The organism is Vibrio lamellibrachiae, assembly GCF_050337265.1.
In the GTDB taxonomy this organism is placed as follows: domain Bacteria; phylum Pseudomonadota; class Gammaproteobacteria; order Enterobacterales; family Vibrionaceae; genus Vibrio; species Vibrio kyushuensis.
In genome coordinates this window covers 230,687-288,357 of sequence record NZ_JAKJSU010000007.1, presented here as the reverse complement: position 1 = coordinate 288,357, position 57,671 = coordinate 230,687, and the positions used below count along the sequence as shown (strand labels likewise).

General features: G+C 40.8%; 47 protein-coding genes (2 of these 47 running past the window's edge). 21 read left to right on the top strand and 26 right to left on the bottom strand.

The features are described from left to right. Positions 1-2,361 carry the 3' portion of a TMAO reductase system sensor histidine kinase/response regulator TorS gene (gene torS / locus L4C54_RS12580; protein WP_428808463.1) on the top strand. The gene continues 681 nt to the left of window position 1, outside the view, so only the last 2,361 of its 3,042 coding nucleotides appear in the window; its start codon lies beyond the left edge, outside the window; its stop codon occupies positions 2,359-2,361. Positions 2,362-2,437: 76 nt separating this feature from the next. Here the strand turns inward: torS and L4C54_RS12575 are convergent, their stop codons facing one another. Both L4C54_RS12575 and L4C54_RS12570 read right to left on the bottom strand, forming a co-directional pair. After that, complete coding sequence (locus L4C54_RS12575) at positions 2,438-3,742, bottom strand: inosine/guanosine kinase (RefSeq protein ID WP_428808462.1); 1,305 nt, start codon at positions 3,740-3,742, stop codon at positions 2,438-2,440. 203 nt (positions 3,743-3,945) lie between these two features. After that, entirely contained in the window at positions 3,946-4,416 is a 471-nt protein-coding gene (locus L4C54_RS12570) for a CreA family protein (protein ID WP_428808461.1), read from the bottom strand. 202 nt (positions 4,417-4,618) lie between these two features. Between L4C54_RS12570 and L4C54_RS12565 the strand changes: the two genes are divergently transcribed. The 4 genes from L4C54_RS12565 to L4C54_RS12550 all read left to right on the top strand — a co-directional run bounded on the left by L4C54_RS12565 (position 4,619) and on the right by L4C54_RS12550 (position 7,371). Beyond that, entirely contained in the window at positions 4,619-5,140 is a 522-nt protein-coding gene (locus tag L4C54_RS12565) for a flavodoxin (RefSeq protein ID WP_428808460.1), read from the top strand. A gap of 139 nt (positions 5,141-5,279) precedes the next feature. Beyond that, positions 5,280-5,945 carry an HAD-IA family hydrolase gene (locus L4C54_RS12560; protein WP_428800455.1) on the top strand — a complete coding sequence of 222 codons (666 nt, stop codon included), beginning with the start codon at positions 5,280-5,282 and terminating at the stop codon, positions 5,943-5,945. Positions 5,946-6,282: 337 nt separating this feature from the next. Continuing rightward, a complete protein-coding gene (gene cutA / locus L4C54_RS12555) occupies positions 6,283-6,603 on the top strand; it encodes a divalent-cation tolerance protein CutA (RefSeq protein WP_428800454.1) in 321 nt (106 codons plus the stop codon). A 150-nt stretch (positions 6,604-6,753) separates the two neighbouring features. After that, on the top strand, positions 6,754-7,371 hold the full coding sequence (locus tag L4C54_RS12550; protein WP_428800453.1) for a DNA-J related domain-containing protein: 618 nt from the start codon (positions 6,754-6,756) through the stop codon (positions 7,369-7,371). A gap of 82 nt (positions 7,372-7,453) precedes the next feature. Here L4C54_RS12550 and L4C54_RS12545 read toward each other — a convergent pair whose 3' ends face one another. From L4C54_RS12545 to tesA, 4 genes are all read right to left on the bottom strand, one after another. Next, complete coding sequence (locus L4C54_RS12545) at positions 7,454-9,109, bottom strand: P-loop domain-containing protein (protein ID WP_428808579.1); 1,656 nt, start codon at positions 9,107-9,109, stop codon at positions 7,454-7,456. A 78-nt stretch (positions 9,110-9,187) separates the two neighbouring features. Next, entirely contained in the window at positions 9,188-11,104 is a 1,917-nt protein-coding gene (locus tag L4C54_RS12540; protein ID WP_428808459.1) for a bifunctional diguanylate cyclase/phosphodiesterase, read from the bottom strand. A gap of 188 nt (positions 11,105-11,292) precedes the next feature. Further along, the gene (gene fabV, locus L4C54_RS12535) at positions 11,293-12,492 is read right to left on the bottom strand and encodes an enoyl-ACP reductase FabV (RefSeq protein WP_428808458.1); all 1,200 of its coding nucleotides are present in this window, start codon (positions 12,490-12,492) and stop codon (positions 11,293-11,295) included. A 78-nt stretch (positions 12,493-12,570) separates the two neighbouring features. Then, positions 12,571-13,188 (bottom strand): multifunctional acyl-CoA thioesterase I/protease I/lysophospholipase L1, encoded by a 618-nt coding sequence (gene tesA, locus L4C54_RS12530; protein WP_428808457.1) that lies wholly within the window; start codon positions 13,186-13,188, stop codon positions 12,571-12,573. Here tesA and L4C54_RS12525 point away from each other — a divergent pair. From L4C54_RS12525 to L4C54_RS12515, 3 genes are all read left to right on the top strand, one after another. Continuing rightward, entirely contained in the window at positions 13,187-13,879 is a 693-nt protein-coding gene (locus tag L4C54_RS12525; protein WP_428808456.1) for an ABC transporter ATP-binding protein, read from the top strand. The genes tesA and L4C54_RS12525 overlap by 2 nt on opposite strands. An 8-nt stretch (positions 13,880-13,887) precedes the next feature. Beyond that, entirely contained in the window at positions 13,888-16,329 is a 2,442-nt protein-coding gene (locus L4C54_RS12520; protein WP_428808578.1) for an ABC transporter permease, read from the top strand. Positions 16,330-16,623: 294 nt separating this feature from the next. Continuing rightward, a complete protein-coding gene (locus L4C54_RS12515; RefSeq protein WP_428808455.1) occupies positions 16,624-18,063 on the top strand; it encodes an FAD-dependent oxidoreductase in 1,440 nt (479 codons plus the stop codon). A gap of 73 nt (positions 18,064-18,136) precedes the next feature. On the opposite strand, the gene L4C54_RS12510 is transcribed toward L4C54_RS12515, so the two are convergent. Genes L4C54_RS12510 through L4C54_RS12500 form a run of 3 tightly spaced genes read right to left on the bottom strand, consistent with a single transcriptional unit; the run spans position 18,137 to position 20,561 of the window. Then, positions 18,137-19,075: a 5-oxoprolinase subunit C family protein gene (locus L4C54_RS12510; RefSeq protein WP_428808454.1), complete on the bottom strand. Its 939-nt coding sequence runs from the start codon at positions 19,073-19,075 to the stop codon at positions 18,137-18,139. Beyond that, on the bottom strand, positions 19,072-19,776 hold the full coding sequence (locus L4C54_RS12505; protein WP_428808453.1) for a 5-oxoprolinase subunit B family protein: 705 nt from the start codon (positions 19,774-19,776) through the stop codon (positions 19,072-19,074). Before L4C54_RS12505 ends, L4C54_RS12510 begins: the two co-directional genes overlap by 4 nt. A 41-nt stretch (positions 19,777-19,817) precedes the next feature. Then, positions 19,818-20,561, bottom strand: coding sequence for a 5-oxoprolinase subunit PxpA (locus tag L4C54_RS12500; RefSeq protein WP_428808452.1), 744 nt, complete (start codon positions 20,559-20,561; stop codon positions 19,818-19,820). Between the two features lie 231 nt (positions 20,562-20,792). On the opposite strand from L4C54_RS12500, the gene galE reads away from it, so the two are divergent. After that, positions 20,793-21,809, top strand: a complete 1,017-nt coding sequence (gene galE, locus L4C54_RS12495) for a UDP-glucose 4-epimerase GalE (protein WP_428808451.1) — start codon at positions 20,793-20,795, stop codon at positions 21,807-21,809. Positions 21,810-21,920: 111 nt separating this feature from the next. On the opposite strand, the gene L4C54_RS12490 is transcribed toward galE, so the two are convergent. The 6 genes from L4C54_RS12490 to napF all read right to left on the bottom strand — a co-directional run bounded on the left by L4C54_RS12490 (position 21,921) and on the right by napF (position 26,525). Continuing rightward, positions 21,921-22,055, bottom strand: a complete 135-nt coding sequence (locus L4C54_RS12490; protein ID WP_428800443.1) for a TIGR02808 family protein — start codon at positions 22,053-22,055, stop codon at positions 21,921-21,923. A gap of 14 nt (positions 22,056-22,069) precedes the next feature. After that, on the bottom strand, positions 22,070-22,645 hold the full coding sequence (locus L4C54_RS12485; RefSeq protein WP_428800442.1) for a NapC/NirT family cytochrome c: 576 nt from the start codon (positions 22,643-22,645) through the stop codon (positions 22,070-22,072). Between the two features lie 30 nt (positions 22,646-22,675). Next, positions 22,676-23,131: a nitrate reductase cytochrome c-type subunit gene (locus L4C54_RS12480; RefSeq protein WP_428800441.1), complete on the bottom strand. Its 456-nt coding sequence runs from the start codon at positions 23,129-23,131 to the stop codon at positions 22,676-22,678. Positions 23,132-23,236: 105 nt separating this feature from the next. Beyond that, complete coding sequence (gene napA, locus L4C54_RS12475) at positions 23,237-25,726, bottom strand: periplasmic nitrate reductase subunit alpha (protein WP_428800440.1); 2,490 nt, start codon at positions 25,724-25,726, stop codon at positions 23,237-23,239. After that, complete coding sequence (locus L4C54_RS12470) at positions 25,723-26,028, bottom strand: chaperone NapD (protein ID WP_428800439.1); 306 nt, start codon at positions 26,026-26,028, stop codon at positions 25,723-25,725. The genes napA and L4C54_RS12470 overlap by 4 nt, the downstream gene beginning before the upstream one ends. Positions 26,029-26,030: 2 nt before the next feature. Next, positions 26,031-26,525: a ferredoxin-type protein NapF gene (napF, locus tag L4C54_RS12465; RefSeq protein WP_428800438.1), complete on the bottom strand. Its 495-nt coding sequence runs from the start codon at positions 26,523-26,525 to the stop codon at positions 26,031-26,033. Positions 26,526-26,769: 244 nt separating this feature from the next. Here napF and narQ point away from each other — a divergent pair, with 244 nt between their 5' ends. Next, positions 26,770-28,470, top strand: coding sequence for a nitrate/nitrite two-component system sensor histidine kinase NarQ (gene narQ, locus L4C54_RS12460; RefSeq protein ID WP_428808450.1), 1,701 nt, complete (start codon positions 26,770-26,772; stop codon positions 28,468-28,470). Between the two features lie 11 nt (positions 28,471-28,481). Further along, the gene (locus L4C54_RS12455; protein ID WP_428800436.1) at positions 28,482-29,114 is read left to right on the top strand and encodes a response regulator; all 633 of its coding nucleotides are present in this window, start codon (positions 28,482-28,484) and stop codon (positions 29,112-29,114) included. 96 nt (positions 29,115-29,210) lie between these two features. On the opposite strand, the gene dcuC is transcribed toward L4C54_RS12455, so the two are convergent. The 4 genes from dcuC to L4C54_RS12435 all read right to left on the bottom strand — a co-directional run bounded on the left by dcuC (position 29,211) and on the right by L4C54_RS12435 (position 33,316). Further along, positions 29,211-30,578 carry an anaerobic C4-dicarboxylate transporter DcuC gene (dcuC, locus tag L4C54_RS12450; protein WP_428808449.1) on the bottom strand — a complete coding sequence of 456 codons (1,368 nt, stop codon included), beginning with the start codon at positions 30,576-30,578 and terminating at the stop codon, positions 29,211-29,213. A gap of 259 nt (positions 30,579-30,837) precedes the next feature. After that, the gene (locus L4C54_RS12445) at positions 30,838-31,629 is read right to left on the bottom strand and encodes an EAL domain-containing protein (RefSeq protein WP_428808448.1); all 792 of its coding nucleotides are present in this window, start codon (positions 31,627-31,629) and stop codon (positions 30,838-30,840) included. A gap of 155 nt (positions 31,630-31,784) precedes the next feature. After that, positions 31,785-32,573 carry a lipase family protein gene (locus tag L4C54_RS12440; protein ID WP_428808447.1) on the bottom strand — a complete coding sequence of 263 codons (789 nt, stop codon included), beginning with the start codon at positions 32,571-32,573 and terminating at the stop codon, positions 31,785-31,787. Between the two features lie 107 nt (positions 32,574-32,680). Then, the gene (locus L4C54_RS12435) at positions 32,681-33,316 is read right to left on the bottom strand and encodes a hypothetical protein (protein WP_428808446.1); all 636 of its coding nucleotides are present in this window, start codon (positions 33,314-33,316) and stop codon (positions 32,681-32,683) included. Between the two features lie 175 nt (positions 33,317-33,491). Here L4C54_RS12435 and L4C54_RS12430 point away from each other — a divergent pair, with 175 nt between their 5' ends. From L4C54_RS12430 to L4C54_RS12420, 3 genes are all read left to right on the top strand, one after another. After that, entirely contained in the window at positions 33,492-33,740 is a 249-nt protein-coding gene (locus L4C54_RS12430; protein ID WP_428808445.1) for a DUF2164 domain-containing protein, read from the top strand. Between the two features lie 229 nt (positions 33,741-33,969). Next, entirely contained in the window at positions 33,970-34,509 is a 540-nt protein-coding gene (locus L4C54_RS12425) for a cytochrome b (RefSeq protein ID WP_428800759.1), read from the top strand. Continuing rightward, complete coding sequence (locus L4C54_RS12420) at positions 34,506-35,075, top strand: YceI family protein (RefSeq protein ID WP_428808444.1); 570 nt, start codon at positions 34,506-34,508, stop codon at positions 35,073-35,075. Before L4C54_RS12425 ends, L4C54_RS12420 begins: the two co-directional genes overlap by 4 nt. Before the next feature lie 107 nt (positions 35,076-35,182). On the opposite strand, the gene focA is transcribed toward L4C54_RS12420, so the two are convergent. Further along, positions 35,183-36,634 carry a formate transporter FocA gene (gene focA, locus L4C54_RS12415; protein ID WP_428808443.1) on the bottom strand — a complete coding sequence of 484 codons (1,452 nt, stop codon included), beginning with the start codon at positions 36,632-36,634 and terminating at the stop codon, positions 35,183-35,185. Positions 36,635-37,064: 430 nt separating this feature from the next. On the opposite strand from focA, the gene L4C54_RS12410 reads away from it, so the two are divergent. Then, positions 37,065-37,544, top strand: coding sequence for a DUF1097 domain-containing protein (locus tag L4C54_RS12410; RefSeq protein WP_428808442.1), 480 nt, complete (start codon positions 37,065-37,067; stop codon positions 37,542-37,544). Between the two features lie 34 nt (positions 37,545-37,578). On the opposite strand, the gene L4C54_RS12405 is transcribed toward L4C54_RS12410, so the two are convergent. Beyond that, the gene (locus L4C54_RS12405; RefSeq protein ID WP_428808441.1) at positions 37,579-37,986 is read right to left on the bottom strand and encodes a hypothetical protein; all 408 of its coding nucleotides are present in this window, start codon (positions 37,984-37,986) and stop codon (positions 37,579-37,581) included. A 257-nt stretch (positions 37,987-38,243) separates the two neighbouring features. Then, entirely contained in the window at positions 38,244-39,875 is a 1,632-nt protein-coding gene (locus L4C54_RS12400; protein ID WP_428800426.1) for an ATP-dependent endonuclease, read from the bottom strand. Between the two features lie 284 nt (positions 39,876-40,159). Between L4C54_RS12400 and L4C54_RS12395 the strand changes: the two genes are divergently transcribed. The 4 genes from L4C54_RS12395 to L4C54_RS12380 all read left to right on the top strand — a co-directional run bounded on the left by L4C54_RS12395 (position 40,160) and on the right by L4C54_RS12380 (position 48,627). Beyond that, positions 40,160-41,905, top strand: a complete 1,746-nt coding sequence (locus L4C54_RS12395; RefSeq protein WP_428808440.1) for a bifunctional metallophosphatase/5'-nucleotidase — start codon at positions 40,160-40,162, stop codon at positions 41,903-41,905. A 336-nt stretch (positions 41,906-42,241) separates the two neighbouring features. Further along, complete coding sequence (locus tag L4C54_RS12390) at positions 42,242-43,384, top strand: exonuclease SbcCD subunit D (protein WP_428808439.1); 1,143 nt, start codon at positions 42,242-42,244, stop codon at positions 43,382-43,384. Between the two features lie 2 nt (positions 43,385-43,386). Next, entirely contained in the window at positions 43,387-46,428 is a 3,042-nt protein-coding gene (locus L4C54_RS12385; RefSeq protein WP_428808438.1) for an AAA family ATPase, read from the top strand. A 168-nt stretch (positions 46,429-46,596) separates the two neighbouring features. Further along, positions 46,597-48,627 carry an ATP-binding response regulator gene (locus L4C54_RS12380; RefSeq protein WP_428808437.1) on the top strand — a complete coding sequence of 677 codons (2,031 nt, stop codon included), beginning with the start codon at positions 46,597-46,599 and terminating at the stop codon, positions 48,625-48,627. Between the two features lie 66 nt (positions 48,628-48,693). Here L4C54_RS12380 and cqsA read toward each other — a convergent pair whose 3' ends face one another. Both cqsA and L4C54_RS12370 read right to left on the bottom strand, forming a co-directional pair. After that, the gene (cqsA, locus tag L4C54_RS12375) at positions 48,694-49,872 is read right to left on the bottom strand and encodes an alpha-hydroxyketone-type quorum-sensing autoinducer synthase (protein WP_428808436.1); all 1,179 of its coding nucleotides are present in this window, start codon (positions 49,870-49,872) and stop codon (positions 48,694-48,696) included. 348 nt (positions 49,873-50,220) lie between these two features. Continuing rightward, the gene (locus tag L4C54_RS12370) at positions 50,221-51,174 is read right to left on the bottom strand and encodes a TDT family transporter (RefSeq protein WP_428800758.1); all 954 of its coding nucleotides are present in this window, start codon (positions 51,172-51,174) and stop codon (positions 50,221-50,223) included. 606 nt (positions 51,175-51,780) lie between these two features. Between L4C54_RS12370 and L4C54_RS12365 the strand changes: the two genes are divergently transcribed. Continuing rightward, positions 51,781-52,764, top strand: coding sequence for a CobW family GTP-binding protein (locus L4C54_RS12365; protein ID WP_428808435.1), 984 nt, complete (start codon positions 51,781-51,783; stop codon positions 52,762-52,764). A gap of 328 nt (positions 52,765-53,092) precedes the next feature. Further along, positions 53,093-55,345 carry a methyl-accepting chemotaxis protein gene (locus L4C54_RS12360; protein WP_428808434.1) on the top strand — a complete coding sequence of 751 codons (2,253 nt, stop codon included), beginning with the start codon at positions 53,093-53,095 and terminating at the stop codon, positions 55,343-55,345. Positions 55,346-55,478: 133 nt separating this feature from the next. On the opposite strand, the gene ylqF is transcribed toward L4C54_RS12360, so the two are convergent. Both ylqF and L4C54_RS12350 read right to left on the bottom strand, forming a co-directional pair. Next, on the bottom strand, positions 55,479-56,423 hold the full coding sequence (ylqF, locus tag L4C54_RS12355) for a ribosome biogenesis GTPase YlqF (RefSeq protein WP_428800418.1): 945 nt from the start codon (positions 56,421-56,423) through the stop codon (positions 55,479-55,481). Positions 56,424-56,828: 405 nt separating this feature from the next. Beyond that, positions 56,829-57,671, bottom strand: partial view of a methionine synthase gene (locus L4C54_RS12350; RefSeq protein WP_428808433.1) — the 3' portion only. The gene runs 186 nt beyond the window's last position; only the last 843 of its 1,029 coding nucleotides appear in the window; its start codon lies off the right edge, out of view; the stop codon is at positions 56,829-56,831.

Sequence of the window (57,671 nt, the reverse complement as noted above, 5' to 3'; positions counted from 1 at the left end):
ACGATAACCGATATCTCGCGCATTGAAGTGATACGCAGTGAATTTTCGAAAAATGTAGCCATCATGCTTAGACGTGCCAAAGCAGTCGAAGATCCAACTCGATCAAAACAGATGGAAATATTACTGCAAGGGTTAGACGACAAAAGTGGCATTTTCGAGCGGCTACATCAGCGCTATCAAAATCAGCGATCTCTTCAGAATTTAATGCAAGAGAACATGTTGCAAATGGCAGCACTGAATACCACGGTTAACCAGTTAGTTGATGATTCGAATGCGTCAACGCAACGGGCGGTTGAAAACGTAAAAGCAACATTGAACACCGCGCAATGGACGCTTACCCTGCTGGCCGTGATAGGCTTTGTTATTGTTGTCATTATTGTTTGGCGAGTGGTCTACATTCAGGTTGTTCGGCGCTTAGATGAATACTCGAATGCGCTGTTGTCGATAGCAAAAGGGCAACTCAATGTTGATGTTTCAGTAAAAGGTAATGATGAACTGGCAGAGATGGGGAGAGCGATAGTCACAGCACGTGATACCGCACAGTCTTTGAAAACCGTAGCCGAAAGAGAGTCACTGGCAAGGCGTGCCCTACAAGAACATAAAGAGCATTTGGAAGAGGTTGTTACCGAGCGAACTTCGCAGCTTCAGGAAGCCAATGACAAGCTAAATGTTGAAGTTACAAATCACGCTGAAGCAAGAGAGTCGGCAGAGCATGCTAATCGAGCTAAGTCTGCATTTTTGGCAACCATGAGCCACGAGATCCGAACGCCAATGAATGGGGTGCTAGGTACGGTACAACTTTTACAAGATACCCAACTCAATCAACAGCAAAATAACTATGTCGATGTGATTAATCGAAGTGGTAAAACCTTACTGGCAATTCTTAACGATATTCTCGACTACTCAAAAATTGAAGCTGGGCATTTAGAAATTCGGCCTGCACCGTTTGATTTGCACCACTTAGTAGATGATACGTATCAACTGTTTTTTGCACGGAGCAAAGAAAAAAGCGTCGAATTTAATCAATGCATCGAAAGCGATGTAGATAAGCTTTGGTTAGGGGATAAAACACGAATAAGCCAAGTGCTGAATAACCTAGTCGGTAATGCGATTAAATTCACGCAGTCAGGTCATATAGATATCTACGTTCATATTGAATCAGAAGATACACAAAGCGCTAATCTTGTATTTGAAGTATCAGATTCTGGTATTGGTATTTCAAAACAAGAACAAAGTACTCTGTTTGATGCATTTACTCAGGCTTCCAAACTAAACTCATCTCATGGAGGCACTGGCCTTGGATTGGCTATTAGTCTGCGCATTGTTGAAGCTATGGGAGGGAAGTTAAATGTGGATTCTGATGTAGGAAGAGGAAGCTGCTTTCAGTTTACGATCCCATTGGATAAAATAAGCAACGATGGCGCTGAGCCTTTGACTTCTATAAGTGACATCACCACCTCAAAGGCTACTTCTCTTCATTCTTCGGATCTTCACTCGCTCTCATTAGATGTTCTGTTGGTCGAAGACAATCCAGTGAACTGCCTAGTCGCGGAAGGGTTTTTAACAAGCCTAGGTCATTGCGTCAGTGTTGCCCAGTCTGGCAAAGAAGCAAGAGAACAATTTTATGCAAATCATGGCGAAGGCATTCGTGAACAGACCAGTAATGGGCAGCGTACGGCAGGCTTTGATACCGTTTTACTAGATATAAACCTACCAGATTGCTCAGGGCTTGATCTTTTGGCTGAGTTTAAAGTTCAAAACAGTGACATTCCAATGATTGCTGTCTCGGCTCATGTATTTAGTGAAGAAGTTGAGAAATACTTAGCTGCTGGTTTTGATGGTTACTTACCTAAACCTCTGAATCGAGACGAATTGAATACGATGCTTGCTTCGTTAACAAAGCACCTAGATGGTGTGGATCGCCGTAATCTCTCGGCTGAATCGGCACTTACTCAGAAAAAAATGGCACAACAAAATCTTACGCCGGAAGATTCGGAAGTGCTTATGGATGATCTGGATTTGATCGATAATGCGGTATTGCTTGGCGATATTCAGGTTTTAGGCTTGGACACCGTCACTCATATTACAACGCTGTTTGAAAAAGGCTGTGATGAAGCCTTAGCGAGTTTAGAAAAAGCGGTGAATGAGAAAAGTGATCCCGATGTAAAAGCAACGGTACATAAATTGAAAGGTTCAGCAGCGAGTTTAGGTCTGAATAGGCTGTATCAAGTCTGTTTGGAGATAGAAAAACATCAACAACCACTTCAGGCCTATAACCAAGAAGCGAGCCAGTTACAAGAGTTGATCGTACAGTCGCAAAAAGCGCTATCTGAATTACTTACTCAGGCCAGAACTTCGTAAAAGAACTAGGCTGAGCAAGTATAACGCGTTGAGAAAATAGAACAAAAAGGCAAGTTAGAACAGAAATGAAACGAGATTAACGATCCCAGTATGTTTCTTCTAAGCTATCTTCTCGTTCTGGTAGCGCACGTGAAAGGCGAGGTGAATGCTGAGTTAATACTTCATAGCTCACTCGGTTTGCGTACTTACAAATCTGAGACAATGAAGAGTAAGTTAGGTAAGGGTGGTCATGTTTTGCTGAGTTAGGCACGTTTGATTCGTGATAACTGTTTGCAGCCATGTCATGCAGCAAAGCTGAAAGCGCACCATCACCCGCACCATTAGTGTTCTTTATCTCTAATGGGCCACCTAAATACGGACCAATATGAGAATAGATTTTAACTGGGTTAGAGCAATTTGATTTACGCATTGAACGGCTAAATTCAAATTCGTTAAACTCAGGAATATTACCCGGTAGTAGGGGTAATTCAGTTAAACGTTTTGCTGAATCATCCACGTAGCCTGCCATGTAAAGGCCAACAGGGCCTGCGGTACATAGTACTAGGTCAACCCACTCTAAGGCCTTGTCAGCGGCAATAAGAGGGTCTTTCTCTCCAGTTAGAGCTTCGCCTTCTTCTTCATTCATCGCAATGATGGTGATGTTCTCTTTGATGTACTCTTGCCACCACTTTTCTGCGCCTTCAATAACATACTTCGTACCAAGCGTTAACACGACCGGAATGTTTTTTGATTTTGCTATTTCAATTGAACGCGCAACAGCTTGAGGCATTGGATCTTCGGGTTTACCACGCATGAGGTATGAAGAGACAATCAATGCTGAAGCTTTATCAAACACATCTTCAGGAACGCTGTCTGGTCGTAGCTTATTCATGTGTCCTTCGTTAATGGCGAAGGTTCGTTCACCATCTTCTGTGATCAAGGTGTAGCAACGGCCGATTGGGCCATCAACCATTTGCAGGTGGTTTAGGTTCATGCGAGAAGAGGTACGACAAAGGTAGCGGTACGCATAAGATCCAACTTCGATGTTTTTCGACATAACACCTAGCAGAACAGATTTACTGTCAGCTAATACAGAATAGTTATGTAGAGTATTACCAATCGTGTCACCAGGATACTGATGAGTAATCAGACCTTTTTCGACTAACTCAAGGTAAAGAGCATCGGCTTTACTCTCTTCTAAGACTAATGAATGTCCTTTACTAAGTTCGTATCTTTCTAAAAATTCGTTATCAACTCTTGCTTCAATATCAACAATTGTTTGGCCAACACCGACAATGATTGGGCGGTGCAACTTAGGTGTTTGTTGAATTTGATTGACCAAAGGATCACGAGCATGTGTTGGGAAATAATGCTTAGATTTACGCTGTCCGGGAAATTTCATGAGAAAAGAGTAGTTGGGGATTTTATTGAATTATATCACATAATGACAGTTTCGTTACATTCAATTACAAGAGATATGAGAGGCAGTCAAGGTTACTGTCTGCCTCTATTTGACTATTTTATTAATCGATAGCGACTTTATAAGTGCTCTTTTGTTCAATCGGTACTTTTCATACTCGCTGTTTGAACATTAATAAATGGCTTCTATGGCGTAGGTTGTGTTTCAACGTAAGCTTTTGTTCCCCACAATGGCACTGTTGATAGGCTGTGCTTGAAGCTGCCATCGGTCTCTTTGGTCGTATAAGACAAGTAGAGTAGGGTTTGGTTTTCGGCATCATAGATACGTCTAACCTTCATCGTTTTAAAGAAGATGCTTTTCGACTTCTTAAAGACAACTTCACCTGATTTTGATTTATCGATAGCGGCGATCATCTCTGGTGTAATTTCGCCAGTTTGGCGACACGAGATAGAGCTATCACTAGGATCAGATAAACTTAGATTTGCTTCGATAGAAGCGATATGACAAGTCACCCCCGAAATTTTATCATCATCCAAATTTGATATTTTGATATCTTTAAGCGTAAACATACCTAAGCTGACATCGCCAACCTCACTACTGTCGCAGCCTGTCATCGCTATTGCTAACGTTGTAACGAGTGCAATTTTTTTTATCATCCGTGTTTGCTCATATAATTTAGACGGAAAACTAGTGTATAAGACTCAAGCTATAAACGTAAACCTGTTTAATCATATATTGGGACAAATTAATAGTTAGAAAAATTAGCCATTTACCTCATTAGTTAATTTAAATAATAACGCTTGTGGAGGATGATGAGTGTCGTTATCCTCAACACACTCCTTAGTATGGAAAACAATCATGTCTATAAGCTCTTTACCGATCGTTAAAATGAAGAACCAATGGTTATTTGATCATGTGGATGTCAAATACCCAACCAAAGAGAGCTTAGTCGGCAAAGCTTTGTACGAGCATTCGAACAGTCAATCAACTTATGAGGTTTGGCAAAGCAGCGATGAAGAAATTGAGGTGATTTTTAAGCCTGAGGATGTTTACCTTGTTGATTTTCATCGACTAACGGTAATGTTTTCACTATTACAAGCTTCGCAGTGGAAAGATGAAAAGCAGAAAGCTGATGTGTTAGAGTTCTTTACTCAAATTATTTTATCTCCCCCATGTGATTTATATATTGCTTTTCTCGATGGTGAGCCTACAGCAGCAGCCATTGTAACAAAATCAGAAGAGGCAATACTGGTATCCGATATTGTTTGCCAGATAGTTGTTGATAGTGAAAAAACGAAACGAGTGTTTACTTCACAGCTTATAGACCTTGTTTCCGACCAAAAAATTAAGAATCAAGTTGTATATATTGAGTTAAAGTAAAGTAACCTATCTGAAAAGAGTGACTGAGCCGTACTTTTACATTATTGGCCTGAATGACAGTGCCGTTGTGTTATATAGATCCTTGTTTGCCTGAAGACTTTTACTATGATGAGATGAATCTGGTAAATAAGGGTAACTTATGGCTCAAGATATTAAATGCGTTATTTTTGATTGTGATGGCACTTTGATAGACAGTGAACGATTGTGTTGCCAAGCATTGGTGAACGTCTTTGCTAGATTCAATATTAACTTTCCGTTGCAAGATGCACTGAAACATTTCGAAGGTGGAAAGCTCGCTGACATCCTATTAGCAGCATGCAATCACGTAGGTGTGTCTATTTCACTTGACGCATTAGAGCCTTTATATCGAACTGAACTTAAACTTTTGTTCGAGCACGATCTAAAACCAATGAGCGGAGCTAAAGAATTACTTAACTATTTGAGTGATAATAGTATTGAGTATTGTGTCGTATCAAATGGGCCGCGAGAAAAAATCCAATACTCGTTAGAGTTAACGGACTTGTTACCTTATTTCAAAGGAAAGATGTTTTCTGCCTTTGATGCCAATAGCTGGAAACCTGATCCTGATTTAATTTGTTATGCTGCGATGAACATGGGGTATTCCCTTTCTGAGTGTATCTATGTCGATGATACGAAAAAAGGAATTGAAGCTGGGATAAATGCCGGCGTTAAAACGTTCCTACTTAGTGATACTAAATATCATACTTCCCAAATAGAAACGTTTTCAGAGCTTTCTCTTATTCAATCTTGGCTTAATGAACAGCACAGCTTGCAGAATGTATAAGTTTGTTCTTTAGAGAAGAGCAGGGTGACATGATTGCAGACTGGATGTGAGAAACGTGTTGCAAGTGAATGCCGCATTGGGCACAAATGAGAGTGTCATTATCCTCTGAGATTAGAAAGTCATCGCTGGCACATAGTGGGCAGCTCGTAGGGTCATCTATTATATTATTATTTTTTTTCATATAGTGGTCTCGGCAGCTTTGCAGCACCTTGAGCAAGGTGCATGCAAACATCTTAGCCTACATCTCAGTTTGTTAAATATCTTCGCTAGCTTTCATGCTTATTTTGAGAAGCAATTCATAGATTTGTTACTACTTGTTAAAAAATGTGGAGTAAGTATGGATATAGTTAACTGTATGGTGTTAACCACAACACCCAACCTAGAGAGTGCAAATTCAATTATTCAGCAGCTATTTTCGTCTCAACTGGCTGCGTGTATTCAGACAATGCCGATACAGAGTCACTACCTTTGGGATGGTGAGCTTTGTTCTAGTGAGGAAGTACTACTTATTATAAAAACGCGAAAATCGTGTTATTCACGCTTAGAGAATGAAATTTCGCGATTACATGAGTATGACGTGCCTCAGATTGTACAAGTCCCATTTACCGATGGACTCAACCCATATTTAGAGTGGATCAATAATAGTGTGGACGGCTGATTCGAAGAGTTGCAAATAGTTGTGTGGCTGCTGTACTAATCAAATATTTGCCGCAGGGCTCATATCATGAAAAGTAAAGTTGGCGAATAACTCGACAAATTAACGTTAGTGTTTTTCAATTAAAGAAAGCCCCTTACACCTGTTTTTAATATGACTGTACAACATGACATTGCTGCATGCTTTCAAAGTTACATGGAAAATCCACTGGTGTGGCCGATCCTAGAAGTCTTGAAAAAAAAACCATCAGGATGGAAAGTACATACTTTGGCGTCGCATATTACTGATCTTGGATTTGTTCCAGTACTTGATGAGCAACCAGAGAAAGACTTATTTAAAAAGAACTTTCTGATTATGAATGCGTTGTACCAATTGCAAGAAACCCTATACCCCGATAGCTGGCTACAAGTAAAGGCAATGGATATTGCTTTGCTCTCTGGAACGGTAGCATCACATTGCTCGATAGACTTAGATGATCCACTTCGAGACTATTATATGCAGTGGATTAATTACGAAGCTAACGAGGGGGAAGTGAAACGCTTACTCAATGAGTTTTGGACACGTTATAGAGAGTTTGTGGGTAGTACGAATGGTAAAGATATGGATAGAGCGAAAGCACTATCGTTGTTTAAGCTAGAACCGGATGCAACGTCAGCTCAAATTCGAAAAACTTGGCGCAAGCTCGCACTTAAGTGGCACCCGGATAGAGACAATGGCAATGCTGATAAGTTTAGAGTGCTGTGTGAAGCTTGGCATATCCTTAGGCACTAGATAGCTTTCCTTCTATGGTTAACTTATTAAATGCAAACAAAAAAGATGGCGGAAGGCCATCTTTTTTGATGTTTAATAGAAGCTAGTTGCTCGCTTTAAACTGTGATTTTCTCATGCGGTTAAGTGCCGACATAACATCTAAAACACGAGGTTTAGCAAGATCACCATTATTTGGCATGTTCACATGCCAATCGTCACCAAGTTGTTCAGCGAATGTTTTCGCGGGGTTTTGACACCATCCAGGAGTTTGAGCAAATTGGAACCACGCCCAGCCGATAGCATTGATTTCGGAGCTAGACTCAAGCTGCTCTAACGCTGTTAGATCCGTAAATTCTTTACCAAAACGAAGAGACTCTTTGCCTTTAGCTGAAACACGGAACTTTCCTTCGGCTAGAAGTGTTTGCAGTGCAGTGCAGTGAATTGCGCGTGGCTTGAAAGTTTCAAGTGGAGACTCACACTCATTCGTTCTTTCCGATGGGTGCTGCAAGATAACTTGCTTGGCTTTTTCAGTCACATCAACGGGTTGGTAATCATGCATTTGAATAACTGTATCAGCAACATCTAAGTAATCACCTGAACCGCCCATGACAACAATTGTTGAGATCTCTAATGAATCTCGCAGTTGTCCAATTCGGTCCACAAGTGGAGTAATGGGCTCTTGTCCCTTAGATACTAGAGCCTGCATACGTTCATCACGGATCATGAAATTGGTTGCCGAGGTATCTTCATCAATTAGGATAGAACGAGCCCCCGCTTCGATAGACTCTTGTAACCAAGCTGCTTGAGAGGTTGAACCTGAGGCATCTTGCGTTGTGAAATCAGCTGTATCTTTACCCATAGGTAAATGGTTAATGTAGTTTGATAAGTTCAAATGATGCACACAACGTCCATCTTCAGCACGAATCTTCATTGCATCAGTGTCAGTAACAATCCCTTCACGACCGTCGCCAGGAATGTGGTTGTAAATTGAACGTTCAATGGCATTAAGCAGTGTAGATTTACCATGGAAGCCACCGCCAACAACAAGTGTGATGCCTTTTGGAATACCCATTCCGGTTACTTTACCTTGGTGTGGAGTATCCAGTGTGACTTGTAATGACTCTGGCGCTGTAAATGCAACCGCATCTTTCATTGGGAAATCACAGTTACCGGCAATACGTGGAAGAACGCTACCATTAGCGATAAATGCGGTTAAATTGTTTTCTGCTAGCTGAGCACGCATTGCTGCTTGGTCTTCAATCACCTGACAGTGATTAATAAGAGCGTCTTTATTCAATTCACGCTCAAGCGTACATTTACGAATAAACTTTGGCAGGTAGAAAGTAATGATGTTCAGAGCTTTCTTTGCCAGAATGTTTCGGCTGTCTGCAGGTAAGTTAATGCGAAAACGCAGCTCGATACCTTCATCAGTAAATAGTACTGAAGTGCTATCAAGTACCGTTTGGCCAGAATGAGCAATGCTTATGTTGTTATCTTGTTTCGCAAACTCGGCAAAACTACGTGCAATAAAATCACGTGCCGCCACTTGGTAGTCATAAGATTGTTCTTTTAACCAATCTAGACCGGTGAGTGACCATGCTCGAGTCGCACGAAAACGAGAAGCAGAGGCGTATGGGTCAGCTTGGATATGGTCAATGTGTAGTACAAAATCACCGAAATCATATTGCCCTTTGATTTGCTGGTAGGCACGGTAATTTTGTTTTTCTAGTTTCTTAAGGACAGCGGTTAGTTGGTCCATATCCATTTTGCTCACGTAAAAATATTAAGGCGGCGATTATAGAAACCACCGCCCATAGAGTAAAGACAATTCAACACTTTAATGAGGCATTGCTAATTGGTCGCCACTTGAGAGATTTTGATTGATTAATCCGACCTCAAATTCATCGCAGGGCATGGGCTTCGCGTACAAATAACCTTGTCCATATTCGCAACCTTCACCGATGATAAAAGCTTCTTGACTCAATGTTTCGATTCCTTCAGTGGTGACCTTCAAATTTAGCTTTTTCGCTACGTTAATAATTGAACGAACGATAGCTCTGTCTTCTTCACTGCTTTCAAGCTGTTGAATAAAGCTCTTATCAATCTTAATACAGTCGAATGGGTATTTTTTAAGATATTGAAACGAAGCATATCCAGTACCAAAATCATCCAGTGACAGGGTTACACCAATATCGTGCAATGCCATTAATGTATTACTAGCAACGGCTTCATCACCAATCAAACCACTCTCAGTTACTTCAAGTTCCAAATAGTGCGCTGGTAACTGATAAGCTTCGAGAAGATCTTTTACCTGATTAGCAAAATTGACATTTTTAAGCTGAATCGCTGAGATATTAATCGCTACTTTAAAGTCAGAGACATGCTGTGCCCATTGAGCCGCCTTTTCTACCGCTGAACGTAATACAAAGTTACCGACTTCAAATATCAACCCGTTTTGCTCTGCTATGTGGATGAGACGCTCGTTCGAGATATCGCCTAAAATAGGGTGTCGCCACCTTAATAGCGCTTCAGCGCCTGTCCAACGCCGTGTAACGGGTGAAACCTTAGGTTGAAAGTAAAGTAATAGATCGTCACTTCTTACCGCTTGCAGCAAATAACTTTCAAGCTGGTTCATGTGGCTGTGATTTTCTGAAAATGTTTGCGAATAAAAACTAAATTTGTGGCCAGAGTCTTTACAAGAAAGCATTGCTTCTGCAGCGTATTTGATAAGCTCTGAACTGTCAGTCGTATCTTCCGACGTCGCTATACCGATATAAGCATGAAGGTGAATACTCTCTTGCTCAATCATAAATTCAGAATGTCCCACCTCAACAAGAGTGTGGCAAAGTGCTTCTACTTGGCCTTTCAGTTGAGATGACTTAACAATGAGCACAAGATCAGTCGAGGTAGGTCGAGCGGTAATAACATCAAGATTTTGGATACACGTATTAAGTCGGTAGCGATAATGAGTCAAAATACGATCCCACTCATGGTAACCATATTTAGATTGCAGTCGTCGCCCATTCGTAAAACCGATATGTACCAGTGCAATGTCGTGTTGGCTTTCACCGGTTAAGTCGAGTTGATATGACAACTCTTTTTCTAAGGCGTTGCGATTTAAGAACCCAGTGCCTATATCATGCAGTTTTTGATACTGAACCTGTTCTTCTGCTGCTCGTCTTTTATCGATTTCTTTATTGAGTGAGTAATTTAGACTTGCGAGATCTTTGGTGCGATTGTTCACTCGGTTTTGCAGTTCATGATTTAATATGTAAAGTTTTTCATTTTGATAAAGAGTCATCAATTGGGACTCAATTGAAACTCGAAAGCTATCGAGTAAGCTGCGATACTTAGGGCTGTAGGAGTTCTCTTTCTCGTCAAGAATGCAAATGGTGCCAAAAGGTTCACCATTAGGCCAATTAAGCGGCAAGCCACAATAAGAAATCATCCCCAACTTAATATCAGGATTTTGACACCAGCTTGATTCAAGCATGGCGTTAGGGACTAATAATTCTACACCTTGATTGATCACTGTTTCACAGTATAAACCTTGGCCGAGTTTCTCACTGTCACCAACATTGTATGGGTTAGAGAAGTTGTTATTTGAGCTGCAAACTTCAATAGTCGATTCTTTTACTCGCATGATTAAAGCTGAAGGGACCGAAACGATCTCAGCAAGTAAGTTCAATGTATTTTGCCACCCCGACAACATAGATGATGGGATAGCTAATTGTTGAGCATCGATTTTTGACATATCTATTGCTCCTTGTTCCTTTAAGTCTGATAAAGCATCCATTGCTTCTAGACTGTTAATTTGGTTGCTCAATGTTATTCAACTTCTTAATTATAAGAACGCTTTGGTAATGTAACAAAAAAAAGCCCCATAAATAGTAAGGGGCCGTGTTCATTAATTAAAGTATCAAATGTGAGACTTCATATATTTTAGTTACTTGGAGTTACAAACTTATCAATATCAACTGGGCTGTCATAGTCAATTGTCTCATAATTGAAACCGTTGAGATTTAAAAATTCAGACTTAAACCCTTGGTAGTCGGCTATTTCTTTGAAATTGTCTTCTGTCATTTCACTTAATATTTTAGAAACTTCCGTCTGAACGCTAGGTTTTAACTCCAAATCGTCGATCCTCAATAGGCGCTCACCATCCAATGGGATGTGATTCTCAGAATAAAGATTGTCACGATACAGTCTTTGCATCTGTTGGATACAACCTTCATGTAAGCCTTTCTGTTTCATTACCTTATATAGCGCTATCATGTATGGCGTTAAGCCGGGGATAAATACACTGGCTTTAGTGACAAGCGCCTTACAAACGGTGGCGTATGCTCCTCCTGAGTAATTTGCGAGCTTTAAGTTCAAAGAGTGACTCGTTTGGTGCAAATCAATTTTTGCTCGCCCTAAGGTTCCATCAAGATAGAGTGGGTGGGTGACCTCTGGACCAACATAGGAGAAAGCGATAGTTTGACACCCTTGCGCCACAGATTCAGAATTGATTAGTGTATCTATCCAGCTTTCCCAATCTTCACCACCCATTACTTTAATGGTGGCTTGCTCTTCTTCTTCATTGGCTGACTCTAAGATAACATTAGACCAAGTATCGTCTTCGAGGCTTATCAAGTTACTTTCTATACTTTGCCCAATAGGTTTAATGGCTGAGCGCCATAATTCACCCGTTTCTGGATTTGGTCTTGCACCAGTGGCCAGGCTGTAAATAATTAAATCGACTTCACCTTCAAAGTAGGTTTCGATGGCTTCGATGGCTTTAATGCGAGTCTCGGAAGAAAAAGCATCCCCGTCAATATTAATTGCAAGGCGGCCTGCTATGTCTGCTTGTTGTTTAAAATAGTAATTATTGTACCAACCAGCGCTCGCGCCTCCCTTAGCTTTTGGGTCTCTCTCTAATGAAATACCGATGGTATCAGCTTCACAGCCACCAAATGAAAGGGCAATTCGAGATGCAAGGCCAAATCCGGAGGAAGCTCCGATTATAAGTACACGTTTTGGGCCGTCTGTTATGGGTTTAGCTGCTTTAACAAATTCAATTTGGTCAAGCACAGCTTGTTCACAGCCATGAGGATGAGCAGAGCGAGCAACCATGCCTTGGATGATGGGTTTTATGATCATTTTTGGACCTTCTTACAACAAACTGATCTTAAAAATACCCTAACCCTTTGTTTCTATCATTGAGCTAGACCATTAAAATTAAAGATGAACAGATAATTCTTGCGCAACAAAACTTGCGATCCAAGGTTGTGCAGCTGGTTTTGGGTGGAGCCCATCTTCCATCATCCATTCCGGCTTTATAACGACCTGTTCTAAAAAGAAAGGTATCAAAGCAATTTGCTCTTTCTGTGCAAGAGTTGGATATATCTGATAAAACGCGTCACTGTAACGTTTTCCATAGTTAGGAGGGATGCGTATTTGCATCAGAAAAGGGATCGCATTGGCTTCTTTTACTTGGTTTACTAGCTCTGTGAGAGAGCCGGAGATCAGGTTAGGGGAGAAACCTCGTAAACCATCATTTGCACCCAGCTCAATTAACACGTACTTTGGTTGGTGCTCTTTGATTAATAACGGTAAACGCGATAATCCGTTACCTATGGTATCGCCAGAGATACTACCGTTAATAACCTGAACGGTTTTGTTATGTTTTGCCAGTTCGTCACTTAAAAGTGAAGGCCAGGCCCGTTCTATTGGCATGTTATAGCCAGCGCTCAAGCTATCACCAAGTACCAGTAATGTGCTGCTGTTTGCCACGTTAGAAAACAAAAGTAAATTTGAAAATAAAAAAACAAGAACCAAGGAAAATAGTCGAATCATGCAACCATCCATTATCAGTGCAAAGTCAGTATCAAAGGTTATTTCAAATAACCGCGAGTCTCTAACTATCCTTAACGATATTGATATCGATGTCAAAGAGGGCGAGACCATCGCTATTGTCGGTACATCAGGCGCAGGGAAGTCGACGTTGATGACGCTCTTAGCTGGATTAGATACACCTTCTAATGGGAATATAGAGTTGTTAGGACGCACTATTTCAGATATGAATGACGATGATCGTGCTTCGTTAAGAGCTAATAAAATTGGATTTGTTTTCCAAAGCTTCTTATTAGTCCCAACACTTTCGGCACTCGAAAACGTTACTTTGCCGTGTTTATTAAATGGAGGGGTTGTTGATGAAACAAGAGCAAAAGAGTTACTTGAACAAGTAGGTCTTGGCAGTCGGATTGAGCATATACCCTCTCAATTATCTGGGGGAGAGCAGCAACGAGTGGCGTTAGCGCGTGCGTTTATGATTAACCCTAAAATTCTTTTTGCCGATGAACCGACAGGTAACTTAGATCAAAAGACAGCGGGTAAAGTTGTTGAATTACTCTTCGATTTAAATAAGCAACACGGAACGACATTAGTGTTGGTCACTCATGATTTAGCATTAGCGAAACAGTGCGACAGAACCATCCATCTACAGACTGGCTCTGTCGAGAAAGAAACATCAGGTGAAGTAGAATGACAGCTTCTTTGAATCGAACAACGCCAATTTCTAATAATGCTTGGTTATTGAGTTGGAGCGTTAAAGAGATTAGGCAGGGCCAACTTTGGCCTATAATGTTGTCACTCTCTTTGATCATTGCTTGCGTGTTTGCATTATCAGCACTTGCTGAACGCATTGAACAAGTTGTGGTAAAGCAAGGGAAAGAGGCATTAACAGCAGATTTAGTTTTTCAATCCTCGAACCCTATTCCTGAGTCATTGGAAGCCGCCATTAGTGAGACTCCGGTTGAGGTTGGTCGTGTCACAAGCTTTGCGACTATGGCATTTAGCGACACCGAAATGCAACTAGTCTCGGTTAAGGCAATGGAAAGCAGCTATCCGCTACGCGGGACAATGCGATTATCGGCTAAAAATGAAGAGAAAAACCATGTCGAAGAAAGCCAGTTATGGCTTGATAAAAGGTTGTTCGCTCAGCTCAATGTTGAGATTGGCGATACATTGGCAATTGGTGATGCTGACTTTATCGTAACGGGCACCATCGCTGAAGAACCTGGCCTCTCTTTTAATCCATTCCAGCAGATGCCAACAGTTTTGATTCACTACTCAGATATCAATAAAACGGGAGCAATTCAGCTAGGCAGTCGAGTTCGATATCAATTGTATATCAACGGTGAATCTACACCCCTTGAACTGCTGAAAGAACAAGTGGAACTGACGGCAAGTGAACGTTGGAAGGACACCAATACTGCAAGCCGAACAAGTGACGTATTCAACAATACTACCCAGTACTTGTCGCTTAGTGTCGCTATCGTGATATTGATGGCAGCAGCTACGTTAGTTCTAACCTGTCAGAACTACGTAGCATCAAGAAGAACTACGATTGCAATGCTTAAAAGCTTAGGCGCAACAAAGCACTGGCTGACTCGTTGGCTATTACTTCAAATGGGCATCTTGCTTTTGATTTCAACTGTGATTGGTTTTAGTTCTGGAGTGTTATTGGAGTATTTGTTAAGGCTACCGTTGGTAGATGTACTGCCGGAACAGTTACCCCCATATGGCCTATCACCTTATATACTTTCGCTGTTTACATGTGTACTGATTGCTATTCCTGCGCTTGGGATTCCACTACTGAACTTACTTGATATTGGTGCTGCGCAAGCGATGCAGCCAACCACTTCATTTGTAATGAAACGTCGATATTATGGGCTCATAGCTGTTCCAATTCTTCCACTACTTACCTACTACGCAACGAATACTCTAGTTTGGATGTTGTTTGCGGGGCTTGTCGGCATATTGTTGATTTTGGCTATTATCAGTCTTTTGGTTACAAAAGTGCTTGCTAAAATACCGCTGTCTCCGGCATATCAGTTGGCGCTTAATCGTATTCATCGAACGCCATTTATGACAGGTTTGCAATATAGTGCTCTAGGCTTGTCGTTAATGTTGATGGCTACCTTGTGGTTAGTAAGAACCGATCTACTGCAAGATTGGCAGCAAACGCTTCCTAGTAATGCTGCTAACGCATTTGCACTTAATATTTCAGAGCATGAGATCAAGCCCTACCTAACAGAACTTGATGACCATAGCATCGAACGTTCACAGGCTTTCCCTATAATCCGTGGGCGCTTAACTCAGATCAATGGAGTGGACGCAAAACTTAGTCAATCTGACGAAGAGAAAAGCGACGCACTTAGAAGAGAACTCAACTTTACTTGGGGGGAATCTTTACCAGATTACAACCCAATATTAGATGGAGCGTGGACGACAAATAATGGCGTATCTGTAGAGGGGCAAGTAGCGCGAGACTTGGGTATTGAGGTTGGTGATACACTGACATTTACTGTGAGCGCACAAGCAGTAGAAGCGACGGTCAACAGCATACGACATGTCGAGTGGCGAGAAATGAAACCAAACTTCTATTTCATTTTTACGCCAGATTTAATGTCTCAACATATGGCGAGTTATTTGGTTAGTTTTCGAGTAGAACCAGAAAATGAAGCGCTACTGTCGCGTTTATCTCGTCAGTATCCAACGGTTAGCTTGATGGATATTCGCGAGATGGGGAATAAAATTGAAAAATTGCTGCAACAGTTCGTATGGGCAATAACATTGCTAGCGGGATTAGGAGGGGTGGCTGGGTTGTTGCTCATCTTCACATTACTGCAGCTTAGCATTGCCCAGCGACAGCAAGAACTTCGTTTATATCGAACTTTGGGAGCGACACATAAGTTTATAAAACGAACAATATGGGCCGAATATGGGCTCATGGCATTGGTTGCTGGGGTTGTTGCTAGTTTAGGTGCAGAACTGGTGGTGGCCGCGATCTTGAAATTCGGCTTTGAACTTCCCATTTCTTGGCATAATTCACTATGGCTTGCTCTTCCTTTGATTGCTTTTTGCACACTTTTCGTAGTTGTGGGTAGTTTAGTTAAAACACTGTTAACCCCTATGAACAAAGAGATTAATTAGTATTTGCTTAAACGTTTTGAACAGTTATCCACAAAAACGGTGGATAAAGTTTTGGATAACTTAGCCTGTAGATAAGTGTGATCATAGCCGAGCCCTTTGAATACATGATCTGGGAGAATGTTGTTATTCACATGACTGTAAAAAATTGTATTTAGAATTAATGCGTCAAGCATTTTTTCGATTATTTTTAACATTTATATTTGGAAATTATGTTGATAACTACTTACAAATATCGGTTGATTAAGAGTTACAAGGTTCTAAAATACGCACAGAATAAAATTACTGATGTTTATCATGGAAAATGAAGTACAGAGCTTAAAACGCGTTAAGGTCGCCGTTATTGGTGGTGGAGTTTCCGGCTCTACTGCTGCGGTACATTTAAGTGAATTAGGTATTTCCGTAGCTCTAATTGAAAAGGGTGAAGGGCTTGTTAACGGCCCTCCTATTTGCCATTTACATGCTGGCGGTAACCTCTATAGAGAAATATCGGCGCAGCAGTGTCTAGAACTGCTAGAGCAATCGATAAATACAGTTCGACTTTTCCCGCATACAATCAACCGTCGACCAACGGTCATTGCAACTCCCCTGACTGATGAGGGTAATCCCAATGACATTTTACATCGCTTAGATATCATCAAAGATTGTTATGAAAAGCTGATCACGCGTGAGCCAAAAAATGAAGTGCTTGGAAAGCCAGAACACTATTTCAAATCCTACAGTAAATCTCAGTTAGTCAAACTTCGACAAAAACAGCAAGGTGAAAACCCAATCGATCTAGATGATTGGGTAATCCCATTCGCTCAACATACCAACCTCGATGCCTTGAAGTATCCGGTAATCGCGGTACAAGAGTATGGTTGGAGTGTGTTTCGTTTGGCCGCGAGTGCGAGTTTAATTCTTGAACAGGTTAAATCGTGTGAAGTGATGACCCAAACAACCTTAATTCGAGCGCAATTCGACGGCGGTAGTTGGCTATTGACCTATCAGGATTCAGAGCATGAGACAAAGCAAATACGCTGCGACTACTTAGTCAATGCTTGTGGTTATCAAACGGGTACCGTTGATGATAAAGCAGATTATCAGCGTAAACGTATGGTGGAGTTTAAGGCTGCGTATCTTACCAAGTGGCCTTCGTGTCAACAGCAGTGGCCTGAGGTTATTTTCCATGGCCCGAGAGGCACTTCGCAGGGCATGGCGCAATTAACGCCTTACGCCAATGGAGTTTTTCAGTTGCATGGTATGACTGAGGAAATTACGTTGTTCAAGGATGGTCTGGCATCTTCCACTTCGAACTCTGCACAGCCTAAATTGCCATGTCGATTAGTAGGCAAGATCAATACAGGTTGGCCTGACGATGTTATGGCGGAAAGAACTCTAAAAGCGGTCCATCATATGGAACAGTTTATACCCTCTTTTGGTTCTGCAGAAATGGCAGCTAAACCGTTATATGGCGCCCAGCAAATTCCAGGCACAGATTCAACATTGCGATCTACAGATGTAAGTTTTGAACCTCAAAACTATGCTCGAATTGAAGTGGTGAAAGGGTCTTCTGCGTTAGAAGCAGCAAGAAAACTCGTGACTAACTGGGGTTTGAAGGAAGATACAAAAGCAAGTGTTGAAGAACTACATCCTGTTTCGCTTTCGTTAAGCTATCAAGATGTTGAAACAAAAGCTAAGGAACTTGCAGCCGCACGTTCTTATCCAATAGAACTAGCAATGCTGACGGGTTCGTAGCAAGGCAGAAAAAAGACTTTCTACGTTATTTGGGCTTAAAGTGTAATTAGAAAGAAATCAATTCTAAATACAATCAATAGCCGAAAAATCGAGCCCACTGGCACCATACGTCTTGTAATCCCTTCAGATCACCTTTTACAAATTGAACGGCTTGCTCTGGTTTTGCTTGAGCAAGCCTAGGCAAATCAATTCGCGCAACACAACCAATCTTTGGGTAACCTCCAATTGTTTGGCGGTCGTTCAGTAAAATGATGGGCTCACCATTTGGGGGGACTTGGATTGCTCCCAATGCTATACCTTCACTCAATATATCACCCGCTGGGGGTGTTATTTTACCATCAGTCAATCGGTAGCCCATCCGGTTTATATGCTGGCTAACCGAAAAGGTTTGTTGATAAAAAGCAGTCATAGCGTCACTTGAGAACTGGCTGTGTTGATAGCTTTCAATGACCCTAAGTTTAAGTGGAAGGTTGTAATCTGGTGTGAAGCGGAAAGTGAGAGAGTTGGGTTTAAGTTGCTGTCGATGCGTACTAAAAGAGATCACATCGCCGTGTGTTATTGGTTTTCCATCTTCGTTTTGTCCCCCAAGGCGATCTCTCATGACAGTGGCACAACTTCCATGTTGCTGCTTAACATTAAAACCGCCTACAACTGCCAAATAAGACCTTAAGCCGTTCTTAGCAAAGCCAAATTTGAGTATTTGACCTTTCTGAGCATTGAAGGTAGACCAGTTTTTAACCTTAATACCATCGAGGGTTACCCCCAGCTCTCCTCCAGCAATGGATAGGGTGCAAGGTTTCAAAACCTCAAAGTCTGCTTGTCCAAGCGTTATTTCAATTGTTGCACAGTTAATAGGGTTAGCTAAAAGGTGATTTGCCCAGCTGTATGCGTATTCATCTATTGGGCCTCCTTGAGTTAAGCCTAGGTGGCTAAAACCATATCGACCAAAATCTTGAATAAGACTCAGTTGACCAGACTTGTGGATTTTCAGTCCTTGATGAAGTTGTTTCATAGTCGTTCCTTACAAGGAATCTTACCGCCAAGCGCGATAAATTTATCTTTAGAGATTGACGTAAACTGGACTGTAGCGCCAATAGAGAAAGGCGTCATTGGCTCTTTGTTAGGGTTGTACAACTCGTAAGGACAATTACCTATAATGTTCCAACCTCCGGGAGACTGATCTGGATAAACTGCGGTTTGATTGTTGGCAATCGCAATACTTCCTTGCGGGACTTCCAGTCTAGGGGAGGGGAGACGAGGCTTTTGCAAAGCAGGGTGAACGTCAGTCAAAAAAGCGAACCCTGCTGTGAAACCAATAGCCGAAACGGTATACACCTGTTGGGTATGAAAAGTGATGACGTCATCAAGTGTTAAGCCATCTTTAAAGTACATGTCCAAATCAGGACCCACAGACGGGTCGTAAAAGGCTGGGAGAAGGATTATGGGGTCTGATGATGTTTTTTGAAGACCAACTTGCTCTAAGGATTTTTCAAGCAAAGGGATGAATGCATCCATTGAGACGCGATGAGGAAGGTAGTCAACCAGAATAGTGCAGTAAGAAGGCGTAATATTCATCAACCAGTCAGGGAATGTGTCTGACAGAACTCGTGCACAAGAACCAATATACAGTGACAATTCATTTGATGGTTTTACATTAAATTTAATTAACAGTGAGCACTCAGCGATAGGCTCAATAGTGTAAGGAAAAGACATAACGTCCCCCTATAGAGTCGATGTGAGTAAGCCAAAAGCGTTTAGTTTTCATTAATAAAGCGAGATATGGTTTGGATAAGCTGAATAGAATCTTCGTTATCACCGTGAACACAAATGGTGTCTGCTTCTATAGGAATCACAAATCCATCGAGCGTCGTTACTTTCTGATAATGCACTATTTGCTTTAATTGATTAAGAATATCTTCGTGGCGAGTATGAACTGCGCCTTGAGTATTTCTGGGTGCAAGTAAACCATTTGCGAGATAGGCTCTATCAATAAAGGCTTCAAACAGCAGAGGAACATCATAGCGGTCGGCAATTTCTAACTTTGATTGGTTTTGCTGTGTTGCTAATGTCATTAGTGGAATGTGGAAACAGGATACGGCGTCAACAACGGCCTCGAAGATTTGAACGTCTTTTTGCATATCATTGTATAGAGCACCGTGAGGCTTAACATAGTCAAGTTGTGCATTTTTACTTTCGCATAACGCTTTCATTGCACCTATCTGATAAATCAAGATATTAGAAAGCTGCTGAGGTTCAAATGCCATTGAACGACGGCCAAACCCTTGTAGATCAGGGTAGCTAGGATGTGCACCTATGGATACGTTGTATTTCAAAGCTAAATCAATAGTATCGCTGATGATATTGGGGTCAGAGGCGTGAAATCCACAAGCAATATTGGCCATATTGATATGGGGCATGACTGCTTCGTCAGATCCCATCGTCCAAGCTCCATAGCTTTCGCCCATATCGCAATTCAAGGTAATTGTTGTCTGTGTCATCGCTATACCTAGTGTTTGGCTGCTATTAAAAAGTCTCATTACACGTTATTTAATGATAGTAACCAAACCTATGATTAATAAAGGTGATAAAAGTAACAAGTAAGACTTCTTACACTAATGAAAAGTGGCTGAAGTTTCAAAGCGATAGGCATTTTTCTATGAGGTCTACACTTGTTTGTATATACTTAAACAAGTTTTCAAATACTAAGAATTAGCTAAAGGTTAGGTGACATGAACGTATTGGTAACAGGTGGCATGGGCTACATTGGTAGTCATACATGTATTCAAATGATTGAGTCGGGTATGACACCGATCATTTTCGATAATCTTTATAACAGCAAGAGCAGTGTTTTAGAGCGCATTGAGAAGGTATCTGGTTCTCGTCCTACTTTTGTTCAGGGTGATATTCGCGATAAAGCGCTGCTCGTTAAAATAATGAACGATCACGATATTGATAACGTTATTCATTTTGCCGGACTTAAGGCTGTTGGAGAATCGGTTGAGAAGCCACTTGAGTATTACGATAACAACGTCAATGGCACGTTGGTACTGGTTGATGCGATGCGCGAAGCCAACGTTAAAAGCTTAGTCTTTAGCTCTTCAGCGACTGTATATGGCGATCCTGCCTCAGTCCCTATCACTGAAGACTTTCCAACAAGTGCTACGAACCCTTATGGCCGCAGTAAGCTAATGGTAGAGGAGTGCTTAACGGATTTCCAAAATGCTAACCCTGATTGGAGTATCACCTTATTGCGTTACTTTAATCCAGTAGGATCACACCCAACTGGTGAGCTAGGTGAAGACCCGCAAGGTATTCCAAATAATCTGATGCCTTTTGTCTCTCAAGTAGCCGTTGGTCGACGTGAGTTTCTCTCTGTATTTGGTGACGATTACCCAACTAAAGATGGGACTGGAGTACGTGACTATATTCATGTGATGGATTTGTCTGATGGTCATGTTGCTGCTCTTAAAAAAGTCGGGACGAAACAAGGGCTGCATATATACAATCTGGGTACAGGAAATGGTTACAGTGTTCTCGATATGGTTAAAGCCTTTGAGTCCGCTTCCGGTAAGCCTGTTCCTTACCAAGTTGTTGAGCGTCGTGCTGGTGATATCGCAGAATGTTGGGCAGACCCAAGTAAGGCAATCAATGAGCTAGAATGGAAAGCTGAGCGTACGTTAGAACAAATGACGCAAGATACTTGGCGCTGGCAATCAACGAATCCACAAGGTTACCCAAGTAACTAGTCTCACTGCAAAGAATTGTATCTATTAGTGTTTCTTTTCTAGTTATTGCGAACACAAAAAAGCCACCAAACGGTGGCTTTTATTATTTAGCTAGTTAATCAATAGCGAAGGTTAAACTTCTTTGTCCTTTCCTAGCGAAAGTAACCAAAGACTAACCGCAGCGACACCTGCAAAACCTGCAAGTATAATAACTGGCATCGCGCTGTAGCCGAGAATATGCCAAAAAGCAGATTCTAGTGTACTCATATTCTGACTCCTTATTACCAGCCTTCAACACCATGCATGTCTGGCAGTTTGTGTGCAATACCTTTGTGGCAATCTACACAAGTCTTCTCACCTGATGCTAAAGCCGTTGAGTGCTGTTTAGCACTTCGAGAGCTTTGTTCCGAGAAGTCCATGAACTCAAACTCGTGACAATTTCGACACTCAAGTGAGTCGTTGTTTTTAAACCTCGACCATTCTCGTTCCGCTAAATAAGCTCGGCGGTCTTCGAATTTCTCTTGGGTACCAATAGTATCAAGCACGAAGTGAGCAAATAGCTCTTTTGATGCTTGTACCTTACGTACAATTTTGTCACTCCACTCATGAGGTACGTGACAATCCGAACAGATTGCACGAACACCAGAACGGTTTGAATAGTGAATCGTTTCTTGAATCTCTTTAACAATAGGTGCGTGACAACCAGAACAGAATTCTTCTGAGTTGGTTGCTTCCATACCCGTGTTAAATGCACCCCAGAACAGCAAGCCACCTGCGAAACCCATAAATAACACAACGCCAACCGCTGCTTTACTTGGGCTCGATAGTCGCTTCCAAAACGCTTTAAGTAATTTCATAAAATAGCCTCTCTTCCACTCAGGCTACGATTAGCGTAACGAGTCAACAGGTTTAAATTCATTCTCAACCAGTGGTTTAGCGGCTGCTTGAGGAACGTGACACTGAAGACAGAAGTATCGACGAGGCGACACATCTGCAAGTACTGCGTCTTCACGGTTGACATAGTGAGTCACACTGATCTTAGTTGCGCCCATCTCTTTTGCGTTTTTCCAACTGTGACACGCTAAACATTTGTTAGCATTTAGTGAAACTTCGTAGCTTCTGATTGAGTGGGGTACAAGAGGTGGTTGATAGACATATTCACTGTCTAATACTTGTTCTCTTGGGAATTTTTTAAAATCATCAGCTGGGCGTGTTACTTCTAGTTCACTTGCACCACGTAGTGATTCAACGCCACCGATACCGCCAGGGTTGTCACTTTCTGCTTGAGCTACACCAGTAAATAAAAGACCAACTGACAATAGAGCCGTAATCAGTTTTTTCATGTTCATTTCTCCGCCTAATGGCTAATCCTTTGATTGGCAGTTGTTGGCTTTTTTAAGTAAACAACTGCCATACGTTCTCATTCTTAGTAAGTGAAAATTTACCTATTAAGAAACCTTAGTGATCTTGATTGGACACTTCTTAAAGTCCGTCTGTTTTGATAGTGGATCAGTTGCGTCTAAGATCAGTTTGTTAATGAGGATTCGTGCATCAAAGAATGGTACGAATACCAAACCTTTTGGTGGACGGTTTCGGCCGCGTGTTTCAACACGAACACGTACTTCACCACGTTTGTTTTCCATAAGAACTTCATCACCACGACGTAAACCGCGAGCTTTTGCATCTTCTGGGTGGATGTAACACAGAGCATCAGGGACCGCTTTGTACAACTCAGGTACGCGTCGAGTCATTGTTCCTGTATGCCAATGCTCTAGTACTCGACCAGTACATAACCAAAGGTCAAATTCTGAATCAGGGTATTCAGGTGCAGGTTCGAAAGGCGCTGAAATGATCAGTGCTTTACCATCTGGTTTACCATAGAAATCCCAACCAGATCCTTTTTTAGCATATGGGTCAGAACCTTCTTTATAACGCCAAAGTGTTTCTTCACCATCAACAACAGGCCAACGTAAACCGCGAACATGATGATAAGTATCGTAAGGTGCTAAATCATGGCCATGACCGCGACCAAATTCTGCGTACTCCTCAAACAAGCCTTTTTGTACATAGAAACCTTGAGCATGAGCATCGTCATTTAGCTCACGAGATTCTTCAATAGGGTACTTGTCAACTTCGCCGTTTTTAAACAGCATGTCGTACATTGATTTACCACGATATTGTGGAGCTTGCGCTAGAAGTTCTTCACCCCAAACTTCTTCGATGCTGAAGCGTTTAGAGAACTCCATGATCTGCCAAAGGTCAGATTTTGCTTCTCCAACGGTACCTACTTGTTGATACCAAGCTTGGGTACGACGTTCAGCGTTACCGTAAGCCCCTTCTTTCTCAATCCACATTGCTGTAGGAAGGATAAGGTCTGAAGCTTGCGCTGTTGCAGTAGGGTACGGGTCAGAACAAACAATAAAGTTATCTGGGTTACGGTATCCTGGCAGACGTTCATTATTAATATTAGGACCAGCTTGAAGGTTGTTGTTACACATGATCCAGTAAGCGTTGATTTTTCCATCTTTTAGCAAGCGGTCTTGAGCAACGGCGTGAGCGCCAGGCTTTGGAGGAATGGTGCCTTCAGGTAGTTGCCAGATTTTCTCTGCAATCTTACGGTGCTTAGGATTCGCCACAACCATATCAGCAGGCAAACGGTGAGAGAAAGTACCAACTTCACGAGCGGTACCACAAGCAGACGGTTGCCCAGTTAGTGAAAACGGGCTGTTACCCGGAGTTGAAATCTTGCCTGTAAGCAGGTGAATGTTATAAACCAAGCTGTTCATCCAAACACCACGAGTATGTTGGTTCATACCCATCGTCCAAAGCGACATTACTTTAATATTTGGATCGGCGTATTGCTTAGCGAGCTCGATAAGTTTCTCAACCGAGACACCTGACATCTCAGACGCTTTCTCTGCCGTGTAAGGAGCTACAGACGCTTTATAGCCTTCAAAATCAAGCGGTTTCATTGCGCCGACGTTTGGATTCGCGGCTTTCATCTGTAGTGGGTCGTCGTCGCGAAGACCGTAACCGATATCAGTTGTCGCTTGCTTGAAGTTAGTGTGCTTATTAACAAAGTCCCAATTTACAGCATCGTTTTCGATGATGTAGTTGGCAATAAAGTTGGCAATTGCCAAGTCACTTTGTGGTTCAAAGATGTAACCTTGATCCGCAAGCTCGAAAGAACGGTGATAGTAAGTCGATAGTACGTTAACTTTAACGTGTGGGTGGCTTAGGCGGCGGTCGGTGATACGAGTCCAAAGTACCGGGTGCATTTCTGCCATGTTTGAACCCCAAAGAACGAAAGAATCAGCATGCTCGAAGTCATCGTAACAACCCATTGGTTCATCGATACCAAATGTACGCATGAATGCGCCTACAGCAGAGGCCATACAGTGACGGGCATTAGGGTCGATGTTATTAGAACGGAAACCCGCTTTCATCATTTTGGCTGCAGCGTAACCTTCCATTACTGTCCACTGGCCTGAACCGAACATACCGACACCAGTAGGTCCATGTTTTTTAAGGGCCTCTTTCCATTTTTCGGCCATAGTATCAAATGCTTGATCCCATGAAACTGGAGCGAAATCGCCGTTTTTATCGTACTTTCCATCTTTCATACGAAGTAGCGGTTGCTCAAGACGATCTTTTCCGTACATGATTTTTGAAAGGAAGTAACCCTTGATACAGTTTAAGCCTTTGTTTACCGGTGATTCTGGGTCACCTTGTGTGGCTACAACTTTACCATTTTGAGTACCAACAAGTACGGAACAGCCTGTACCGCAGAAACGACAAGGCGCCTTATCCCATGTGATTTTTGTTTGATCGGAGCTAGCAATCAGATTCGTTGCTGTTGCTGGCAATGTTACGCCTGCAACTGCAGCTGCTGATGCTGCAGCGTTTGCTTTCACAAACGCTCGTCTTGTCATTTTCATACTTCACCCTCAGTGTGGGAATGGTTAGTTCCAGTGTCTATATCCGTATCGTCTAAGTTTGATTCAATCTGGTGGTACACCAATGCAGTACTTAGAACGTTTGGTAAATTGTTAATAGCGTCGATGGTATCTGTTACAAATCCCTGGTTTTCAGTTTCCAAAACCACAATGACTTTTCCTTCTGGGCTATCTCCATATATCTCAGCATTATCGAATGTTTCGATTTGAGCTTTAATCGTATCTAGATGCTCAGGGGCAACATGCACCACTAAACTAGAAATGTGCACTTCATTTAGTGCCATAGTTATATCTCGTTATTATTGACATTACTTACTTTGATGGATGACGTCGGGCAAACTGAAACGCAGGCACCACATCCATTACACTCATCAAGGTCCAAATTGGGTTGTGCGACTTTCCCTATTTCTGGTTTAAACTTAATCACCATAGCGTCGCACACATCACTACAGCTTCGACATTCAATGTTTTTGTACGCTAAGCATTGATCTTCAATAGTTATTTCAGCATACCAAGGTGAATCATGCTGCGACTTAAATAGAGATTCAGGGCATGAATCTGCACATTTGTAACAAAATGTGCACTCGTCGATAGAGAAATCAATCGTAGGAAAACCACCTTCACCCTTAACGATGATTTTATTTTCACAACTCTCAATGCATTTTCCGCATCGTGTACAGTCGTAAACAAATTCGTCAGGGCTTTTAAGCCAAGGGAGGCGGACTGATTTATCATCCACTTTAGTCCTTGAAAATAGTCTTCTTCTAGAAAGGTTTACCACTGCTCCGCCTTAAATTGATAAATACCTCTTAAGGGTAGTCTATATTTCTTGTTAATAAACAGTATTTATCTGTACATAAATTGTAGTTTTTGACATATTTGAATAAATACCCAGAAGGGGTTAATTGGGTACTTTTTATGTTTTAGATCAATAAATTCCATGGTGAGTGATCACATATTTATAGAAGACGAAAAGAAATTATTGTTTATGAGAAAAATTATAAAAATATCTCAAGGAGAAATCTTTGCTCAAAAGGGTTAAGCACTCGGTAACGAGTACAATTGCGAAAGCTATGTTGTTGATTGTATTGCTGTCATTAGTTACGACGAGTTTGGCTATTATTACGCTAGCATCAAGCATAAACGACGCAGAGGCTGTTAACGTGGCAGGCTCGATGAGAATGCAAAGTTATCGATTGGCTTATGATATTGAAACTGAATCGGGAAATTACTCTTCTCATATCTATCAATTTGAGCGTTCAATTTATTCATCATCTATGAAGCAGCTTCAGGGCTTTATCGTTCCTGATGACATTACACAAGATTACTATCGTTTGATTTCACGATGGCATCAGCTCAAGAAAATATTACAGAGTGACGAGAAAGAAGAATATTCAGTTGTCGTTGCAAAATTTGTTTCACAAATAGACGATTTTGTTTTCAAACTGCAGATGTTCTCTGAAAAAAAACTAATGGTGTTGGCTTGGGTCGGTGGGATTGGTTTAGGCGCCATTCTGATTGTCAGTGTTTTTGTCGTTCGATATATTCGAAAAGAAATTGTAGGCCCGCTCAAATCGTTGGTCACGGCCAGTGAACAAATAAAAGATAGAACATTTGATGTATGGCTTGATACCTCAAGTAAAAGTGAAATGGGTATTCTGACTCGAGCGTTTAATCAGATGGCTGCAGATTTGGGGAGTATGTACTCTGGTTTGGAAAAAGCCGTGAACGAGAAAACGCACAAATTACAGCATGCGAATCAGTCCTTGGGCGTTTTGTATAAATCTTCTCAGGAGCTGACTGCCTCACGCATTACCCAAGACAATTTCCAAGCGATACTGGATCAAATCGCCAATGTAGAAGGTATTAAAAGCGCCAAAATAGAGATCAGTGAAGTAGGGGAAAAAAATACTGTACTTGTCGCGGGAGAAATTTGTGATGATTACAACAAAAGGAAGCCGTTTGAGCTTGATGGCGTTCATTTAGGTTTTCTCTACTGGCAAAGTGGGTTACCTTGCCCAGATCAGGCGTTGATAGATAATTTTGTGCAGATTTTATCAAGAGCTATTTATTATAATCAGGCCCAAAGACAAGCAGAACAACTGCTTCTTATGGAAGAGAGAGCGACGATAGCAAGAGAGTTACATGACTCATTGGCTCAATCGCTTTCATACCTGAAAATCCAAGTATCTTTGTTAAAAAAAGTGTTAGCTAAGCAAGAGCCTAATGGACATACGGAACAAGCTAACCAAGTAATTGGTGAAATTCACAGTGGAATTTCATCTGCGTATACGCAACTGAGAGAGCTATTAACAACATTTCGTTTGACGATAAAAGAAGGTAGCTTCGGTCAAGCATTACATGAAATGTTGTCACAGTTAGAGCAGAGAACGGAAGCTGATATTCAATTGAATAACGAACTGTCGTCAATTGAATTGGATGCACACCAGCAAGTGCATTTGTTGCAACTTATACGTGAAGCAACGATTAACGCAATTAAACACGCAAATGCTTCGAAAATAGAAGTAAATTGCGTAGAAAAAGACAATATGGTGACTGTATCAATAGTCGATGATGGTGTCGGCTTTGAAAAAAACGGAGAGAAACTAAATCACTATGGAACGACAATAATGCATGAACGTGCTTCTCGTCTAAAAGGTGATTTACAAATAAACTCTTCGAAACACAACGGGTGTTCAGTCATTCTTAAATATCAACGAGCTTAAGGACGTAGATTTTGACAAATTGTAAAGTAATGTTGGTGGACGATCACCCGTTAATGAGACGTGGTATTAGCCAGCTTTTGGCTTTTGAGGATGAATTTGACGTTGTTGCCGAAGCGAGCAACGGTGCCGATGCAATAGCCAAAGCCCATGAGATTGAGCCGGACTTAATACTGCTCGATTTAAACATGAAAGGAATGTCAGGGTTAGATACGTTAAAAGCACTACGAGCGGATGGCGCTACAGCCGCTATCGTCATTTTGACAGTCTCTGATAACGGTGGAGACATTGAAGCTATTATCAAAGCGGGTGCCGATGGCTATCTGTTAAAGGATACAGAACCTGATGATTTGGTTGCTCTATTGAAGCAGGCTACTGCAGGTGATAAAGCGTACAGTGAAGAAGTGGTTAAATACCTAGCACACCGAGGAAGTGAGGAAGATATCTTCTCTCAATTAACGACTCGTGAAAGGCAGATACTTCAGGAAGTAGCAAAGGGGTTTAGAAATAAACAGATTGCAGATCGCCTGTTTATCTCTGAATCGACTGTTAAAGTACACATGAAAAGCTTGTTGAAAAAGCTTCAAGTACCTTCGCGCACTGCCGCAACCGTATTATATTTAGAGCGATTTGGTGATTCAAAGTAAGCGTCATTAATTTGAAACTAAAGCGTTAAATATAAATAAGGCTCCCAATGGGAGCCTTATTTGTTTTTCTTGATAACTAATTGTATCAAAAGGTTTTTATGCCATCATTGGAACTAAAATAACAGTACCGATAATTACGGTGATGAGACCAAACAGAACAGGCACCGATGTTCGTTTCACCACTTCAAATGGACTAATATTACCCATACCAGAGGTAGCAACAATAACACCGGAAACCGGAGAAATTGTACGGCCTAAGTTGGAGGCTTGAAGCATTGGAATAATCAAGAAAGCCGGGTTTAAGCCCATCTTTGCAGCAAGTGAAGGAGCGAGCTCTACGAAAGCGTAAAATGGCGCATTTCCTGAACCTGTCGCAATTGCTGCTGCTACTGTTAAACCCGTAAGAATAAACATAAGTGCGATACCACCAGCCCCTGCTGCTTCAGCTAAATGAAGCAGGTTATCAATAGCACCAATTGACATTAGACCTTGTGCAAAAACGCCAGCAGCGACTAACAACATGACAACACCTTTGAATGCATCTGCCATGCCTTGGTAACAAGACTCAAGATCTTCTAGAGTCTTCTGCCCATTGAATCTTTTAGTGATGAAATCTGTCATCGCACCGACAAATATTGAAAGAACAACGATGGTGTAGATGTCTAGGTAAAGACCAGGAATTGTTTCACCATTAAATAGGAAGACCCCAATTATCGGCAAAAATGGCAATATTGCGTAATACGCAGGGGCATTAACTTCGATCTCGGAAATGTCGATACGCTCCATTGGCGTACTTTCTTTCTTATCTAGGTATTTATTCCAAAAATACGCAGCGCCAGCCATGACGATTATGGCACAAATAGACACTGGCAAAACGGTTTCAACTGCAAAAACATGCAGAGGTAAGCCGGATTTTTCCGCTGCAATAACAACGTCGCCCGAAGTAGGGGAAAGAATAATAGCGGCTGGTGATGCACAAACAGCAACAGCAGCGGGGCGAGAAATACCCATCGCGGTCATCATCGGGAATAACGTCGCCATTAAGAGAACACCTAGACCAGTTGCAGAGCTTACCGCAAGCGACATTAAGCAAGCAACAATATAAGCAGCGACCAATAAAACGTATGGGGACTTTATGACAGATAGAGGCTTTGAAAATTGTTTAACAACGACGTTATTTGCACCAATATGAGTCATATAAGAAGCAAACCCGCAAAGCAACATGATCTGCATCCCTAAGCCGCCGCCACGATATTGCAGCATATATTTTACATACTCTAATGAGTCTGTGAACATATTACCGGTTGAAGCAATAGAGTCAGGTAACACAGTATGACCGATAATACCTGTCGTAATAAGTAGTAATAATCCGGCGGTTAATAAAACTCCAGCTGGTTTGTAGCCTTTAACAATAAAGTAACCGACAGCAACTGTTATTGCTATGCCGATGAATAACTCCAACATAAATCCCTCTCTAAACTATTGTAATAACTTCATGGATATTTCAATTTGTAACCATGAATGTACAAAAGTTTCTCATGTAGCACGAGTAAAACATCAGCTCTACATGATCTAAAGCAATAAGGAGTTAATGGAGTAACGTAAATGAATGTAGCTTGTAAATGCATTGTGTTATTGGTGTGTTGTGCTTGTGGCTGTTTTGCTATGGTTGATTATTAATTAACATTAATTGGAGAGTAGGCATTATAAATATGCTGAATAATTAAACTGCATTTTTGACTCTAGAGAGAATAGGTTGTGGTGTAGCAAGAAAAAAACCTTGAAACATATCAAGATCGAGCTTGATCATTGCATCTAAATGTTCTTGAGTTTCTATACCTTCTACGATGATTTTTGCTCCTATAGAGCGAGCGACGTTAATCCCCTCCATAAACCGAGAAGAGTGGCCTCGCATATGCTCAAGGAGTAGATCGCGGTCGAGTTTAACAATGTCGGGCTGTAAAGACTTCACCCTTTCAATGGTGGATGCACAAGCACCAAAGTCATCGATAGCTATTTGATAACCAGCATGAGAGAGTTTTTTTATAGCCTCTAAGAAGAGAAATTCATTGTTAGCATTGAGCTCAACAATTTCCATCACTATCTGCGAGCGATCTATTCTTAGCTCATTGAGTCGGTTCGATAATAAACACGTCTCGACGTCATTTAATGCAAAATATTCACTCACACTGGGTAGTATGTTTAGAAATAGAGTCAAATGATTGTATTGGGAAATAGAAAAGTTTCGTATATGAATGACACGACTTAATTTGTCTAAGTTGATTTTATCTTTAATGGAGATATTAGTAGAGCTAAAAAACAGATCCGGGCGGATTGCTTGACCTTCAGATGTCGTGATTCGTACGAGTGCTTCTACACCTATTAATACTTGGTCATTAGTAAATATTGGTTGAAAAACACTTCGCAGATGCCAGTTTGAATATTGAGCAATATACTCACCATTCACATCGGTAGAAATCAAAGGTTGAAATTGTGATTTTGTAGTTAAAATCATAATGCCTGTATAATTAATGAACAAATCATTGGTTATAAAGAACCTGTATAATAATTGCTCAGCTGAAGAGTTAAACCAATTTTGTAAGTAAATGAGATCATGACTCAAATTCTATAATTTAATATATAAAAATTCAGACTGAATTCAAATTTTTATCAGCGCTTGTCAAAATAATCTTTTTTACGAATGTATTTACTCATTAGATGATAGGTAAAAGGTCTCAGTATCCAAGATGCTACAGAGCGTAAAAGCCTCATTGCTGTTGGTGTGTTCTCATATATCCGCCCGTTGTATAGCCACAGTAGCTTACCAACATGGCGATATAACAATGGAATCGGTGGTAAAAAAGTGACGATATCAAGATCACAGCAAATACGGTAAGTTTTGTGTTTTAGTGAATAATTATGCCAGAACCTTGTCCCACCAATCGCTGGCTGACCAAAAGTGACGACTCTTTTAACGGCTTTTGGGTGACGTTGCTCAATAGCATCACCGATAACACAACCAATTGCCCCTCCAGATGAATGTCCGGTCAATGTAATTCGCTTACCCTGCTGGATAAGGGGAGTGATAATATTAAACAGTCGGTCAAAAACGGAGAGGCCAAGTTGGTCTTTATTGTATTTCGGAACACTATCTTGGAATAACAGATAATGAAACCCGGAATGAATGGAATAGTTTAACCCAAAACAGCGACAGCTTTTAAGCCATAACTGGGCAGTAAGTAGCCAATCCCATACGTTATGCGAACCTTTAATAACTATGATGACTTCTTCATCATTTTTATTCCAAAGAACACGAATGAATGTTTGGCCAAAACGATTGTTTATGATCTGTTGGCCTTGAGCTGAAAAGCCATAGTTACTTTGTTTGAAGACCCTGTGATAACTTAGGTTACAAAGAACAGCATAGCGTTCATATTGATATCTTTTAAGCTTTTTCACTATTACTAAGAAAACTACTAATGGCGGGCGTTCTGTATAGTGTAGAGAGGTTTTATGAAAGATTAATGATGAGCGTTTGACATCCAGATGACGATAAATCTACTTTACTAGTTCCATTGAATGATGGCATACAGCTGAATATATTTTCGAACGAGCTGCTTATTTTTGGAGTGCTTTAATGGGTGTGAAAACTTAATATAATAGGGGCTAAGCTTATACTGACTTTCAAGCAGATGGGTCAGTTGGGAATCACTTTCATACAAGCTGATCCCTTGGGCACTATACTGATCAATTTCATCGGGCAGTCGTCCCGTCCACCAATGTAATAACTCACGGCTCTGTTTGCTTCGGCTAATCCAATGATCAGACAGCAATAATAAGAGGTCGTTAGGCTGGATCGCAAATCCATACTCTTGTTGCCACTCCCCAATATCTTTCATTAGCTTTTGGCGACAGGTTTTACCTGCGCTAACCATATGATGGGTGAGAATCCAAACAGTACCTGCATCCGAGCTAACACGATAGTGATGTGGTGCGTCGGTATTTCGTATTGATTCTAGGGCGCTATAGTCGCAGTGATGACCAAACTCATTTAAAGTGCGTGAAAGCCTGCGAGAGAAAGCCAGCCCGAGGTGATGTTGACTCATACCTTGGTTGTGAATCGTCGGGTAGTGCTTTTCGCATAGCTTTAAGCAATCAACCTGAAATTCGTTAACACTTTGAATCAATACATCTAACAGCAACGGATATACCCCAAATATAGAATGACAACCTCAATCATTTGTTTCTAAAGGTTACCATAGCTATGCTTCTGTGCGGTGCAGAATGTGTAACTTCATGATCGTTACCACTTTTATTAGCAAGAAAATAAGAAATACTTGATTGTATGAATATAGATTAGCCAAAAGGATGACTGTTATGACGGAGATAGAGTTTACCAACCAACAAAAACAAGCAATGAGTGAAAATCTTCAAAAGTATCTTGAGAGCGAATTTGATGTTGAACTGGGGCAGTTTGACGCTGAATTTCTGTTTGATCATATATGCAAACATTTCGGTCCTGCGTTCTACAATAAGGGGCTGCAAGACGCACAAACCATTCTAGAGAAAAAAGTGATGGATATTACTGATGAAATCTACCAAATAGAAAAAATCTCTGACTTCTAAGGTGGGGAGTTATGCCCTTAATTTCTTGATGTAATGACTTTGTTTGTTAGGTTCGGGAATTTAAGCGATTTGGCTTTACGAGAAAAGTTCTTCGAAAAAACTGAATGACTCCATCGGGTTTTAATGCTTTTACGACTGTAAAGCTTGGTAAATAATGTATACATCAAATAAATCGACCGTATTCTTAACTGAGTTAGATTCTCATTCTCGAAAATAAATGGATTACATGATGAGTAGTAATGTACAAACCTATAATTTGCCAGCCCGCGTTACCCATTGGGTATCCGCTATCGTCATATTTGGCTTATTTGCTGTTGGTTATTGGATGGTTGATCTAAGCTACTACAGCGAATGGTATCGTGTCGCGCCACATTGGCATAAATCAATCGGCATATTGTTATTTTTTGTCACGTTATTTCGCATAGTCTGGAAAACGATGACAACTTCTCCTTCAATAGAGGGGCATAAGGTAGAGGTTGTAGCAGCTAAGCTCGCGCATGCTGCAATCTATTGTTTGCTGTTTACAATATTTATTACTGGCTACCTTATTTCAACTGAAGACGGTCGTGGTATCGATGTGTTCGGCTTCTTTACAGTACCAGGAATGGGATCATTTTTTGAAGGGCAAGCTGATCTAGCTGGCCTAATACACCGCATTGCGGCGTGGGCACTCATTATTATGAGCCTTGTTCATGCCCTTGCAGCTTTTAAGCATCACCTAATAACTAAAGATAATACGCTCAACAAGATGATAGGAAGAATCAAATGAAAAAAGCACTAATGGCAACTGGATTAGCAATGGCTATGTTCTCATCAATGGGAGCAAACGCTGCGGACTACGTGATCGATACAAAAGGTGCGCATGCCTCTATTAACTTTAAAGTAAGCCACCTTGGTTACAGCTTTATCAAAGGTCGTTTTAATCAATTTGATGGTGAGTTTTCTTATGACGCCACTGATGTAGCGAGCTCAAAGATTAAAGTTAACGTTGATACACGTAGTCTAGATTCTAATCATGCTGAACGTGATAAACATTTACGCAGCGATGATTTCATCAATGCTTCAAAATTCAATACAGCAACCTTTACTAGTAATAAAGTGATTGATAACGGTGAAGGGCAATTTGATATTGTCGGTGACTTATCTTTGCACGGTGTAACTAAGCCCGTTACGATTAATGCAGAATTAATTGGCGAAGGCACTGACCCATGGGGTGGGCAGCGTGTTGGTTTTGTAGGCACCACACGTTTAGAGTTAGCAGATTTTGCAATTAAAGTGATGGGTGATTCAAGCTATGTTGATATGGAGCTCCATATCGAAGGCATTAAAAAATAGACACTCTTTAGTTTAAATAAGATCCAAGTTAAACAGTGTCTTAATTTAAAACGAAAGCCCACAGCGTCAATTATCCGTGGGCTTTTTATCGTCACAATTAAACCAAACTATGCATGATTTTTCGCAGTATCATTTACGACCGTTAATCGTTCACCATAAATAGGTCGCATTGCCAGTAATACTTCTTTTCTGCTAATCATTCCGACAAATATTCCATCTTCTAACACAGGAAGTGAATGTGGCTTGTTAACTTTAACTGATCTAGCCCTATCTTCTAATGAGAAGGTAGTTAAATGAGTTGCAATACCGGTGTTACTCGTTGGGTAAAGTTGTTCTTTATCAATACATAAAAACTCAGCAACATCGGTTAAATGTTCACTGGCTTGTACTGCAATAACATCACGTGACATCAGGTCAACAACTTTCTGTTTTGTATCTGGCGAGTAGCTTTGGCACCAAAGATCCACCATCACATCATGCACCGAGAAATAACCAACTAGGCGACCTTCAATATCACAAACAGGTGCTCCAACGAGTTTATTGTCTAGTAATATATCGATAGCGACGGAAGTCGGCATTTCGGCATTTAGAGTTGTTGGCTTAGCATTCATTATTTGTTTAACAAAAATATGCTTATGGCCTGTGCTCGCTTTAATTGGCATTATTCTAGTTGTAGATTGGATAGTCGCTAGTTTAGCTGCTTTCAGTTGAGGTCGTCGATATATACTCCAATTGGCCAGCCCAACAAGAACAGCGCCCCCAACAATATTTCCTAACGTAACTGGAAGCAAGTTAGCAGTGAGGAACTGATAAATATTCAGATCAGCATATTGGTTAGGTGTAGAACCAATCTGTAACCAAAAGCTATCTGGTGCGAAGTTCTGTAAAACGATACCTAAAGGAACCATAAACATATTGGCAACGCAGTGTTCAAAACCTGTCGAAACAAACATAGCGACAGGTAATACAGTCAACATGGCTTTAGTCATCGCATTTGTTGTACAAAAAGTTAACCATATGGCAAGACAGACAAGTAGATTACAAAGAATGCCAAGAGAGAAAGCTTGGACAGGAGTATGATGCAACTTGTGCTGTGCAATATTAAGTGCGTTTAGGCCCCATTGCCCATCGTTGAGTTGGTAAAGCCCCGCAGCAGTGACTAAAAGCAGTATTAACATCGCGCCTAAAAAGTTACCTAGATAAACCTTCCCCCATATGGATAACATTTTCCCAAACGTTATCTGTCTATTCGCCCATGAAATACTTGAAAGTACTGAACTAGTAAATAGCTCTCCTCCGCAGAGTACAATCAATATTAAGCCCATGCTGAAAGCAAGACCGCCCGCAAGACGGCTAAGTCCCCAACCGGCAACCGCGCTGCCTGTTGTCACTGTTATATAGAAGATAAAAGCCAAACCTATGAAAGCGCCAGCCATAACAGAAAGACCTAAAATCATTCCACTGGTTTTTTGAGCCTTACTGAGTGCGAACTTCTCAGCTTCAGCCATCATTTCATTTGGTGAAAACATTTCACTATTGTTGGGTTGGGTTACTGCCATAACAGATCCTTTGTCTTGGTTGCATTGTAAAGTCTTTCGATTTGGCACAATCGAAAGATTTGAATAGCTATTTAATTTTAGTATAAGTCTAGCTAATGATGAATTAGGTTATCATAAAATAATTTGATAGTGAAAGTTAAGATTGGAATCATAATTCTATACATTCATCTTCGAAATGTAGGTAGTGAGAATGTATTTACTGGATTGAGAATTCTGTTGATTAGATTCACGAACAGGACAAACATTCTCTAATTTAAATAACGGTTTTTGTTGGTTAAACGTTTGCTGAAGGATATTTATTATTTTGTTGCATGATGCTTGCTTAAAGATGGGGTGTTCATCACTTAATGGGGTTGGTTTTTAAATTAGTATTTTTTCTTGATAATTGTTTGATGCCTTGGTTCAAAAACTCGAGGTGGGAGAAGAGTACATGAGTGCCTTAGTCGCGATTTCGTTAACAACTGGAATTCTATCTGGGTTGTGGGGATGGATAGCCATTTCATTAGGTTTATTGTCTTGGGCAGGGTTTTTAGGCTGCACGAGTTATTTTGCTTCACCTACTAGTGGATTAAAAGGGCTAGGTCAAAGCTTGATTACCAATATGACCGGTGTTTTTTGGGCTTTGGTGATCATACATACCTCTTCGCTATTGAGTCTAGAAATTGTAGGTTACATAGTAACAGCGGTCGTCGCGTTTTTTATGTGTATTCAAGCAAAACAGCAGTGGTTGGCATATATCCCTGGGACGTTTATTGGCTCTTGTGCAACGTTTGCAGCGGAAGGACAGTGGCAATTGGTCGTTCCATCATTAATTCTTGGTGGTGTTTTTGGTTACTTAATGAAAGCAAGCGGCCTATGGTTACACCAAAAATTGAACCACGGATCGTTAGTTACTAAAGCAACAACGTAGAAGTTTAGTGAGTGAGAAAACTTATCCCACTCTTTTAACGTTCGTTAATAAAGACTTCTATACATATATTGAAGATTAGACAATCTTCCCATAACGCAGGACTTCCCCGGCGTATTGGGCCGATAGATACAAATCGAAGTCTTTTTCGAGCATCAGGCAAACAAAATATGCGATCCCAGCGTCCCGAGTTGTCTTTATACACGACAATGTTAGGGACTTGAGGGCACAAAGTAATCACATCTTTTAGCACTCGTTCTGCTGAATTAGTTATCGATCTCCCACCATTCTGTTTAGACTCATCCCAGAGCATCAGAGCAATGACTTCTAGGTTTTTGTCTTCTCTTAAGCGGAAGCTATAAGCGGTTTTGGTATTGTCATATTCATTAATAATTACGCGCTGTCCTTTAGCCAACAGCGTCGCGTCGGTATCTTGGTTATACATATAAGCCTCATCATTTGACGTCGTGCTGATTATATCTACATCCAAAATCTGGCTGTGTTAGCTCTTATATCTTGGCAATGCGATAAGTGCATTGTTTGAAATAATTCCCATTTGTAGTAAGGAATGTGCAATGTGTAGAATATTGTAATCTGTTTGATCTTAGCACCTGATAAGAATTGTGCCCTTGATAATCGTAAATATGTGATGAAGAAGTAGATCCCTTAGTTTATTAGTAACACCTTAAATACATAGGGAATTTAGGTGTTTCCATTTGCCATAGTAATTGCTCTTTTTAGTGTCCAACGAAGAAGGACGGGGATAAAGTCGACACCTTGTTCTTCACAATAAGAGACAATTGCCAATGCTAGATCAGGCTTTGCATGCTTTTTTAATACCTTGGCAACGACCTTTTTGGCAGGAATAGGGTGGTCGTATGGAATTCTAACCATGTCTCTAAAGAAATGTTCAAACCCATGTGAATAGAGATAATGTTCTATGTCTCGGTCAGGGAGTTCCGTTAATCTATGGCGTTCTTGATCTTTTCCCAATTGACCTCGAACTGACGCTGAATATTTCTTACCTGCAGCGTCTCCGTCTGTGACAACGTGCCAATCAATCCCGAATGCTTTCGCTACCTTTATTAGTGATTTCAGCCCTGATTGAGCAAACTCAATAATTTGAACGCCTTCTGCTGCAAGGTTGTAACCACATTGGTTTGCCAATTCATTGAATAGCCAAACTTCAGTTTCACCCTCTACGAGTAGCCAGCACCGCGCAAACAATGCGCCGGAGCGATGAAAACGTATATGAAACCCAATTCGGCGCAACTCATCATTATTAAAACCTTTGCTTGGTAGTGAGGTTGCAATGGTTTTGTCTGATTGCCTAACTAAACGACGGATGGTGTAGAGAGGAACTTGAGATAAAAGCTCACCACTGTTAGTAGTCAGAATTTTTTGCATCGGAAGCAGTTGCAAAAGACTCCATGCCCTTGCGAGGTGTGTTGGGTGTAATCGGCCCTCGGGGTCTTCTAAAATCAGTAATGGGCGAGCGCACCGTCGCAAATCATTTGGTCCTTTTGCTTGAAGGTAAGCATTAAGCAGTCCCATCATTAAAAGCCTTGTTGGTTTGCTCTTTGTTTCTTCAACCACTTGAGAAACACTTTTTTCAGTAGGTGCACTAGTAAAAAACAGACCGTCTCTTTGTTTTCGTGGGCTTCTGCGTGAGCTACTTTTGAAGGAGAAATAGTGGTCTACTAACATGTTCATGGAGTTCAAACTGCTGCGCATTTCCCCTTTATTAACATGGCCAGGAGTCGCTAATAAACGTCGACAAGTATTGTTGATCCGTTTTTCAACACGAGTGTTTAGCCCTTGTTTTTCGTCAAATGGTCGCTCAAATCGTCTAGAGTCTTTAAGGCGTATCACAGGGTGTAGTGACATCAATTCTTGAGCAAGTTTTTCTGAATGATGTAGAGGAAGTGGATTTCCTTTTGTGTCTAAAAAGGCAAAATTGGTCGTGACATCGTATTGATCTAGTGTGGCACTCACTCGATAGTAGATGTAGGCATTGCTGTCTTCATCATAAACCCAAATAGGTTTTATTTTTCGATAGCGCCCTGCACGAATTTCATGCTTATCTGTTGATTTTAATGCTAAAACAATTTGTAGGTGCTGTGTTTGCGGGTGAGCGATAGAATAATCGACATGGAAATCCTGCATTTCAAATTGATAAGGCTTTCCATTTGCTGGTAATGCTACAGAGAGTGCATCTAATAGTGAGGATTTTCCCCAAGTATTTTCGCCTATAAGAGTAGTTAGCTCTCCAAGAGGCAGTGATAATCGTTTGATTCCTCGAAAGCCGGAAATTTCAATTCGCTCAATTTGCATAGGCTTACTCCTATCCAGTTGGCTATAGCTATTTAGCTAAAGCCTCAAACTACAACTTAAATTGTCTTTACTTATCTCCTGCAATAATAAGCATAATTGAAAAACAGTGAATAAGTAGGCTATTAGTTCACAGATTCTGTAGAGCCTTACTTAGTAACCTTTTAATATTCGTCTAATTAAGTTGACCGAGTTTGCGAATGATAAATTTCTTTTTCAAGGACGTTTCATAAAAGTCACGATTCTGTCATGATTTAGACGCTAGGATGAGGAGGAATAGAAGATAGATGAAGAATGAAGAGATGATAAATAGACCAGCAAAGATCGTTCTGGCACATATTAATGATACCCACTCCTATTTTGAGCCTACCTCACTACAGTTGAATCTGAATGTAGAAAACCAACAACTTACGCCGTTCGTGAGCGCAGGTGGATTTGCGCGTATAGCAACACGCGCAAAACAAATTAAAGCGAATGCAGAGGCCTTAGGTACACCCTTTGTCTTTTTACATGCCGGTGATTGCTTCCAAGGAACGCTGTATTTCTCTCTTTTTAAAGGTAAAGCGAATGCTGACTTGCTTAACGCTTTAGAAATAGATGCCATGGCATTGGGCAATCATGAACTTGATATGGGTAACGAGCCAGTTGCTCAGTTTGTAAAACGCACTAACTTCCCATTGTTATGTGGCAATTGGGATTTATCCAATGAGCGACAGGATAAGGAATATAGAGTTTCAGACTCAAATAATGTATTCAGTTACTGTGCCGAGAAAAAGATAGCACCTTGGATTACGAAAGATGTACAAGGAGAAAAAATCGCTATATTTGGCCTGTCTCTGGATAAAATGGCGGATATTGCTAACCCAGACTTTGATACTCCGTTTGTCGACGCGACTGAAACAGCGAAGAGAACGGTTGAAGCAATACACGCTCAAGGGATCAATAAAATCATCCTGTTAAGCCACTTAGGTTATGAAGCCGATCTAAAGTTAGCTGAAAAAGTGAATGGTATTGGGGTCATTGTCGGCGGGCATAGCCACCGTCTTCAGGGGGATTTTAGCTCTCTAGGTTTAGGCAAAGATGATGATTACGGCGTTAAAGTTAATAAAACTTACGTTGTTCAAGCCGGTTTTCATGCGCTCAGCATGGGCCACTGTGAAATACACTTTGACGAATCTGGTGAAGTGACATCTTTAATTGGTAAAAACGAGCTGTTGTTAGGTCGTCGTCTTTTCTTAGATGCTAATATGCATACCACAGGTTGTGATAACACTCATGTTAGAGCGTGTGAGTTTTTGAAGCAGCACCCTAACGTTGTAGTCTGCAAGAAAGACAAAAGCACCCAAAGTATCTTGCTGGAAAAATATATTCCCCAAGTCCGAATATTACAAAAGCAGATTATCGCTCATGCAAATCAAAAGTTACGGCACATACGCTTACCTGATGCCCAAGGTGGTAGTGATTTGGCTCCAATGGTTGCCGAGTCATTTCTAGTCGCGATGAATCGCCGTGGACACAGTGTTGATTTTGCACTTCATAATGCTGGTGGTGTTAGGAACTCACTCAATCCTGGTGATGTATCTGTCGCCGATATTGCCGGAAAATTACTGCCATTTGCCGTTCCTATCGGTATTTACCACATAAAAGGTAAACACTTGGCGAGTGTTCTAGAAGGTGCAATTAATAATGCGACCAATAACGGTGTGAATGGCACGGGTTCTGGATCATATCCCTATACTCATAATCTAAGTTTTACTTATGAAGAATCAGCTGATTTAGGCCAAAGAATACAAAACCTTAGAATATATGTTGATGGTCAAGGCTGGCGCGACGTCGAGCCTGAATGTCTCTATACGGGGGCCTCTTCAGCTTATACCATGAAAGGTAAAGAAGGTTATGATTCGATCCTCAAAATGAAAGGCGATGGGATTGTCACTTCGTTATCCATGGCTGATTGTTTCACGGAGTTATTAACTCATTTTCCTGAAAAACTTAATCAAGCATTTGATAAAACAGCAGTAAAAAGCAGGTAGACTTACCATGGCTTATTGTTTGCATATCTAAACCTAATCTAAAGGCATCTTCGTGGAGAGGGTGCGAAGATGACGGGAGGTATGCAATGTGGAGTCGCGATTGGTTTGATGTCATGGTTGTCATGACTTGGCTTGGATTTTGGTCAGCCTTAGTTTACTTTGCTCCATTCGCTGGGGTATAAATGAAAATTACAGCCACTGAAGGTGGCTGTTTTCTTTTCTAAGCGTCAGTTTTCTTTCGTAAGTATAAGTATTACTGCTGATTTAGCATTCCTATTGTTTTTGTTTTCTTGTTACTATTAGGCCCAAATATAGTCATTAGAATTACAGGGACCTATGAAGTTTCTTCACACCTCTGACTGGCATTTAGGCCGTCAATTTCACAATGTTTCACTGCTCAATGATCAAAAAGCCGTTTTACAGCAGATGATTCAATATATACGTGAAAACCCTGTTGATGCACTCATTATCGCTGGCGATATTTATGATCGTTCAGTCCCCCCTACCGCTGCAATCGAGTTAATGAATGAGACGGTTAACACTATTTGTAGTGAGCTAGAAACCCCTATTATTATGATTCCCGGTAATCATGATGGCGCTAAACGTTTAGGCTTTGGTGCCAGTCAAATGCGTGACTCAGGGCTGTATATCATTAGTTCATTTGATGAAATGCTTGCCCCTATTGTTATCAATACCGAGCAGGCTGGTAACGTTGCTTTTTATGGCATGCCATATAACGATCCTGAACTCGTACGACATCATTACAAGAAGCCAGTCTCTAATCATGATGAGGCTCATCAGCTTCTGTCTTCTGAGCTAGCAGCCCATTTTAAAGCTGACCATAAGAACGTGCTATTAAGCCATTGTTATATGGATGGTGCGATTGAGTCAGAATCCGAGCGTCCACTTTCCATCGGTGGCTCTGACAGAGTCAGTCATGAACACTTTACATCGTTTGATTATGTCGCTTTAGGTCACTTGCATCAGCCTCAGAAAAAAGGTGAGGAGTTTATTCGCTACTCTGGGTCATTGATGAAGTATAGCTTTTCAGAGCAGCATCAAAAGAAAGGCATGACGCTTGTTGAACTTGATCAAGAGGGTTTTAAATCGGCCACACATATTGATTTAGTTTCTCCTCATCAAATGCGAATCATAGAAGACGAACTAGATACTATTTTAGAACAAGGGAAAAACGACTCAAATTCTCATGACTACCTATTAGTTCGCTTAACTGACAAACACGCCATATTAGATCCAATGGAAAAGCTGCGTAAGGTCTACCCAAACGTATTACACATAGAAAAGCCAGGTATGCTGATTGGTGTTGATCAAGAGATGGGTAAAGCACGACTAGCAAGAGGCGAGATTGACATGTTCAGAGACTTTTTCTTGGAAGCACAGCAGAGTACTTTATCTGATGAACAAAACACCACCATATCAGAAGTTATTAATGAACTAACACTTGGTCATAAGGAATAACCATGCAGCCTATTACAATAACCCTGCAAGCTTTTGGTCCTTTTGCTAGAAAACAGTGCATTGATTTCACTTCAATGGGTAACGCACCGTTATTTTTGATAAATGGCCCGACAGGCTCGGGTAAGAGCTCGATCTTAGATGCGATTTGTTACGCACTTTATGGCGAAACGACAGGTAGTGAGCGCACTGGCGATCAGATGCGTTGTGATTATGCTGATATTGAATTGCTTACGGAAGTGACGTTTGAGTTCAAATTGTTTGATCGTATTTATAAAGTGGTACGTTCACCGGATCAAGAAGTACCAAAAAAGAGAGGCGATGGGACAACAAAACGGACTCACTCCGCCACGTTGTACGAGCTAGTCGAAGGTGAAGAAAAGCTTCTAGCAAATAAACCCACACCAGTGTTAAAAGAGATTCGTGACCTACTAGGCCTTGATGTGAAACAGTTTCGTCAGGTTATGGTATTGCCGCAAGGTAAGTTTCGTGAACTACTGACGGCTACCTCAAAAGAGAGAGAGCAGATCTTTGGTCAATTGTTTCAAACTCATATTTATTCAGCTATCGAAAGAGCACTGTTTGAAAGAGCAGCCGGGATTAGAAAGGCAAAAGACGAGTTTGATAACCAGACTAAGGGCGTGCTTGATGTAGCCAACGTTGAAGACGAATCTCAACTGGCTCTGAGTTTGGAAGAGAACGGCAATAGTTTGGCCTTGGCTATTGAAAAGATGACACAATCTAGTACTGAGTTAGAGCGGGCCCAGCTTCAAGAGAAGTCAGCGAAAGAGCTTGCCGACCGTTTTACTCAGTTAGCGCAAAAAAAGATTCAGTTACAAGAGCTGCTCGCTGGTGAAGTGAATGTGAACCAAAAACGTGTATATCGCAGTAACGCTGCATCGGCGCAAACACTTGATGTTCCATACTCTCAGCTTGTTGTAGGCAAAAAAGATCTGGCAGAAAAAACATCAGAGCATGTTCAAGCTAGTGCAATGATTGCAACGGCTAAGCAAAATTTGTTGGTTGTCGATGCGAAGCTAAAACAAGCAATAGAAGATCTAGCCGCGTCACCTGAATTGCAGAGCCAGATATTTAATCTGGAATCGGTTCGAACAAAGCTTTTGGAAAGAACTCAATTTGAACAGCGGTTACTTCAAGCTCAGCGACATTGTTTACAAGCTGAAGGTAACCGAGATAACTTACAGACCGCGCTCGTTCAGTTGGAAGCTGATCTCGAGACCAAGAGATCGCAACTTGATCAAGCAAAGCAATGCCAGCAGAGAATCCCTGTTGTTCAGCAGCAATATAATGGATTGCTCGAGCAGCTTGAGCTAGAAAAGAAAAAACGTGTTCTTCAAGAAAAACATAATATTAAAAAAGAACAACGTCTAAACGCTGTTAATAAACTGTCTGTTGCGAAAGAGCAAACAGCAGTAGCAATCGCTTATGCTGATAATTTAGAGTATCAGTGGCACTCAAGCCAAGCAGCCCAACTTGCAAAACAATTGCACATGGGCGAAGCATGCCCAGTTTGCGGCAGTTGTGAGCACCCAGAACCAGCGCAATTCTCAGCCGAAGAAGTGACAAAGCATAATGTTGATGTGGCAAGAGCCCATCAGCAAGAGATCGTTAATATTGAGCTAAAAGCCACTGATACGTTAGCTGAGAGTGATAAAGAGGTTGCGCTGACACAACAGGCGATTTCGACTCTCGATGAGCAACTATTATCGAAAGAGTCACTTTCAATTGAACAGATAGGTCAACAGGTTAAACGACTCGAGCAAGAGATGGCCGAGCTCATTAAAACAACGCCTGAACAAATTGAAACTGCACTTCAGCAAGTTAGCCAAAAACTGGCGGATGCAAAAAATAATTTAAACAAGCAGTTAGAAGCAGTGAGCAATGCGAAAGTACTGATTGCTCGCGAGCAAACAGAAGTTGATTCTCGAACGTCAGATATTCCAGAAGAACTGAAAGATTTATCACGGGTTGAGTCGCAATTGTTGCAAAAACGCACTCTACTAGATCAGATTACTAAAAATGAACAATCGACAAGATCTGAGTATGATCAATACAATCAGATGTATATCTCTAGTCAGGCACGTGTAGAAGAGCTGAACAAGCAGCTATCGCAGGCTAAAGTTCAGGTAGATGAAGTTACTCAGAAGTGGCAAATTAAGTTGGAAGAGAGCCCATTCTCTGATGAATCAAGCTACTTAAGCTCTTGTCTTTCAAAGACTGATATTGACGAGTTAGAACAAGCTATCAACCTGTTTGAGCAGCTTAAGACAACGTTACTGGCTGAAGTGGCAACTTTGGAAGAGGGTGTTGTCGGGCTGAAAATGCCAGAATGTGAAAAATTGTCTGAATTAAGACAAGTGGCGGAGGCAAGCCATGCTGAAATATTGAATCAGTACACTCAGCTTAAGTCAGTACAAGATCGTTATATTGAAGTACAAAAAAAGCTTGAAATATTGGTTAAGCAAAACGAAGAGCTTAACCAAGAATATAGAATCGTAGGCACGTTAAGTGATGTTGCCAATGGTAAAACAGGCTCTAAAATTAGCCTTCACCGTTTTGTCCTCGGAGTGCTGCTTGACGATGTGCTAATTCAAGCGTCACTACGTTTGCGTAAAATGAGTAAAGGACGTTACGAGCTTAAGCGTAAAGAACAGCGCGCCAAAGGTAATGTGGGTTCAGGGCTAGACCTTATGGTTGAAGATGGGTATACCAGTAAACTTAGAGATGTAGCGACATTATCTGGTGGCGAGTCATTTATGGCAGCACTCGCTCTCGCATTAGGGCTGTCTGATGTGGTTCAGTCATACAGCGGTGGAATTCGTTTAGATACTTTATTCATTGATGAAGGGTTTGGAAGCTTAGATCCCGAGTCTCTTGATCTAGCGATAGAAACACTTATAGACCTTCAACTAGGGGGTCGGACGATTGGTATAATTTCACACGTCAGTGAGCTGAAAGAGCAAATGTCATTAAGAATAGATGTTGAACCTAGCAGGGAAGGCAGTTCAATAGAGGTGATTAGCTAGTTAACACGACAAAAATTGACTTGTTTAATAGTCCAAGTGTTTCTAATAAGCTAACGTAATAACGAAGGGTGACAATTTTGTTCACCCATTGTTCTATTTGAAGATGAGATATACCGAACAAGCAAGTTTAAGAAATTGACGTCAAAGCATATCTACTAGGATGGTGACATGGCTGTAGTCAACAAAATATACAAGTATGCTGAGCCGAACTTAAGCATAGTAGGGTGGATGGGTGCTATTGGCTTTCCATCATATTACTATATTTGGACCTATGTGTTTCCCCAGCCTTATGAGAATCTGCCGTTTAGGTTGATGTGCGCTCTATCTTTATTCGCTCTTGCACTAAGGGACTTCGCGCCTAATTATCTTAAAAAATACCTCCCGCATTATTACCTATTGTGCATTGCTTTGTGCTTACCTTTCTTTTTTTCATTTATGTTAATTATGAATGACTGGTCGAGCGTTTGGGTAATGTCGTTCATGGCATCGATATTTCTACATATCCTGTTGGTTCATGAACCTAAAGTATTAATAGGGCAATGTATCACTTCAGTAGGTGCCGCTTTTGTTTTAAGTCATGCCATTACAGGGCAGTCAGAGTTTCAAGATATTGATTGGTCTTATGTTCCTGTTTTTATTTTTACCTATCTATTTGGTAATTTATTTTACTTTAGAAATCAGTTAGAGCATGAGGCTAGAATTTCTTTAGCAAAATCATTTGGTGCTGGCATAGCCCATGAAATGAGAAACCCGTTAAGCGCACTTAAAGCAACAGTTGATTTATTAAAAGGAACAATCGATAGGAATGTTTCTTCTGAAGTGACCTTGTCGAAAAGCGATTGCAAAAAAATGAATGAGTTATTGGACGACGCTAATAGCATCATTCAAAATGGTAACGAAGCTATCGATTTGTTGCTGACTTCAATTGATCAGAATCGAGTATCGCGCTCAACCTTTATCAAACATCAAATTGATACTGTCCTAGCCGAAGCCATCAGTAGCTATCCTTACAAATCGTTTAATGCGAAAGATGCCATTACTGTGACCAAAACAGAGTCATTTGATTATTTCGGTAGTGATACGTTACTTAAGTATGCTTTATATAACCTATTTAAGAATGCATTTTATTATCAGAGTGAATCGGACTTTAACCTCCATATTGAAATCGCTTGTGAAGAGACTACGAATACTTTACGAGTAAGAGATAATGGGCAAGGGATTGAAAATGGAAAAATTGAAGCGATATTTAATGACTTCTATACGTTCGGAAAGAATGGTAGTTATGGGCTAGGGCTTCCTTTCTGTCGAAGAGTGATGCGTTCTTTTGGTGGCGACATTGAGTGTAATTCTGAAGTCGGTGAATGGACTGAATTTATATTACGTTTTCCTAAGTATAAATCGACAAATGTCCAGAACATTAAATTTGAATTAGTACGCAATAAGTCAATATTGTCTATTGGAACTGAGTTTGTCATTACTCGAAACTTGAACGAACACTCCTTTTATTTAGGTTATCAGCTCACCTCTGTCGGTATAGGCGAAGCGCTTGAATTAGAAGAGTATCAATTTGAATACGATTTGATTTTTATTGATCTTGATACCATCTCAGAGATAGATTTGAATTCACTTGAAGGAAAGCTGTGCTTTACCGAAGCAAAGATTATTTATCTATATCGTTCAGATAAGCAGTACCATACCAACTTTAATCGCTTTTTACAGTTCTCAGCGGTCAGCAAGTCAGATATGACTTACTCATTTACAGATACTCTGGATCAGCTAATTTTTGTAGATGGCTGCTGTGGAAGAAATATCATACCCAAGAAATCAATTTCCTATGACCGTAAAGTTCTTCTCGTTGACGATAACGACTCTTTCCGCTCTCTAACGTCGATTTTGCTATCTCAGCAAGGCTTTCAAGTAATTGAAGCACAAGATGGGAGTGAAGTTCTAGGATGTGTTGAAACAGAGGATATTGATGTCGTCATCATGGACATTGAAATGCCACATGTAAATGGTTTCGAAGCCACTAAGTTACTCCGTGAGTCATTAATAGAACGGTCTGATATTCCAGTAATTGGGCATACAGGCGATAATAGCACTGAGTGTATAGAGCAGATGAAAAGTGTTGGAATGAATGATTATATTATAAAGCCCGCAACTAGTGAGGCACTGTTGTCAAAATTAGAACACTATATATAACATGCGCTACTCAAAATAGCGCATTGAAATAGTAATCTGTAAGTTCCAATATTAGCTCGATATCCGCTAAATAAAATACAGTTCAGGGTGACTATAAGCTTTTTCGCATACGCTTAGAACATGAGATATTTCCTTATACTTCATGTTGCTTTTGACCGACAAACGAATAATGTTTTTATTATCTGGTGTCGCTGGTGTACAGAACACGGAACCTAATATCCCGTGACTTTCTAAGAAATCTCTTACTTTCATTGTATTAGATGAATCCCCTGTTTCTAGGGCAATTATTTGTGATTCACTGCGAATATTGAATCCAATCTTTTTTAATCCTTCAATCAAGTCATGCGAATGACTAAACAGATTTGTTCTATCATTATCGCTAGATTTAATGATTCGAAGCGTCGCGCTAATTCGGTCTAACTCATTTGCCATCATTGCAGAGCTAAATATGGATGAATAAGCGGCGTAGGGCAGTGTTTCGCCAAATCGATTGTTACACCATATTCCCCCAGCTCTAAAAGCAAAGGTTTTGGCCAAACTAGCCGTTAAAAAATCAACTTGTGAAGATAAGTTTAACTCTTTCAATAATCCCGCCCCCTCAGGACCATGAGTACCCAATGAATGAGATTCATCGATTACTGTTGCACACTCATTTTGATTAGAAACTTCAACAATATCTACAAGCGGGGCGACAGTGCCCAATGTACTGTATATTGAATCAACGACAACAATACCTGGGCCGTGAGTTCGAATTAGGCGCTTTAAATGACGGGGGTTATTATGCATGAATGGGTGAATATTAGCCCCAGCGTAACGGGCACCTTCCCATAATGACATGTGAGTATAGAAATCAATGTAAACATGCGTTGAAGAGTTACATATTGTTTGCATTAGAGCGGTGTTTGCGATCCATCCAGACGGTACAATTGTGCAATGTTCGAAGCCGGTAAATTCAGCCATTTCATTTTCAACTCGTTGAGTTATGCCATCGTTATGCAAAAATACATTGGACATGAAAGCATTATCAGTTGTAGATATAAGAGACGTAACTTGTGTGTCGATAATCGCCGGATGGCTGCCTAAACTTAAGTAATCGTTACTTTGCAAAATCACATCGTTATGTTGTGGTTCTCTTCCTAAGACTAAGTTTCGGCCTCGATCTTTGGGAGAAATCAGATTATCGATGCCTTGTGATAATCGCTTAACCAGCACATCGGGTAACGATGATTTTGTCGTATATTTCATAGTCATACCTTTCTAATTTTAAATGGTTCAGTGCCAGCTGACAAAATATATATGACAGTAAAATATGAACTGGTCGACTACGAAATATCTATTTTTTAGTTAAGGTTACAAATAAAAATATATCATCAATACAAAAGGATACAGATCCGTACCATCACGAAGTCTAATCTATTTTTAATTATGACCAATCTTTTTATAAGTGCATTAAATTTTCGCATTGAATTAATTGTAAATAAAGGAAGGCAATTTTAGAGTACTAGTTAATGAGTAATTTGTTAATAGGGTTGTAGGGTGGAAAAATAAGGAGGGGGAACCCCTGCCTTATTCCTTAAAGGGTGAACATAGAGCCTAGTTATTTTTACCTAATGTAGGCCAATACATTTTCACATAACGGATAGAAACCCAAATAACTAGCCCGGTGGATATCGTCAGCTCTAATAACCCAAACTTATGTAACCAGTGCCAGTGAGGGTGAAACTCTTCAAAGAAGTCAGTTAGTCGGTACATGGCAACAGAGCTTATTACCGAAGGGAACGTGAGTGCAGCTATCGATGGGCGAAACTGAAGACGTACCAAACGGAAGTAACAAAGGTAGATAAATAAGGTCATAGTGACCGCAATACCAGCTAAAGCCCCTGTTAAAATCGGATCAGGGTCAGGGAAGTTAACCAAATAACTGGCTAACGTTAAGTTAATTGGTGCGGCCATAATTGCCAAAGTTGGTTTTGCTCTAATAGAAAGGGCACCTTCAAAAACTAATCGATACAATACCAGTGGTAGCATGAAAAAGTAGATGGCAATACAGGTATTCACAAGGGTTGACGAAAAGACGTTGTATCCAAACTGTGTACCAGCCAATGAACTGCTGATTAGTCCTACAGGGTAGAGAAACCAACTGGGTACTACATTAGACATCTTAAAGTTTGAGAGTTGAAAACTGAAAAATAATGTCATCATCGTTAAGTGTAGAGTCAGCGCTGCAAACCAGATAGGGTAGGCAATGATGGGAGATATTGCTGCTAGATAGTCGCAGAGTATCAGCAGAGACATGCTAATAGGCGCCATTAAACTGCCGCTTAAAGGGTGTCGTAAGTCGCTAATGAAAAGCCTATGATTTGTAAGATATTTCAATAACACAGGAAAAAGAAGAAGCGCACCTAGCCCGGCTAGGTAGGGTCTGATCAGATCCCCGAATACTGGTATATATAGGTCCCATGCTTGGCCTAAACCAATCATGCCTAATGCCAATGAAGCTTGTGATGGGGGCACACTGCTAAATTGGGTGAATCTCTTCCAGTTCAACGCTTTACTCCGTTTGGGAATGATGAAAATTGAGCCAATGGATAGGGGGCTTTAAGGTGCGCATAATAACAACCTAATAGGCTTAGATGCAATCAACGGAAATAGATTATGGCACCTTAAAGCTATTATTTTCTTAGCCCTGCAATCTAAGTAGGTTTGTACTGATGGCATTGGTGGTGATACTGAAAATTACACTACCTAAAGATGCAAAATAAGTTACTCAAAATAGCTGCTCTATCGATATTATTTTTACGTTAATAAATAGTGTTTGAAATTGAGATCTAGCTCACGAACGTCACTTGTAATTGTCAGGATCTAAGCCATAGTTAATATGTAAGGCATTCTGAACTACCGACTCGCATGGAGGATAATTAGGGCCTTACATACAATTTGGATGGATTCAAAGTAACAAATTTGTAGATCCTCGCACAAGTTCAAGTCGCAACATCAGTCGGCTTGATTCGCGAACTCACGATTGAGTAGCGAGGGATAGGGCGCGCTCACAGTAGTGCGCCTTTCGTCGTTTATAAACTAGTGAAGTTTACATTCAATAATTTTCAATTCTCGATATACTCTTCAAAATTATTCCTGCGTTAAGGCTATTCAATGGAAAAGCGAATCCCAACAAATATTATAACTGGCTTTCTCGGGGTCGGTAAAACCACGACGATTCTGAATTTGCTAAAAAATAAGCCGGAGAATGAAAAGTGGGCGGTATTGGTTAATGAATTTGGTGAGATAGGCATTGATGGTGCTATTTTAACTGAACAAGGAGCTTTAATTAAGGAAGTTCCAGGTGGATGTATGTGCTGCACTGCTGGTGTTCCTATGTCTGTAGGTATCAATACCTTACTACGTACAAAGCCCGACCGGTTACTGATTGAACCGACAGGGCTTGGTCACCCTAAAAAAGTCGTCGCAACCCTAATTTCGCCGCAGTATCAAAATTATGTGGATTTAAAAGCGACGATAGCCTTAGTTGATCCAAGAAACTTACAGAATACTAAGTATTTAGATAATCAGAACTTTAATGATCAATTGGATACCGCAGATGTAGTCATTGGAAACAAAGTCGACCAATGTAATGTTTCTGATATTGACGCGTTTAATGACTGGATTACCGATCAAAACCCACCCAAAACGTTCAGTAAGCTTGTTAAGCATGGCGATCTACCGCTAGAAGTCCTTGATAATGTTAGATTGCAATCAAGCGCTTCAGCTCAGATTGAAGAGCATCATCATCAACACGCTGAAATGGAACCTCAATTCCAACTTCCTCCTGGTCAAGCTCATATAAGAAAAGAGAACAAAGGTCAGGGTTACTTTAGCTGTGGTTGGCTGTTTGGGGCTGAGCATAAATTTGATTTCGACGAGCTTTTCTCAATGTTTAGTGCGTTAACTGCCGAGCGTGTTAAGGCCGTAGTTAACACGGATCAAGGTTGTTTCGCGTTCAATTCGGCGAATGGAGTTGTCTCTGTGAACGAGATTTCTTTGGATGGGTTTGAGTCTCGTATTGAAGTGATTGACTCACAACCTCTTCCTTGGGATCAACTTGAAGGTGTACTCATCAAATTAGCAAATATTGAGTAGTTAACCCCTACATTACGATACAATAACCCCATTATAATTGTGTTTTATTAATGAAACACTCAACAAGAACCGTCACTGTTAATTGATCTAGGTCAAAAATACAGAGGCGGTTTTTTTATGCAACTAGTTCTCTACTACGATTAGTGAGTCAGTAATAAATAAGTGACAATAAAGTCACTAAAAAGGCTAGGTGCGCTAAGCACCCAAACAACTTACGTCATCGTGTCTGCGCTATTTTTCAGAAATGATACGTAACCGTCAGTCTACCTATCATTTAAAGCTTTGAATGTTAGTGATAGGCAATACCTCGTTGATTGGGAAGGTAACCATGTCATTAAAATATAAACTGCTGATAACGTTACTCGTTATCGGTCTAACTCCTGCTATTATTATTTCAGCTTGGTCACTAAATGTGGCTAATAGCAATTTCGAAAAGCAAACGTTTAGTCAATTGATAGCGTTAAGAGAGGTGAAGAAATCGGCCGTAATTGAATATCTAAATACCAGAGTAGAACAAGCAAATTCATTAGCAAATAATCAATCGATCATTGATGCTACAACAGCATTTACAAACGCATTTCATCAAATTTCTTTAGACAGTAACAATACGTCTGAGGCAGACATTGATCGTACACTTTCTAACTACTATCAAGAAAACTTCATATCGACACTAACAGAGAAATCGCCAGCCACTAAAGGTGAGGTAACCTCGCTGCAACTTACTAGAGACATTAGTTCTAGCGGGAAACTGCTTCAGCTTGATTATATAGTCAATAACCAAGCGCAAGTTGGTAACAAAGATAGCCAAATTCGCTCTAGTAGAAACTCTAATTACGATGATGTGCATGAAAGTATTCATCCGTATTTAAAAGACTTGCTAGATAGGTTTGGTTATTACGACATCTTCTTGTTAGATATCGATAGCGGAAATATCATCTACTCGGTATTTAAAGAGGTCGATTATGGGACATCGATGATTGATGGTCCTTATGCAAATAGTGGTTTGGCAAAAGCGTTTAAAGAGGCCAAATCAGCCAGTAGAACTCAAGGGGCCTCATTAGTAGACTTCACACCATATCTTCCTTCGTATAACGCTCCTGCTGGCTTTATTGCTGTTCCAATTTTCGATAAAGGAATTAAAGTAGGAGTGTTGGCGTTTCAGTTTCCTATCGATCGTTTAAATATGATTATGTCTGAAAGATCCGGCCTAGGAGAAACGGGCGAAACGTATCTCGTTGGTGGCGATAAGTTAATGCGCTCGGACTCTTTTTTAGACCCGACGAATAGAAGTGTTAACGCCTCGTTTGCAAGACCGGAAACGGGCCGTGTAAATACGGATTCAGTAAGAAAAGCACTGAATGGTGAGTCAGGTATCGGCGCTATATTCGATTACAACGAAACGTTAGTTCTTTCTGCTTACGAGCCTTTAAGCGTACATGGTTTAAATTGGGCGATCATTACTGAAATTGATGAACAAGAAGCGTGCGCTGCATTTTATGAGTTACGGGACATTATGCTTACGTTGAGTGGCATAGTCGTTCTATGCATATTCGCAGTAGCGACCTTTATTACCAAGAGCATAATGAAACCATTAGGCGGTGAACCAAGTGCGATGCAACGTATAGCGAGTAATATTGCCAATGGCGATCTTTCGGAAGATCTTGAAATTCATGAGTCTGCTGGTGGTGTTTACCTATCGATGCACCAAATGGCAACAAGTTTGAAAGAGATGTTGATTAAGATCTCTGATGCTGCTCTACAGCAGTCAACCGCTTCTCAGCAATTGATGGAAGTAACGAGTGACACTGACCGAAGTGTCAATCAACAACGACAAAGTACCGATCAAGTCGCCAATGCAATGAATGAGTTATCTTCAACAGTAGCTGAGGTGACAAAAAGCACCAATGAAGCAGCAGAAGCCGCCGTTTTGGCACAGGAAAAAGTCACCACTAGCTATAGACAAGTCACCAACGTATCAGGTGAGATCCGTCAACTATCTGATGGGTTAAATAACTCCCGTGAAAAGATCACCCGCTTGAATAGCAGCGCTGATAATATTTCGAACATATTAACGACCATTACTTCAATTTCTGAGCGTACAAATCTACTGGCACTAAATGCTGCAATTGAAGCGGCAAGAGCAGGAGAGCAAGGAAGAGGGTTTGCTGTCGTTGCTGATGAGGTTCGCTCACTCGCTTCAAGCACGAAGGAATCCAGTGAAGAAGTCTCACAAATGATAGAGGTCTTGCAACGTGATGCCATAGAAACGAAAGAGGTTATGGAACATGGCATTGAGCACGCTGAACATGTTGCTGATTACGCCTTAAAAACAACAGAATCGCTCAAAGTGGCTTCTGAATCCGTGGATGTTATAGCCGATATCACAACACAGATAGCAACGGTTGCAGAAGAACAGCACAGTGTGACTGAGGAGATAAATCGAAATATCCAAGAGATAAGCTTGATGTCGATTGAAGCTGAACGTTCAGTGCATCAGATATCAGAGTCTAGTGGTCAACTTGATGAACTTTCAAACTCTTTAGAGGCAATGGTAGGCGAGTTTAAGGTTGCATCAACCTAAGAATCTTTCAACTAAAGGTTTGTTTTCAGCTATAGCAACTTAAAAACAGGAAAAAAAAAGATACCCTCGAATTGATGGTATCTTTTTTTGTTTCTGAATTTAGTCATTGCCAGAGCTGGGGTATTTCGAACTATTAGCGTTTGTTTCTCAAATAGCGTTTACGGCGTTCTTCTTTCTTCTTAATCTGTTGTTCCGCTTTTTTAGCAGCAGCAATTTCAACTTCGACTAGCTCTTCGGTGATCATTTCTGGTAATTCAAGAGTAACCTGACCAAGTGTACCGCTACGAAGCTCATGAAGAAGGATTTCAGATGCTTTATGTAAATCAACACGTCCGCCAGAACGCAAAGCGCCTCGCTTACGGCCTATCTCTTCCATAAGCTCAACATCAGACTCTGGAAGTTCATCGATCATATAACGCTCTTTAAGCTTTTCAGGGTACTGTTTAGCTAAGTACTCAACCGTGTAAAAAGCGACTTCGTCATATTCCATTGCTGTGTCTTTAACCGCGCCTGTTGCTGCTAAGCGGAACCCACTATGAGGGTTTTCTACTTTTGGCCACAGAACCCCCGGGGTATCTGAAAGCACAACGCCATTTTGCAGATTGATACGCTGTTGACGACGCGTTACAGCAGGCTGGTTGCCTGTAACTGCGATTGTTTTACCCGCAAGGCAATTGATGATGGTCGATTTACCCACATTAGGGATGCCCATGATCATGGTACGGATGTTCTTGCCAATTGTTTCACGGTGAGGTGCAAGCTTACGACAAACATCCATGACCATAGCCACTTCATGAGAGTGCGCAGTAGTAATTGCAATTGCTCTAACACCTTGTTCTTTCTCAAGATGTTCGATCCATAGCTTTGTGAGTTCAGGATCGGCTAAGTCTCTTTTGTTCAGTACTTTTACAACTGGTGTGTCGCCACGTAATTTTGAAATTACCGGGTTTTCACTACTAAATGGTATACGAGCATCAAGAACTTCAATAATGACATCGACTTGAGGGATCGCTTCTTCAATTTCTTTAAGGGCTTTGTGCATATGCCCAGGGAACCATTGTATTGCGTTGTTAACCATTTGAATATATTGCCTTTGTTGTGAAAACTAGAGTTATGGATTACATAGTGGGGAACATAAAACTAGCGCTGTTCTGATTGGAACTGATGGCCATATTGTACGTTATAAACGAGTCGTTATCTATTAGTTAGGAAAGGGACTAGGCAAGTCGTAGGACTTTGGCGTTTGCTAAGTAAGCGTTAACCATTTGAGAACGAATCTAGGTTATTCGTTAGGTGGAAGTATGGTAGTGAAAAGTTGATCAACCTATTGTTCGAAAGGGAATTGGTTACTATATTCAGTTTTTTGTTTTTTGTGCTCAGCCTAATGACTGAGCACTTTGGTTGAAAACAACTTTCTATGGTCAATTGAAGATTTTTCCTTAGAATGTACTAGTTTCCTCCAGTTTTATATTATCGGTTAGTACTAAAGCGAAAGTTCTCTTCGAATGATTTCAGCCCCTGTACTTAAAGCACTTAACTTACCTTTTGCTACATGACGAGATAAAGGTGCCAAGCCACAATTGGTGCTCGGATAAAGTTTGTCAGCGTCAACATATTTAAGTGCTTCTCGTAGGGTATTAGCGACTTCCTCTGGCGTCTCAATAGTATTGGTTGCGACATCAATAGCACCTACCATTACCTTTTTACCGCGAATAAGTTCTAGTAGTTCAATTGGAACACGAGAGTTATGACATTCTAATGAGATAATATCGATATTAGATTTTTGGAGTTTGGGAAACACTTCTTCGTATTGTCTCCATTCTGACCCCAAAGTCTTTTTCCAATCGGTATTGGCTTTAATGCCGTACCCATAGCAAATATGTACCGCAGTTTCGCATTTTAGGCCTTCTATCGCTCTTTCCAAACAAGCGATACCCCAATCATTGACTTCATCAAAAAATACATTAAAAGCAGGTTCATCAAATTGGATTATATCAACCCCTGCAGCTTCTAATTCCTTTGCTTCTTGGTTGAGGATTTTGGCAAATTCCCACGCGAGTTTTTCACGACTTTTATAATGGTCATCATAAAGAGTATCGATCATCGTCATTGGGCCAGGTAGGGCCCATTTAATGGGTTTATTGGTTTGCTTACGCAAAAACTTAGCGTCTTCAACAAAAACGGGTTTTTGGCGAGAAACGGGGCCAACTACGGTAGGTACACTCGCGTCATAGCGGTCACGAATTTTAACGGTTTTTCGTTGTTCAAAATCAACGCCGCTCAAGTGCTCAATAAACGTAGTAACAAAGTGTTGGCGCGTTTGCTC

Coding starts and splice junctions, on each gene's coding strand:
- L4C54_RS12565 (WP_428808460.1), top strand. CDS start 4,619: ATGTCTATAAGCTCTTTACCGATCGTTAAAATGAAGAACCAATGGTTA.
- L4C54_RS12445 (WP_428808448.1), bottom strand. CDS start 31,629: ATGATTTTAACTACAAAATCACAATTTCAACCTTTGATTTCTACCGAT.
- ylqF (WP_428800418.1), bottom strand. CDS start 56,423: ATGGTTAACAACGCAATACAATGGTTCCCTGGGCATATGCACAAAGCC.
- L4C54_RS12470 (WP_428800439.1), bottom strand. CDS start 26,028: ATGGCACTAAATGAAGTGCACATTTCTAGTTTAGTGGTGCATGTTGCC.
- L4C54_RS12420 (WP_428808444.1), top strand. CDS start 34,506: ATGAAAAAAGCACTAATGGCAACTGGATTAGCAATGGCTATGTTCTCA.
- L4C54_RS12405 (WP_428808441.1), bottom strand. CDS start 37,986: ATGTATAACCAAGATACCGACGCGACGCTGTTGGCTAAAGGACAGCGC.
- L4C54_RS12490 (WP_428800443.1), bottom strand. CDS start 22,055: ATGAGTACACTAGAATCTGCTTTTTGGCATATTCTCGGCTACAGCGCG.
- L4C54_RS12500 (WP_428808452.1), bottom strand. CDS start 20,561: ATGACACAGACAACAATTACCTTGAATTGCGATATGGGCGAAAGCTAT.
- L4C54_RS12480 (WP_428800441.1), bottom strand. CDS start 23,131: ATGAAAAAACTGATTACGGCTCTATTGTCAGTTGGTCTTTTATTTACT.
- L4C54_RS12550 (WP_428800453.1), top strand. CDS start 6,754: ATGACTGTACAACATGACATTGCTGCATGCTTTCAAAGTTACATGGAA.
- focA (WP_428808443.1), bottom strand. CDS start 36,634: ATGGCAGTAACCCAACCCAACAATAGTGAAATGTTTTCACCAAATGAA.
- dcuC (WP_428808449.1), bottom strand. CDS start 30,578: ATGTTGGAGTTATTCATCGGCATAGCAATAACAGTTGCTGTCGGTTAC.
- tesA (WP_428808457.1), bottom strand. CDS start 13,188: ATGATTCGACTATTTTCCTTGGTTCTTGTTTTTTTATTTTCAAATTTA.
- L4C54_RS12540 (WP_428808459.1), bottom strand. CDS start 11,104: ATGTCAAAAATCGATGCTCAACAATTAGCTATCCCATCATCTATGTTG.
- L4C54_RS12575 (WP_428808462.1), bottom strand. CDS start 3,742: ATGAAATTTCCCGGACAGCGTAAATCTAAGCATTATTTCCCAACACAT.
- L4C54_RS12365 (WP_428808435.1), top strand. CDS start 51,781: ATGGAAAAGCGAATCCCAACAAATATTATAACTGGCTTTCTCGGGGTC.
- L4C54_RS12510 (WP_428808454.1), bottom strand. CDS start 19,075: ATGAAACAACTTCATCAAGGACTGAAAATCCACAAGTCTGGTCAACTG.
- L4C54_RS12560 (WP_428800455.1), top strand. CDS start 5,280: ATGGCTCAAGATATTAAATGCGTTATTTTTGATTGTGATGGCACTTTG.
- L4C54_RS12395 (WP_428808440.1), top strand. CDS start 40,160: ATGAAGAATGAAGAGATGATAAATAGACCAGCAAAGATCGTTCTGGCA.
- L4C54_RS12515 (WP_428808455.1), top strand. CDS start 16,624: ATGGAAAATGAAGTACAGAGCTTAAAACGCGTTAAGGTCGCCGTTATT.
- L4C54_RS12485 (WP_428800442.1), bottom strand. CDS start 22,645: ATGAAATTACTTAAAGCGTTTTGGAAGCGACTATCGAGCCCAAGTAAA.
- L4C54_RS12425 (WP_428800759.1), top strand. CDS start 33,970: ATGAGTAGTAATGTACAAACCTATAATTTGCCAGCCCGCGTTACCCAT.
- L4C54_RS12410 (WP_428808442.1), top strand. CDS start 37,065: ATGAGTGCCTTAGTCGCGATTTCGTTAACAACTGGAATTCTATCTGGG.
- L4C54_RS12380 (WP_428808437.1), top strand. CDS start 46,597: ATGGCTGTAGTCAACAAAATATACAAGTATGCTGAGCCGAACTTAAGC.
- L4C54_RS12505 (WP_428808453.1), bottom strand. CDS start 19,776: ATGTCTTTTCCTTACACTATTGAGCCTATCGCTGAGTGCTCACTGTTA.
- napA (WP_428800440.1), bottom strand. CDS start 25,726: ATGAAAATGACAAGACGAGCGTTTGTGAAAGCAAACGCTGCAGCATCA.
- fabV (WP_428808458.1), bottom strand. CDS start 12,492: ATGATCATAAAACCCATCATCCAAGGCATGGTTGCTCGCTCTGCTCAT.
- L4C54_RS12400 (WP_428800426.1), bottom strand. CDS start 39,875: ATGCAAATTGAGCGAATTGAAATTTCCGGCTTTCGAGGAATCAAACGA.
- L4C54_RS12545 (WP_428808579.1), bottom strand. CDS start 9,109: ATGGACCAACTAACCGCTGTCCTTAAGAAACTAGAAAAACAAAATTAC.
- galE (WP_428808451.1), top strand. CDS start 20,793: ATGAACGTATTGGTAACAGGTGGCATGGGCTACATTGGTAGTCATACA.
- L4C54_RS12430 (WP_428808445.1), top strand. CDS start 33,492: ATGACGGAGATAGAGTTTACCAACCAACAAAAACAAGCAATGAGTGAA.
- L4C54_RS12390 (WP_428808439.1), top strand. CDS start 42,242: ATGAAGTTTCTTCACACCTCTGACTGGCATTTAGGCCGTCAATTTCAC.
- L4C54_RS12385 (WP_428808438.1), top strand. CDS start 43,387: ATGCAGCCTATTACAATAACCCTGCAAGCTTTTGGTCCTTTTGCTAGA.
- cutA (WP_428800454.1), top strand. CDS start 6,283: ATGGATATAGTTAACTGTATGGTGTTAACCACAACACCCAACCTAGAG.
- L4C54_RS12525 (WP_428808456.1), top strand. CDS start 13,187: ATGCAACCATCCATTATCAGTGCAAAGTCAGTATCAAAGGTTATTTCA.
- L4C54_RS12570 (WP_428808461.1), bottom strand. CDS start 4,416: ATGATAAAAAAAATTGCACTCGTTACAACGTTAGCAATAGCGATGACA.
- L4C54_RS12360 (WP_428808434.1), top strand. CDS start 53,093: ATGTCATTAAAATATAAACTGCTGATAACGTTACTCGTTATCGGTCTA.
- cqsA (WP_428808436.1), bottom strand. CDS start 49,872: ATGAAATATACGACAAAATCATCGTTACCCGATGTGCTGGTTAAGCGA.